The organism is Prochlorococcus marinus str. MIT 9313, assembly GCF_000011485.1.
GTDB classification, from domain to species: domain Bacteria; phylum Cyanobacteriota; class Cyanobacteriia; order PCC-6307; family Cyanobiaceae; genus Prochlorococcus; species Prochlorococcus marinus_D.
In genome coordinates this window covers 517,020-573,578 of record NC_005071.1, presented here as the reverse complement: position 1 = coordinate 573,578, position 56,559 = coordinate 517,020, and the positions used below count along the sequence as shown (strand labels likewise).

At 47.0% G+C, this 56,559-nt stretch carries 59 protein-coding genes, 2 tRNA genes and 1 pseudogene (2 of these 62 running past the window's edge); 30 read left to right on the top strand and 32 right to left on the bottom strand.

Going from position 1 to position 56,559, the window contains the following annotated elements; genetic code table 11:
• From AKG35_RS02760 to hisA, 5 genes are all read right to left on the bottom strand, one after another.
• Positions 1–531 carry the 5' end (the start) of a hypothetical protein gene (locus AKG35_RS02760; RefSeq protein ID WP_011129903.1) on the bottom strand. It extends 636 nt beyond the left edge of the window, so the window shows 531 of its 1,167 coding nt (coding positions 1–531); the start codon lies at positions 529–531; the stop codon falls past the left edge of the window.
• Between the two features lie 81 nt (positions 532–612).
• Positions 613–1,182 (bottom strand): thylakoid membrane photosystem I accumulation factor, encoded by a 570-nt coding sequence (locus AKG35_RS02755; protein WP_011129902.1) that lies wholly within the window; start codon positions 1,180–1,182, stop codon positions 613–615.
• A 32-nt stretch (positions 1,183–1,214) separates the two neighbouring features.
• The gene (locus AKG35_RS02750) at positions 1,215–2,891 is read right to left on the bottom strand and encodes a DUF3685 domain-containing protein (RefSeq protein ID WP_011129901.1); all 1,677 of its coding nucleotides are present in this window, start codon (positions 2,889–2,891) and stop codon (positions 1,215–1,217) included.
• 71 nt (positions 2,892–2,962) lie between these two features.
• A complete protein-coding gene (locus tag AKG35_RS02745; protein ID WP_011129900.1) occupies positions 2,963–3,427 on the bottom strand; it encodes a Fur family transcriptional regulator in 465 nt (154 codons plus the stop codon).
• A gap of 65 nt (positions 3,428–3,492) precedes the next feature.
• Positions 3,493–4,260 (bottom strand): 1-(5-phosphoribosyl)-5-[(5-phosphoribosylamino)methylideneamino]imidazole-4-carboxamide isomerase, encoded by a 768-nt coding sequence (gene hisA, locus AKG35_RS02740; RefSeq protein ID WP_011129899.1) that lies wholly within the window; start codon positions 4,258–4,260, stop codon positions 3,493–3,495.
• 118 nt (positions 4,261–4,378) lie between these two features.
• Here hisA and AKG35_RS02735 point away from each other — a divergent pair, with 118 nt between their 5' ends.
• Complete coding sequence (locus AKG35_RS02735) at positions 4,379–5,284, top strand: NAD-dependent epimerase/dehydratase family protein (RefSeq protein ID WP_197524593.1); 906 nt, start codon at positions 4,379–4,381, stop codon at positions 5,282–5,284.
• On the opposite strand, the gene AKG35_RS02730 is transcribed toward AKG35_RS02735, so the two are convergent.
• Positions 5,253–5,822 (bottom strand): CDP-alcohol phosphatidyltransferase family protein, encoded by a 570-nt coding sequence (locus AKG35_RS02730; protein ID WP_011129897.1) that lies wholly within the window; start codon positions 5,820–5,822, stop codon positions 5,253–5,255. The two genes, AKG35_RS02735 and AKG35_RS02730, sit on opposite strands and share 32 nt — an antisense overlap.
• A 32-nt stretch (positions 5,823–5,854) precedes the next feature.
• Here AKG35_RS02730 and AKG35_RS02725 point away from each other — a divergent pair, with 32 nt between their 5' ends.
• Entirely contained in the window at positions 5,855–6,325 is a 471-nt protein-coding gene (locus tag AKG35_RS02725; protein WP_041384304.1) for a CBS domain-containing protein, read from the top strand.
• Positions 6,326–6,444: 119 nt separating this feature from the next.
• Here AKG35_RS02725 and AKG35_RS02720 read toward each other — a convergent pair whose 3' ends face one another.
• Entirely contained in the window at positions 6,445–7,974 is a 1,530-nt protein-coding gene (locus AKG35_RS02720; protein WP_011129895.1) for a hypothetical protein, read from the bottom strand.
• A gap of 804 nt (positions 7,975–8,778) precedes the next feature.
• On the opposite strand from AKG35_RS02720, the gene AKG35_RS02715 reads away from it, so the two are divergent.
• Entirely contained in the window at positions 8,779–9,807 is a 1,029-nt protein-coding gene (locus AKG35_RS02715; protein WP_236069641.1) for a transporter substrate-binding domain-containing protein, read from the top strand.
• Between the two features lie 27 nt (positions 9,808–9,834).
• Here the strand turns inward: AKG35_RS02715 and AKG35_RS02710 are convergent, their stop codons facing one another.
• Positions 9,835–10,404: a hypothetical protein gene (locus AKG35_RS02710; protein WP_011129893.1), complete on the bottom strand. Its 570-nt coding sequence runs from the start codon at positions 10,402–10,404 to the stop codon at positions 9,835–9,837.
• Between the two features lie 357 nt (positions 10,405–10,761).
• Positions 10,762–11,001: a ribbon-helix-helix domain-containing protein gene (locus AKG35_RS02705; protein ID WP_041384302.1), complete on the bottom strand. Its 240-nt coding sequence runs from the start codon at positions 10,999–11,001 to the stop codon at positions 10,762–10,764.
• Between the two features lie 155 nt (positions 11,002–11,156).
• On the opposite strand from AKG35_RS02705, the gene AKG35_RS02700 reads away from it, so the two are divergent.
• The 3 genes from AKG35_RS02700 (at position 11,157) to AKG35_RS02690 (ending at position 12,991) form a co-directional block, all read left to right on the top strand.
• Positions 11,157–11,762 carry a PCC domain-containing protein gene (locus AKG35_RS02700; protein WP_011129891.1) on the top strand — a complete coding sequence of 202 codons (606 nt, stop codon included), beginning with the start codon at positions 11,157–11,159 and terminating at the stop codon, positions 11,760–11,762.
• Positions 11,759–12,004: a DUF6737 family protein gene (locus AKG35_RS02695; protein ID WP_011129890.1), complete on the top strand. Its 246-nt coding sequence runs from the start codon at positions 11,759–11,761 to the stop codon at positions 12,002–12,004. Before AKG35_RS02700 ends, AKG35_RS02695 begins: the two co-directional genes overlap by 4 nt.
• 102 nt (positions 12,005–12,106) lie before the next feature.
• Complete coding sequence (locus tag AKG35_RS02690) at positions 12,107–12,991, top strand: GNAT family N-acetyltransferase (protein WP_011129889.1); 885 nt, start codon at positions 12,107–12,109, stop codon at positions 12,989–12,991.
• Positions 12,992–13,065: 74 nt separating this feature from the next.
• Here AKG35_RS02690 and AKG35_RS02685 read toward each other — a convergent pair whose 3' ends face one another.
• Positions 13,066–13,404, bottom strand: coding sequence for a c-type cytochrome (locus AKG35_RS02685; protein WP_011129888.1), 339 nt, complete (start codon positions 13,402–13,404; stop codon positions 13,066–13,068).
• Between the two features lie 351 nt (positions 13,405–13,755).
• Between AKG35_RS02685 and pstS the strand changes: the two genes are divergently transcribed.
• Positions 13,756–14,739 (top strand): phosphate ABC transporter substrate-binding protein PstS, encoded by a 984-nt coding sequence (gene pstS, locus AKG35_RS02675; RefSeq protein ID WP_011129887.1) that lies wholly within the window; start codon positions 13,756–13,758, stop codon positions 14,737–14,739.
• A 163-nt stretch (positions 14,740–14,902) separates the two neighbouring features.
• Here pstS and AKG35_RS02670 read toward each other — a convergent pair whose 3' ends face one another.
• Both AKG35_RS02670 and AKG35_RS02665 read right to left on the bottom strand, forming a co-directional pair.
• Positions 14,903–15,112 carry a hypothetical protein gene (locus AKG35_RS02670; protein ID WP_011129886.1) on the bottom strand — a complete coding sequence of 70 codons (210 nt, stop codon included), beginning with the start codon at positions 15,110–15,112 and terminating at the stop codon, positions 14,903–14,905.
• Between the two features lie 26 nt (positions 15,113–15,138).
• Positions 15,139–15,822: an SDR family oxidoreductase gene (locus AKG35_RS02665; protein WP_011129885.1), complete on the bottom strand. Its 684-nt coding sequence runs from the start codon at positions 15,820–15,822 to the stop codon at positions 15,139–15,141.
• A gap of 330 nt (positions 15,823–16,152) precedes the next feature.
• On the opposite strand from AKG35_RS02665, the gene AKG35_RS02660 reads away from it, so the two are divergent.
• Complete coding sequence (locus AKG35_RS02660) at positions 16,153–16,710, top strand: rhomboid family intramembrane serine protease (protein WP_011129884.1); 558 nt, start codon at positions 16,153–16,155, stop codon at positions 16,708–16,710.
• 98 nt (positions 16,711–16,808) lie between these two features.
• Here AKG35_RS02660 and nth read toward each other — a convergent pair whose 3' ends face one another.
• The gene (gene nth, locus AKG35_RS02655) at positions 16,809–17,462 is read right to left on the bottom strand and encodes an endonuclease III (RefSeq protein WP_041384300.1); all 654 of its coding nucleotides are present in this window, start codon (positions 17,460–17,462) and stop codon (positions 16,809–16,811) included.
• Positions 17,463–17,666: 204 nt separating this feature from the next.
• Positions 17,667–18,014: a phenylpyruvate tautomerase MIF-related protein gene (locus tag AKG35_RS02650; protein ID WP_011129882.1), complete on the bottom strand. Its 348-nt coding sequence runs from the start codon at positions 18,012–18,014 to the stop codon at positions 17,667–17,669.
• 981 nt (positions 18,015–18,995) lie between these two features.
• On the opposite strand from AKG35_RS02650, the gene AKG35_RS02645 reads away from it, so the two are divergent.
• The 3 genes from AKG35_RS02645 (at position 18,996) to AKG35_RS02635 (ending at position 21,861) form a co-directional block, all read left to right on the top strand.
• Positions 18,996–19,778: a helix-turn-helix domain-containing protein gene (locus AKG35_RS02645; protein ID WP_011129881.1), complete on the top strand. Its 783-nt coding sequence runs from the start codon at positions 18,996–18,998 to the stop codon at positions 19,776–19,778.
• Positions 19,778–20,836, top strand: coding sequence for an ABC transporter ATP-binding protein (locus AKG35_RS02640; protein WP_011129880.1), 1,059 nt, complete (start codon positions 19,778–19,780; stop codon positions 20,834–20,836). Before AKG35_RS02645 ends, AKG35_RS02640 begins: the two co-directional genes overlap by 1 nt.
• A 446-nt stretch (positions 20,837–21,282) precedes the next feature.
• Complete coding sequence (locus AKG35_RS02635) at positions 21,283–21,861, top strand: ferritin (RefSeq protein ID WP_011129878.1); 579 nt, start codon at positions 21,283–21,285, stop codon at positions 21,859–21,861.
• Positions 21,862–22,251: 390 nt separating this feature from the next.
• Here the strand turns inward: AKG35_RS02635 and AKG35_RS02625 are convergent, their stop codons facing one another.
• Positions 22,252–22,848 carry a helix-turn-helix domain-containing protein gene (locus AKG35_RS02625; protein WP_011129876.1) on the bottom strand — a complete coding sequence of 199 codons (597 nt, stop codon included), beginning with the start codon at positions 22,846–22,848 and terminating at the stop codon, positions 22,252–22,254.
• Positions 22,849–23,607: 759 nt separating this feature from the next.
• Between AKG35_RS02625 and AKG35_RS12705 the strand changes: the two genes are divergently transcribed.
• Positions 23,608–23,778: a hypothetical protein gene (locus tag AKG35_RS12705; RefSeq protein WP_157859791.1), complete on the top strand. Its 171-nt coding sequence runs from the start codon at positions 23,608–23,610 to the stop codon at positions 23,776–23,778.
• A gap of 454 nt (positions 23,779–24,232) precedes the next feature.
• Here AKG35_RS12705 and AKG35_RS02620 read toward each other — a convergent pair whose 3' ends face one another.
• The 3 genes from AKG35_RS02620 to AKG35_RS02610 all read right to left on the bottom strand — a co-directional run bounded on the left by AKG35_RS02620 (position 24,233) and on the right by AKG35_RS02610 (position 28,095).
• Positions 24,233–25,339 (bottom strand): chlorophyll a/b binding light-harvesting protein, encoded by a 1,107-nt coding sequence (locus AKG35_RS02620; protein WP_011129875.1) that lies wholly within the window; start codon positions 25,337–25,339, stop codon positions 24,233–24,235.
• 1,012 nt (positions 25,340–26,351) lie between these two features.
• Positions 26,352–26,885 (bottom strand): ferritin, encoded by a 534-nt coding sequence (locus AKG35_RS02615; RefSeq protein ID WP_011129874.1) that lies wholly within the window; start codon positions 26,883–26,885, stop codon positions 26,352–26,354.
• Positions 26,886–27,411: 526 nt separating this feature from the next.
• Positions 27,412–28,095, bottom strand: a complete 684-nt coding sequence (locus tag AKG35_RS02610) for a peroxiredoxin-like family protein (protein WP_011129873.1) — start codon at positions 28,093–28,095, stop codon at positions 27,412–27,414.
• A gap of 468 nt (positions 28,096–28,563) precedes the next feature.
• On the opposite strand from AKG35_RS02610, the gene AKG35_RS02605 reads away from it, so the two are divergent.
• Together AKG35_RS02605 and msrA are read left to right on the top strand one after the other, a co-directional pair.
• On the top strand, positions 28,564–28,821 hold the full coding sequence (locus AKG35_RS02605; RefSeq protein WP_011129872.1) for a hypothetical protein: 258 nt from the start codon (positions 28,564–28,566) through the stop codon (positions 28,819–28,821).
• A gap of 1,076 nt (positions 28,822–29,897) precedes the next feature.
• Positions 29,898–30,617 carry a peptide-methionine (S)-S-oxide reductase MsrA gene (gene msrA, locus AKG35_RS02600; protein ID WP_011129871.1) on the top strand — a complete coding sequence of 240 codons (720 nt, stop codon included), beginning with the start codon at positions 29,898–29,900 and terminating at the stop codon, positions 30,615–30,617.
• Between the two features lie 427 nt (positions 30,618–31,044).
• Here msrA and AKG35_RS02595 read toward each other — a convergent pair whose 3' ends face one another.
• Together AKG35_RS02595 and AKG35_RS02590 are read right to left on the bottom strand one after the other, a co-directional pair.
• On the bottom strand, positions 31,045–31,710 hold the full coding sequence (locus AKG35_RS02595) for a hypothetical protein (RefSeq protein WP_011129870.1): 666 nt from the start codon (positions 31,708–31,710) through the stop codon (positions 31,045–31,047).
• 57 nt (positions 31,711–31,767) lie between these two features.
• Positions 31,768–32,292: a TolB family protein gene (locus AKG35_RS02590; RefSeq protein ID WP_011129869.1), complete on the bottom strand. Its 525-nt coding sequence runs from the start codon at positions 32,290–32,292 to the stop codon at positions 31,768–31,770.
• Positions 32,293–32,426: 134 nt separating this feature from the next.
• On the opposite strand from AKG35_RS02590, the gene AKG35_RS13280 reads away from it, so the two are divergent.
• The 3 genes from AKG35_RS13280 (at position 32,427) to AKG35_RS02580 (ending at position 33,126) form a co-directional block, all read left to right on the top strand.
• Positions 32,427–32,594, top strand: coding sequence for a hypothetical protein (locus AKG35_RS13280; RefSeq protein WP_167523911.1), 168 nt, complete (start codon positions 32,427–32,429; stop codon positions 32,592–32,594).
• A gap of 30 nt (positions 32,595–32,624) precedes the next feature.
• Positions 32,625–33,038 (top strand): hypothetical protein, encoded by a 414-nt coding sequence (locus AKG35_RS02585; RefSeq protein WP_011129868.1) that lies wholly within the window; start codon positions 32,625–32,627, stop codon positions 33,036–33,038.
• Positions 33,039–33,052: 14 nt separating this feature from the next.
• Positions 33,053–33,126: transfer RNA gene (locus AKG35_RS02580), tRNA-Pro, on the top strand.
• 568 nt (positions 33,127–33,694) lie between these two features.
• Here the strand turns inward: AKG35_RS02580 and AKG35_RS02575 are convergent.
• The 3 genes from AKG35_RS02575 to AKG35_RS02565 form a co-directional block, all read right to left on the bottom strand.
• Positions 33,695–34,012 (bottom strand): hypothetical protein, encoded by a 318-nt coding sequence (locus AKG35_RS02575; RefSeq protein ID WP_041384298.1) that lies wholly within the window; start codon positions 34,010–34,012, stop codon positions 33,695–33,697.
• An 859-nt stretch (positions 34,013–34,871) separates the two neighbouring features.
• Positions 34,872–35,210, bottom strand: a complete 339-nt coding sequence (locus tag AKG35_RS02570) for a DNA polymerase III subunit beta (RefSeq protein WP_157859789.1) — start codon at positions 35,208–35,210, stop codon at positions 34,872–34,874.
• Between the two features lie 338 nt (positions 35,211–35,548).
• Positions 35,549–36,055, bottom strand: coding sequence for a hypothetical protein (locus AKG35_RS02565; protein WP_011129864.1), 507 nt, complete (start codon positions 36,053–36,055; stop codon positions 35,549–35,551).
• A gap of 660 nt (positions 36,056–36,715) precedes the next feature.
• On the opposite strand from AKG35_RS02565, the gene AKG35_RS02560 reads away from it, so the two are divergent.
• From AKG35_RS02560 to AKG35_RS02535, 6 genes are all read left to right on the top strand, one after another.
• A complete protein-coding gene (locus tag AKG35_RS02560; RefSeq protein ID WP_236069640.1) occupies positions 36,716–37,051 on the top strand; it encodes a hypothetical protein in 336 nt (111 codons plus the stop codon).
• Positions 37,052–38,156: 1,105 nt separating this feature from the next.
• On the top strand, positions 38,157–38,552 hold the full coding sequence (locus AKG35_RS02555; protein ID WP_011129862.1) for a hypothetical protein: 396 nt from the start codon (positions 38,157–38,159) through the stop codon (positions 38,550–38,552).
• Positions 38,553–38,959: 407 nt separating this feature from the next.
• Complete coding sequence (locus AKG35_RS02550; protein ID WP_236069639.1) at positions 38,960–40,150, top strand: tetratricopeptide repeat protein; 1,191 nt, start codon at positions 38,960–38,962, stop codon at positions 40,148–40,150.
• Positions 40,151–40,534: 384 nt separating this feature from the next.
• Positions 40,535–41,164, top strand: a complete 630-nt coding sequence (locus AKG35_RS02545) for a hypothetical protein (protein ID WP_011129860.1) — start codon at positions 40,535–40,537, stop codon at positions 41,162–41,164.
• Positions 41,165–42,065: 901 nt separating this feature from the next.
• Positions 42,066–42,968: an oxidoreductase gene (locus tag AKG35_RS02540; protein WP_011129859.1), complete on the top strand. Its 903-nt coding sequence runs from the start codon at positions 42,066–42,068 to the stop codon at positions 42,966–42,968.
• Positions 42,969–43,061: 93 nt separating this feature from the next.
• Positions 43,062–43,256, top strand: coding sequence for a hypothetical protein (locus AKG35_RS02535; protein WP_041384296.1), 195 nt, complete (start codon positions 43,062–43,064; stop codon positions 43,254–43,256).
• Positions 43,257–43,500: 244 nt separating this feature from the next.
• Here the strand turns inward: AKG35_RS02535 and AKG35_RS02530 are convergent, their stop codons facing one another.
• The 4 genes and pseudogenes from AKG35_RS02530 to AKG35_RS02510 form a co-directional block, all read right to left on the bottom strand.
• Positions 43,501–43,908, bottom strand: coding sequence for a DCC1-like thiol-disulfide oxidoreductase family protein (locus tag AKG35_RS02530; protein ID WP_052646165.1), 408 nt, complete (start codon positions 43,906–43,908; stop codon positions 43,501–43,503).
• A 73-nt stretch (positions 43,909–43,981) separates the two neighbouring features.
• A complete protein-coding gene (locus tag AKG35_RS02525) occupies positions 43,982–44,401 on the bottom strand; it encodes a DUF3119 family protein (protein WP_011129857.1) in 420 nt (139 codons plus the stop codon).
• Between the two features lie 149 nt (positions 44,402–44,550).
• Positions 44,551–45,146, bottom strand: a pseudogene (locus AKG35_RS13690) (DUF6790 family protein).
• A gap of 164 nt (positions 45,147–45,310) precedes the next feature.
• Entirely contained in the window at positions 45,311–45,760 is a 450-nt protein-coding gene (locus tag AKG35_RS02510) for a GNAT family N-acetyltransferase (RefSeq protein WP_236069638.1), read from the bottom strand.
• Between the two features lie 97 nt (positions 45,761–45,857).
• Between AKG35_RS02510 and AKG35_RS02505 the strand changes: the two genes are divergently transcribed.
• Together AKG35_RS02505 and AKG35_RS02500 are read left to right on the top strand one after the other, a co-directional pair.
• Positions 45,858–47,297, top strand: coding sequence for a glutamate decarboxylase (locus AKG35_RS02505; protein ID WP_011129853.1), 1,440 nt, complete (start codon positions 45,858–45,860; stop codon positions 47,295–47,297).
• The gene (locus tag AKG35_RS02500) at positions 47,233–48,204 is read left to right on the top strand and encodes a hypothetical protein (protein ID WP_011129852.1); all 972 of its coding nucleotides are present in this window, start codon (positions 47,233–47,235) and stop codon (positions 48,202–48,204) included. Before AKG35_RS02505 ends, AKG35_RS02500 begins: the two co-directional genes overlap by 65 nt.
• 168 nt (positions 48,205–48,372) lie before the next feature.
• Here AKG35_RS02500 and AKG35_RS02495 read toward each other — a convergent pair whose 3' ends face one another.
• Together AKG35_RS02495 and AKG35_RS02490 are read right to left on the bottom strand one after the other, a co-directional pair.
• Entirely contained in the window at positions 48,373–48,903 is a 531-nt protein-coding gene (locus AKG35_RS02495) for a DUF2808 domain-containing protein (RefSeq protein WP_011129851.1), read from the bottom strand.
• On the bottom strand, positions 48,903–50,156 hold the full coding sequence (locus AKG35_RS02490; protein WP_011129850.1) for a glutathione S-transferase family protein: 1,254 nt from the start codon (positions 50,154–50,156) through the stop codon (positions 48,903–48,905). Before AKG35_RS02490 ends, AKG35_RS02495 begins: the two co-directional genes overlap by 1 nt.
• A gap of 265 nt (positions 50,157–50,421) precedes the next feature.
• On the opposite strand from AKG35_RS02490, the gene gorA reads away from it, so the two are divergent.
• Positions 50,422–51,783 carry a glutathione-disulfide reductase gene (gene gorA / locus AKG35_RS02485; protein WP_011129849.1) on the top strand — a complete coding sequence of 454 codons (1,362 nt, stop codon included), beginning with the start codon at positions 50,422–50,424 and terminating at the stop codon, positions 51,781–51,783.
• Positions 51,784–51,993: 210 nt separating this feature from the next.
• On the opposite strand, the gene AKG35_RS02480 is transcribed toward gorA, so the two are convergent.
• A complete protein-coding gene (locus tag AKG35_RS02480) occupies positions 51,994–53,103 on the bottom strand; it encodes a calcium/sodium antiporter (protein ID WP_011129848.1) in 1,110 nt (369 codons plus the stop codon).
• Between the two features lie 413 nt (positions 53,104–53,516).
• Here AKG35_RS02480 and pyrC point away from each other — a divergent pair, with 413 nt between their 5' ends.
• Positions 53,517–54,581, top strand: a complete 1,065-nt coding sequence (gene pyrC / locus AKG35_RS02475) for a dihydroorotase (protein WP_011129847.1) — start codon at positions 53,517–53,519, stop codon at positions 54,579–54,581.
• A 132-nt stretch (positions 54,582–54,713) separates the two neighbouring features.
• On the opposite strand, the gene AKG35_RS02470 is transcribed toward pyrC, so the two are convergent.
• Positions 54,714–54,799: transfer RNA gene (locus tag AKG35_RS02470), tRNA-Leu, on the bottom strand.
• A 107-nt stretch (positions 54,800–54,906) separates the two neighbouring features.
• Here AKG35_RS02470 and AKG35_RS02465 point away from each other — a divergent pair.
• The 3 genes from AKG35_RS02465 to trpA are packed head-to-tail and all read left to right on the top strand — an operon-like array spanning position 54,907 to position 56,339.
• Positions 54,907–55,113: an NAD(P)H-quinone oxidoreductase subunit L gene (locus AKG35_RS02465; RefSeq protein ID WP_240951590.1), complete on the top strand. Its 207-nt coding sequence runs from the start codon at positions 54,907–54,909 to the stop codon at positions 55,111–55,113.
• 4 nt (positions 55,114–55,117) lie between these two features.
• Positions 55,118–55,465, top strand: coding sequence for a DUF3007 family protein (locus AKG35_RS02460; RefSeq protein ID WP_041384294.1), 348 nt, complete (start codon positions 55,118–55,120; stop codon positions 55,463–55,465).
• A 46-nt stretch (positions 55,466–55,511) separates the two neighbouring features.
• The gene (trpA, locus tag AKG35_RS02455; protein ID WP_011129844.1) at positions 55,512–56,339 is read left to right on the top strand and encodes a tryptophan synthase subunit alpha; all 828 of its coding nucleotides are present in this window, start codon (positions 55,512–55,514) and stop codon (positions 56,337–56,339) included.
• Between the two features lie 133 nt (positions 56,340–56,472).
• On the opposite strand, the gene AKG35_RS02450 is transcribed toward trpA, so the two are convergent.
• A protein-coding gene (locus tag AKG35_RS02450) for an AbrB family transcriptional regulator (RefSeq protein ID WP_011129843.1) crosses the window boundary here: on the bottom strand, positions 56,473–56,559 show its end. The gene runs 285 nt beyond the window's last position; only the last 87 of its 372 coding nucleotides appear in the window; the start codon falls outside the window, past its right edge; it ends in the stop codon at positions 56,473–56,475.

Here is a 56,559-nt window from a genome sequence, read left to right as displayed (position 1 = left end):
TTGGAAGCTGACTTCAGAGGGTTGGAGAGGTTCTGGCTGATGGAGTGGCACCAGGACACCTTGACGACGCTTCAGCCGACCAAAGGGGCCGTAGTTCACCCAGTTGACATCTACCCAAATGCTGTCAGCACTGGTTTTCAAATCGCTGCTTTTGCTGTTCTGCAGGCGCAGGTTCACCTGCACCCTCGTGCTTTTGTGGCCTTTGACAATGTAGGCCGCCCAGTAACCATCATCGCGAGCCTTTTCATCTGGATGATATGGGGTGATCTTTGTGCTCAACTTGACTTCACTTAGATCGGCTTTGCCAAGCAGAACAGGGTTAATTTGCAACTCAGGCACCATCACTTCCATGCGCGGATGGGGGTTGCTGATCTCCAGCCAGATTTCTACATCAAGATCAGAGTTGCTTTGCTTGACGTTGAAGTCGAGCGCCCTGAGGCTCAGAGGGGAGGCGGGCCTCAGGCGATGCCTCAGTTCGAGCCAAAACACACCAAGACCCAGCAGTAGGAGCAGCTCAAGCAGGCAAGTCATTGGAGCAGCCGGCTTACTAGACCGGGGGACCTGGCGCGCAGCGTAAAGGGTGGTTGATGCTGATAGCAGTACTTTAGCGCCTTATTCTTTCACCATGAAGCTGTTGTACTCATTGAAGCTGTCGATTTTAAGAGAATCAATTGGTTTACTTAGGCCTGTAGCAGTACTGATTGCATCATTGATTTCATCGAGTGAAACTTGGCCTTCTTGATCGAGTAGCACCTCGCCTTGACCATCGATCACCACCACTTGAGGGATGCGTCCATGCCAGTAATAAGACTCTTCATGGGGATCGTTGCTTGTTCGTCCTTGAAACTCGTCTGTGGTCAATGGGATCAGATCAATGGAATCTCTCCATATCAAGTTAATTGTTGAAACCACAGGCGAGAAAGCCTTGCAGACGGCGCTGTCATCGAGATAAAACACGATCACACTTGTGCGCTTCTCTCTAAGGGCTTCGGGAAGGTTTGTTGCTTGCCCGTAACCCAATGAACCATCACCCGCATAGATCGGAAAGATGTTGCCGTCGTAGGCATCGTCATCTCGGATGGCTTGGACTGGGGGCACCATCAGAAGAATGGCCAGACCCAAGCTCAGGAGTGCTTTGAGCAGATGGGTCATGGGCAGTACACGGAGATGTTTAATGCTCATTTTGGCGCTTGATTGCCTCGAAAGTGTGGGAATTAGCCACCTCTCAGGCTGCGTCCCATTCCCTGCGCGATTCCTCGTCCAACCAGACCAATAGCACGGCCTAATACCTGCGTAAGCACGACCACCATGAGATCACCGATGCGTTTGATCAGGGATTGCATTGAGGGTGCCAGAGCATCGCGGGCTTCGAGCAATAGAGCAACTTGCTGCTGCCACCAACCAAGCTGGCTGAGTTCTTCATCACGAGGTTCGGTGAGCAGTAATGGCTCGATAATGCCGTCTCGCAACCTGTAGAGGAGTCGTTTACTTTCGTAGAGCTGGATTGGTCTTTGAATCCAGTTTTGCCAACGGGCCTGACTATTGAGTTGATTACGCAATCGCTCGAGTTCTCGTGTGGAGATCAAGTGCTGGTTGAGTAGGAATCGGCGTAGTTCGGGCCACTCCCCACAGGTTCCGAGAACTTCGGCACTGATTATTTCAGCGGTTCGTACGAGCCAGTTACCCACCAACATTTCGAGTTGCAGTAAGGCACGAGGGGAATCTGCCGGCAGCAGCTGCCCCTCAACAAGCACGGGTCTGTCGAGCAGCAATGGAGCCAGCATTCTCTGGGGGTCTGGAAGTTCTTGATCAATTCCCTTGAGATCGGCAGTGGCAAGCAATTGATCTGCCACTGGTTTGAGTTCACCACCTCGAGGAAGTCTGACGTAATTACCTGCCATAGATCGCAGGGCTTGTTCACGTAGTTCAGATTCGAGCGTCAGCCAGGAGTCATTGAGTGGGGTCTCGGTACTGTTGGGTTGACGCAGCTTTTTCAGCACATGATCCAATTGGTTCAAAAGGGCAAGGAGTAGGTCACGACGTCGCTCAGGATTGAGGCTTTCAATCGCTAGCAGGCTGCCTGTTGAATTTCTGAGTCCTTTTTCTACGGAATCGCTAAGCCGCTGACGGATCGCTCCCCATACCGCCACTGCGTTCCGTTCACTGAGGCAGATAACCGTTCCGGCAGCTTCTGCTGAGATCTGTCTTGAAGCATCGAAATCGAAATTGATGCGTGCCTTTTGGGATGGCCGATTTGGGAGGACAGGGTTGCGTAGACCCACTTGCAGCGGGCCCCAAATCCATAACAAAAAATCTCTTGCACTACGGAGTTCCCGCTGGCGCCCTTCCATCAAAAGACGAAACAGTTCATTTTTGGGCGGTGGGTTGAGGAATGCTTCGATCAACCTCAGATCGTTGTCGATCTGCTGGAGACCACTCACCAACAGCCACTGACCAAGCCCCATCGTTGCTTGGGGAATGCTGTCTTGGGAGTCGGGGGCAGCATTGAGTCTCACAACTCTGCCACCGCCACAAAGAGTGGTGATAGCAGCCTGCAATGTGGCCAGATCGGGGTCTTGAAGTAGGCCTGGACAATCGAGGCTCAACAACTCGTTTGCATTGAAACGAAGCTGGGCCGGAAGGATCAGCATTACTGGCGCAGGTTGCCAATGCTCCTGAAGTCTTTTGAGTTCCAGTTGCAATGTGCTGAGAGTTTCGAGACTCTCAACCGACAAGATCACTAGGACTGGATGACGACTCAGCTGGTCCGTCCGCAGAATGACATCCAGGTTTGGGTTTGCACTGCTGAGCTGCAACGCTAAGGATTCACCGAGCAGATCGGGAGCCAGCAACAGGATCTGAGTGGATGTGCTGTCCGCCAAATTCACCACGGCACAAGGCTTATGCCATCAAGGTAACGAGCGTTAGGCAAATCCTCCAGTCCGTTGAGATCTTGATGTTTTTAGTCGTGGTTATTACATGCTGGCCGACCGCTGAGTTGAAGGGTGTAGGAGTGAATGCAGTAACCAGTTTTGGCCTCGATTTGATCGAGCAAATCCTCAGGGAGTTCTATATCAAGGTCTGTGATGTTGCCGGTCTCTATGCAAGTGAGGTGGCTATGAGGATCGCTTCGGTAGCTGTATAGGCGACCATTGGCTCGATCGAGACATTCGATCAGTCCTGCTGATTGAAGTGCCTCCAGGTTCTGATAGACGGATGTGTGACCAATGGACCGTCCACAGGTGTTGAGCTTTTGAAAGATATCGCGAGCACTGAGATGAGTGGCTTCACTCCAGAGGAGATCCAGCACCATGCGCCGCTGACGGCTTAGTCGCATCCCAAGCTGCCGGCAGCGTTCGAAGGCTCCCTGCACTCCATCTTCATCCCGCTCAGCACTTGAGCCGCTGATCTTGGGAGCGGTGTGCATCACAACTGAAGTGATAATGAATTCAATTTACGGCTCCAGCAAGGTCAATTCATAGTCCAAGGTCCTCATGCCATCAGTGGTTTGCTAGTTGGTGGGTCCTGCAGTCGGCCATCGCCAATGGCTCGGATTGCTTCTTTTAGATCCACCTTGCCGTCGTAGAGAGCTCTTCCCACAATCACCCCACTCACTCCATAGGGTTCAAGAGCCAGCAGACTAAGTAGATCGGCCATGCAACCCACGCCTCCGGAGGCGATTACTGGAACGCTGCTGGCGTTTGCCATTGCACGTAGTGACTCTAGGTTCGGCCCTTCAAGGGTTCCATCAGTTGCAATGTCTGTGCTGATGATTGCGGCGATACCGGCAGCATTGAAATCGGAGGCTAAGTCTGTTGCATTCACCTCGCTTTGGCTAATCCATCCTCGCGTTGCCACCTTGCCGTTTTTGGCATCGATGCCGACGATAATCCGACCGGGATTCCTTTGGGCAAGCTGTTTCACTAGCTGGGGTTGCTCTATTGCCACGGTGCCAAGGATGACTTGTTCAAGGCCGTAGGCGAGGAGTTCTTCGGCTCGTTCGAGAGTGCGCACACCACCCCCGAGCTGGACAGGAATATTGAGGGCAGAGGTAATAGCTCGCACACAGGAATCGTTGACCGGCTCACCAGATTTGGCGCCATCGAGATCCACCAGGTGTAGGCGAGTTGCCCCCTGCTTCTGCCAGCTAAGGGCTTGATCAACGGGGTCCTCGCTGAAGCGAGTCACCTTCTCGTAGTCCCCCTGGTGAAGTCGCACGCACACGCTGTCCAGTAGGTCGATGGCTGGGATGATCTCCATGATTGGCAAAGAACGTTGCCTTAGACCTCCATCCTGCAGGGCGAAGGGCCTTCAGTTGCTGATCGAACGCGCTTCAATATGCGCGTTTGATGATTCAGCTGTTTTGAAGATTCTGATCATGGGGGGAACCCGATTTGTCGGCAAGCCTCTGGTTACTCGACTTCAGGCCCAAGGCCATGCGCTCACGTTATTCACACGAGGCCGCCATTCTTTACCAGATGGTGTGGAACATCTCAGTGGTGATCGAACCACTCCTGAGGGGCTGAGTCGTCTTCAAGGCCGAAGCTTCGATGTCATCGTCGACAGCTCAGGGCGCAAGCTTGAAGACAGTCAAAGGGTGGTGGCCTGTACAGGAGAGCCAAAGCATCGTTTCCTCTATGTCAGTTCCGCTGGCGTCTATGCAGATTCCGAGGAGTGGCCACTGAATGAGGAGAGTGCAACCGACCCGAACAGTCGTCATGCCGGCAAGGCTCAGACCGAATCATGGCTGCTTCAGCAAGGAATTCCCTTTACCAGTTTCCGACCTACTTATATCTATGGTCCTGGTAATTACAACCCAATTGAACGTTGGTTTTTCGATCGTATCGTCCATAATCGACCGGTTCCTTTGCCACGAGATGGCACCACCATCACCCAATTGGGGCATGTTGTTGATCTGGCTGATGCCATGGTTCGTTCCCTTGAGGTGGAGACAGCAACGAATCGCATTTACAACTGTTCCAGCAAGCGTGGTATCACCTTCAGGGGCTTGATTGCAGCGGCAGCAAGGGCTTGTGGCAAAGATCCAAATGCCGTTGAGCTTCGTTCTTTTGATCCTTCAGGCCTGAATCCCAAAGCTCGTAAGGCCTTCCCGCTAAGGCTGAGTCATTTCCTTACCGATATCACCAGGGTGGAGCGGGAATTGGCATGGCAGCCACGCTTTGACCTTGAGACTGGCCTCGAAGATAGCTACTGCAACGACTACTCCTTGAAGCCAACGGCTGAACCAGATTTCAGTGCCGATCAATCCTTGATCGGGGTTTGATGTATGCCACCGCAGAGCTAAACGCCAGGATCAGAGATGGCCAGAACAACCACCAGCCCAGGTGCTGCATATTTAGGCAAAAGTTGTGGCTTCCCCAACTAGGCGGCCACAACAACAGCAGCATGCTTAGGAATTGAAGGATCGTCTTTGCTTTACCTCCCCAAGAAGCAGGAGCACCAGATGAGGCTTGAGCACGCCAACCGGAAATCAGTAGTTCCCTGGCCAGCAGTAACCAGATCGACCAAACAGGCAAGGCTTCGTTGCTGGCCAGCCAGATCATTGGTGCTGCTAGAAGAAGCTTGTCAGCAAGCGGGTCCAGGCGAGCGCCCCAGCTGCTACCACCACCAGCTCTGCGGGCCAGCCAGCCATCGGCGGCGTCGCTAAGCCCTGCCAGCAACAACAACACCCATGCCAGAGCAGGCTGACCCAATTGAAGCAACAACACCAGGGGGAGACCTGCGACAGACCTCCCCACGGTTAGAGCATTTGCCGATCTTCTCAGTGTTGATGGTGAACCGAGGCGGGATGGTGCACTCACAGGCTCAGAATGAATGAACTTGCATGTGATTCATGGTGCTCCAGCAGACGGTGAAGGATGTCATGTCAACGCCGGTTCTCAGTGTCGTGCCAGCCACATCTCTGCAGGAGGCTGTTCAACTACTGAGTGATCACCACATCAGTGGCCTGCCAGTTGTCAACGACGATGGCACGCTTGTGGGGGAACTCACTGAGCAAGATCTGATGGTGCGCGAGAGCGGCGTTGATGCTGGTCCGTATGTGTTACTGCTCGACAGTGTTATCTACTTGCGCAACCCCCTTAACTGGGATAAGCAAGTTCACCAAGTGCTTGGTACTAGCGTCAACGACTTGATGCGCAGCGACACCCATACCTGCAATGAAGCACTTCCATTACCAAGGGCCGCCGCCATGCTCCATGACCGCAGTACGCAGCGCTTATTTGTCATCAACGATCAGCGCAAACTTGTTGGGGTGATTACCCGGGGTGATGTTGTTCGAGCTTTATCAATGCAGGGTGACTAGTGCCTATCGAAGCTCGCGAATATGCAATAGCCAATCTTGAGGCATAGGGAATTCAACACGATTCAAATTGGCAAGTCCTTATCGTTAGGAGCCTGCTATGAAAACGATTGATTGAACTGTTAATTGATCAGTCCTACCTCTGATGCAGACAGCGGTGGTGGAGGTAATAGCGGTAGTGGTGGAACTCCGATCAGTGGGGGTGGCTCGATTTCGGCTGGATTGTCATAGATCGGGTCTCTTCGTTGATGGATCTCCTGGGCTGGAGGCAGGGCCTCGCCTTCCCGAAGCAACAAAGGTGGTGGCAGATCCGGTGGAAGCAGGGGGTTGCCCCATTCCAGATCCGTTCTCAAGGGATCGTTATCTTGAAGATTCGAGGGTGAATCGAACTTTTCGGGCGTTTCGAGCAATACCAGTGGATCTGCCGTAATCGGCGGTTCCCGTAAAGGAGCTCGATCACTATTACGAGCCAGAAAAGTGCTTTGGCTATCGCTGGGAATGGTAGTGCCGGGCTTGGGCGCCCAGATCATCCTGGCGATGGGCTCCACACCTTGCTCGATCAATCGATTCAGTCCAGCTAGGGCCCGGTCGAACAGTCTTCCGCCCGGCCATTGTTGGCAATTAACTCCATTGCAGTCTTGCGCCCCATCAATCCTGGGGCTGAGAGAGGCTGCCAAGGTGCCCTGAAGTTGGAAGCGCCGTTCACTGAGCCTCAGGAGATAGGGAACATGCACAAAGCTAGTGACACCACCGCTTATCCAATTGGCGTCATCCTCCGTGAAGCCCTTGACGCCTGGAATGATCAAACGACTCTTGGAGGCATGGTCTGGCATGTAAGCCGCCACAAGGCCACGGCTACGGGCTAAATCCTTGCTCTGTTCAAGGGTTAACCCATCTCTGCTCATTAATACCTCTATACGCCCGTCTTGTCGCAGGCCCATGATCATCCTGATGCGAGGAAGGTAGTAGCGGATCCGCTGGCCCATGCTGATGCTGTATGCGCCCTTGTAGCTAGGAGGAGGCACTTCAAAATCGTTGTAAATGCTGTGTAGTCCACCGACAAAGGTGTCGTAGGTGGAGGCACGATTGGCTGTTAGTTGTCCGTAACCGAAGTCAACTCTGCCGTTGTAGCGAATGCCTATGTAGGCGCGTTGGATGGAGGCAGCGCGATTACGACTTCTCCAGACGCGTTGACCCAACTTGAGATCTCCAAGGGGAACTGTGATCTCTTGGCCACCAATGTCGACATGCCGCTCATACATCGGACCAGAGACAAATGCCAGTGAAGAGGAGTCCTGGAAAGCGTCCTGTTCTCTATCCCAGCCTTCAAGAAGGCCGAACTTCACTTTACGTGGATCAAAATCGAGTGCGTACACATCATCGTTTGGTCGATAGCGAAAGGGAGCTTTCACTTGTCTCTTAATGCTCTCTGGGACGACTTGACTTGGGTTGAAGCGTTCGGGTGCTTTCGGAGCCAGAGCCACAAGACCAGCAAAAACAGTGAGCGGCAACCCAATCAAAAGTAAGCGTTTGGATAGCTGAGATCTCCTACGCTGAGGCCGCCGTCGCCGCCTTGGCGGGGAGGCTGTGCGACCAGCACGTCTAAGTGGGGCTGCCTTTGCTTTGGTTGTAGCTGTTTTCGTTCGGGGCAAGTAAAAAAATGGCTACCTTCACCATCAGCAAATTCAGCTAAAGCTCACTGCATCAATGGCTTCCCGTCAACTCCCTAGATGAAAGAAGTCGTTAGTGAATGGCTTCTTACTCAAAAATGAAATAGGCAAAAACGTTCGAACTTCAAACCTTCTCAACCAGAATTTATTACCTTCTCATGATTCCAAAAGGGCTTTCTGTACTGAATTTTGATCCCTTTCAAGCCTTTTCATAGTCAATGCTTGTTAGCCGTATTTATGCTGCATATGCTGCATCCGTTTTCTATTCCTAGCCACATCAGTATTGCTTAGGGAAGAATTTGGCTTGGCTGGCTTTGTCATGCCATCGAAACGCGATCAATCTGTTTGACCTAGTTACGCCATCTGATGCTGTCTTATTCAAAGGTTGTGGTTGCGTGAGGAAACCATCTGCAAAACTTGCAAGCACTTAAGGCTTACAAAAGGAAATAGCAAAATGCTCTTCAGGGCAGTTGATCGCAATCTAAGATGACCTTTGCATTCGTAGCTTCTAGATGACTCTTTTTCTGATTAGTGCCCTGGTTGGATCCGTTCTGGCAATGATTTTGATCGTTCGTCGCCTTGAACAGAAATAAGCTGTTGCTTGTCTCTCCTCTGAAGTTCTTGCTCAGACTGGTCTTACAACCTTTCTTGTCGTGGTGGTGTGGATAAGAATCGTACGCAGTCCTATGGCAGCCTTAGGTGAGATGGGCTTTTCAGTTCGTGTATAGGCGATTGATGGGCGGCATGAATTTAAAGAGACGGCTCTCCGTTGCTGCCTTGATTGTCATGGCGACTCCGTCTCCCCTTCAGGCAATGGCTTTGAGGGTGGGAGTAAGTGGTTCGCCACCATTTGTGGACAAGAAAGCTGGTGTATATGAGGGAATTAGTGTTGAAGTTTGGCGTCAAATTGCTCATGCAGAGAAGCTTGAATACTTTCTCATTCCATATCCCAACATAGATTCGAACATCAAGGCGGTGGCTGATGGAAAGATTGATTTAGCCATCGGGCCTATCAGCATTACGCCAGATCGAGTAGCAAGAAATGGGATTGAATTCACGCAACCTTATTTCTATGCAGAGGAGGGTGTTTTAGTACCATCACAGCCACCCGGACTATGGGCAAGGATCAAGCCTCTCTTTGGTGTCGCTGCTTTATCTTCTATCACTTTCTTGCTCTTTACACTTTTCTGTGTAGGCAATCTGATTTGGCTTGCAGAGCGAAAACGTAACCCTGAACATTTTCCGCCTCAATATATAAAGGGTCTAGGGAATGGGATTTGGTTTGCCTTGGTTACACTCACAACCGTAGGTTACGGAGACCGTGCACCTTTAACGAAAGCAGGAAGGTCTATAGCAGGGGTCTGGATGGTAATTTCGCTAGCATCAGTGTCGACAATTACTGCAGGATTGGCTTCGGCATTTACCGTCTCGCTATCTCAGACGCAATTGTCTGGGGTCATGAAACCATCGGATTTGGATGGTGAATTAATTGGTGTAGTTACTGGCACCACAGGTGTATCTTTAGCCAGATCATATGGTGCACGGCCGTTTCCAGTACCAACCCTTAAGGAAGCTATTCATCTAATCAAGAGAAATAAAGTCTCAGGAGTGATCTCAGACACACCTATCTTGAGTTATTATATGAAAAATAGTCCAGACAAGTCTCTAACATTAGCACCTTTTAGACTTTCCCTTCAGACCTATGGATTTGTCGTGCCTAGTGATAGTCCATTGGAACGTTTGATTAATATTGAACTCCTTCGTCTTGAACGCAGTCATCAAGTTAAAGCGATAAGCGACAGGATTTTGAAATAATTCCTCTGATCTAATACTCACAAACATTTAGTTTTGCAGCTGACACCTCAGCACGGCTAGCGCTTCATCGGGTAGTCCCAAAAATTGATCCAGCCATGCGGCTCCACTGAGTGGCACGATGGAGACGCCCACAAGTACGGCATTGCCATCCGCATCAAGTGCCTGTCCTTGCACATGATGGCGCTGACTCTCAACCTTTCCACTGCTGAGACATGTGTTCACAGTCAGATCAGGAGCAGTGAGCCAACTGCCAACTGTGAAACAGAATTGCGCTTCAAACTGAAGTGATAGTTCACCACTATCGGGTGCGAAAGACCCTTCAAGCTTTTGGGTTGTAATGCTGATGTTCAAACCAGGAGGCATTGGCAAGCCAAGTATCTGTGTTGTGCGCCAGCTGAGAGCAGGAATGATCAGGTTTTTTGGATCAAAGCGAAGACTTCTCAGCCCATCTTGATTCATAGGCCCGAGAAGGCCGTCTCCACCTCCACCTCTAGCGTCATAGCTAAAGGCTGGATAAGCACCAATGGCTAGACGACATCCTTTCTGACTTGTCAGATGCATTACGGAGGACAAAATAACAACTTGGCAGATCACCACGTTGACAGAGTTTAAGAGCAGGTGTATTCAGATCAACTTATAAAATTAATAAGCGCTGCCTACATTGACTCTCCATAGATACTGTATTTAATTAGAACTATTTTACACTGGACAACTAAGACGATCAACGATCGACTTAAAAGATTCGAAACAAATCATTACCACAGAAGCTACAAAGATACTTTTGTCTCAATATTATTTTCATAGAGATTGAGACTATAAACATCCAGTAAACCGCCCCTCCAACTATCAATTCAGCAAAGACGAACCAATAACACTATTTAGTCAGCCTTCTAATACTGCACTTACGTCAGCATCTAAACAGTGAAGATCCTCGCTATTTAGTAGAACTGATCGTCACCCGTCTAACTGACGATGACGACGCAGTCCATCTTCAATCAAGAACGAGGCAAGGCTGCTACAGCTACGGCTTTCTGCAAGGGCATGCTGCTTGAGCCGATTCATCAAACCCACCGGCAGGGTCACATTGAGGCGTTCCGATTGAGCAGAATCCGCCACCATTGCTGCACTTGGAGCCTCTTGAGAGAATCGTTGGCGCTCTTGCAGCTCGGCCATTGGGTTCTGCAGTGACGACACTTTGACGTCTTAGCTTGGCATCAATAGTTCAGCAATAACTTGCCATTCATGCCCACAAGCTCTCTATGGCAATCTTCGAGTCGTCTATCGATCAGCTCTGAGGACCGGTATTTACTGTTGACTTCTTAATCTCTGCTTTCTCGAAGGAGAACTCCATGCGATCGCTGCCATTGAAGCTTGCTCCAGGCAGCGACCTGCTGATAAGCCTTCAGAAAATAGCTCAGGAACAGAACAGCTCAGGTTTTGTTCTTGGTGTGGTTGGCAATCTTTCGCGTGCAGCATTTCAGTGTCCTGGTCAGTCAGGGCCTACTGTCCTCGAGGGAAACCTGGAGATCATCACTCTGAATGGCACAGTTTCTCCCAATAGTGTGCATCTGCATCTAAGCCTCTCTGATAGTGCCTGTCAGGTATGGGGTGGCCATCTTGAACCAGGAACCCTTGTGCTCAAGGGTGCTGATCTGTTGGTGGGTTTATTGGATCAGTCTCTCCCACAAGAGCCTTCTGATCCTTCTCAGGCACCAAGGGTGGAAATTGCTGTTCTGCCTGGTTGCCCTTGGTCGACCAGAGCTCTGCGGATGCTTGGTTCTCTTTCCATTCCGCACACCGTTAAGAGCATCGACAATGATGCCTCTTTCAAGGCGTTCAATCAGCGTAGTGAGCTCAATACTTTCCCTCAGGTATTCATCGATGGTGAGTTGATTGGCGGTTACGATGAACTATCGAAAATGCATGCTTCTGGCCAACTAGAGACACTGCGATGAGTAGTGATCAAGGCAAAGCAACTACAGCAAGCTTTTGGGATGAAAAACCCTGGTGGTGTCAACCCTGGAGCATTCTGCTCACAGGTGTTGCTTGTGTCGCTGTCAGCTGGTGGTGGCCCAATCTGCTTTGGTTTACTGTTCTGATCGCTATAGGCGTGATCGGATGGTGGGGATTGTTTCTCGTGCTAGCCCCAGCGATCTATCGCCAGCAGATTCAGCAGCAACTTTCGGAACAGGATTAAATCTCATCCTGATGGATCTCAATCTTTAAATATCACGCCCCATCATTGGATCAATCTCCAAACCAGCTTGGTACTGAAAAACATCTCGTTAATTGCTCCGTTATGGCCTCGCTGCTAAAGATCCGGCCGCTGCAACGCAATGACATCGCCATGGTTACGCAATGGGCCAGGGCAGAGGGTTTTGCTCCTGGTGTTGGTGATGTAAGTATTTATCGTCATACCGACCGTCAGGGATTATGGGTGGGTTGGCTTGGCAATCAGCCTGTCGGTTGCATTGCTGGAGTTCGCTACAACGCCGCCTATGGCTTCATCGGATTGTTCCTTGTCATTCCGGAGCATCGAGGTCATGGGTATGGAGTTGAGCTATGGGAACATGCTCTCGAGCATCTCGTTGATCTTCCTTGCGTTGGTTTAGAGGCTGCGTACGATCGAATTGACGACTATGCCGGATGGGGTTTTGCAATTTCATCGCCGACAACTCGCTGGCAGAGGATTTGTGATGGCAACCTGAATGACGACGATGACTATTCCAATGGCGAAGGGTTGCAACTGCTTGAGGGTGATTCGATTCCCGCGATGGCTGTGCAGTCTTATGACGCCATACGTGAACCCAGCCCCCGCCCTCACTTCCTTTCCGATTGGCTTCAGCATCCTGCCGGTAATGTGTTGGCCCTGGTAGATGGCAACGATTGTTGCCATGGATTTGGCAGGATCCGGCCTTGTTTATTACGTGATGGCGAAGGCTGGCGGATTGGGCCGCTATTGGCTGATAGTCCGCAACTCGCGGAGCTGTTGTTGAAGCGTTTGATCCAACGCCATCCAGGTGTGGTGATCTTGGACGCACCTGGAGGAAACTCTTCGGCAGAGCCCCTGCTGAAACGACTTGGCTTCAGTGCTGTTTCTCAAACTTTGCGCATGTATCGCGGAGAACAACCATCTATTCCTTTAGACGAGGTTTATGGTTTGGCCTGCTTGGAGTTGGGTTAAAAAAAATCCTCCAATCAAGCTGGTTAATAAACCAGACTTGACTGAAGGATTTGAAACGATTGATTGACTTTTAACTACCAACCACTGCTGGCTTGGGCTTCAACATAGGCTGCTACATCAGCTATATCTGCTGCACTGAGGACGTCTGCAAAAGAAGGCATGCCGCCTTTACCGTTGGTGACCTGGGCAACAATTGCTTCTTCATGCCCTGAGCCGTAGTTGCTTAAGGTTGCTTCTAGGGCCGCTTTTTGAAGGGTCTTCGCGGGATCTACGATGTTGCCGCCGCCAGCGTGGCATGCGGCACAAGTAGACGAGAAGACTTGTCCGCCATGGGCCGAGTCAGCAGCCATCACCCAAGAAGGAGCTGCAAAGCATACGGTGATAGCAAGGAGAGCTGAAAGTAGCCTACGCATCAGAAGCAGGTATCAACGCCAACCATTGTTGGTGATCAAATGGGCATTGAGCTCTTTTGGATAAAAGCTGTTATTAATTCAAATATTCACCGAAAGACCAACTCCTTGTTGATCTTTGTAGATCAAGGCAAAGCCTAGCTTGGCTAAACAAGGGGGCAGGAATCTCCCTTTGATAGTTCCAGTTGCTGGGTTTTTGCCTAGAGCAAAGAAAAGGGTTCTACTGGGTAGAACGTTCTTATCTCCCTTAACCACTAACCGATTCATCAAGATCTCCTAGTCAATTGCTGACTTTTTCCCATCAAAGGGCATTTCTTATCTAGTTATGGGTTGATGAAATCCTTCAGGGGCCCCATGTCGTTCTCAAAGAAGGCCCTTTTGCTCCTTTCTGCGGTTGTTCTCGGTGTTGGCATCACGGCTTGCAGCACCTCAGGGTCATCCGGCCGTCTAAGCGGAGCTGGTGCAACCTTCCCTGCGAAGATCTATACCCGCTGGTTCTCTGAGCTGGCCACGGCTGGGGGGCCGCAGGTCAACTATCAGGCTGTTGGTTCTGGATCTGGTCGTAAAGCCTTCATTGATCAGACCGTGAGCTTCGCGGCATCGGATGATCCGATGAAGCAGGAGGATATTGACAAGGTTCAGCGTGGCTTGGTGCAAATTCCCATGGTGGGAGGCACCATCGCCTTTGGCTACAACCGAGACTGCGATCTGAAGTTGACCCAAAAGCAAGCGGTTGAAGTTGCTCTTGGCAGCATCACTGATTGGGATCAGCTCAATTGCCCTGCAGGCAAGATCACTTGGGTGCATCGCTCTGATGGCTCTGGCACCACCAAGGCATTTACCAATTCCATGCAGGCCTTTTCTAAACAATGGACCCTGGGAACCGGTAAATCAGTGGAATGGCCAACAGGGGTGGGCGCCAAAGGGAATTCAGGTGTTGCTGGTGTGATTACAAATACACCTGGCGCGATCGGTTATGTGAATCAGTCATTCATCAAAGGAAAGGTCAAAGCTGCTGCACTTGAAAATCTCTCTGGCGAATTCCTCAAGCCAAGTGTGAATACAGGAGCTGCTGCCCTCAATGGCATCCAGTTAGACGCCAATCTCGCCGGTACCAATCCAAATCCCACAGCCAAAGGGGCTTATCCGATTGCCACTCTCACCTGGTTGTTGGCATACAAAACTGGTAATGGCAGCAACCTTGACGCACTCAAAACAACCTTTGACTACATGTTGAGTGATGAGGCTCAGGCGCAAACTGATGGGTTGGGTTTCGTTCCCCTGCAGGGTGAAATTCTCTCCAAGGCTCGTAGTGCCGTTGACTTGGTCAGCAAGTGATCAAATCACGAGACTCGTTTAAGTCGTCTTATTAGAATCATTAAAAGGGAAGCTAATAACTTCCTTTAAATGTCTCCCTCTTGTGTACCCTATATTGATTGTACTTTAGGAAGCAAAACGTTGTGATCAATTGCTCTTCAACTGAGCTTAACCATGGCAAGTATCAATAACCAGACGAATGGTTGCTATGGTTTCGCTGACGTTGTTTCTCCTCAAGAAGTTCGCTTTCGAGCTGTTCAATCAGCTTAGTAACGAGTGCTTGAAACTCAGGTTGACAGCCTCTAAATGCAGCCTTGTGACGAATGGGTTCATTACGAGTACGCAGGTCGGTAAGCATCAGCTGTAAGGCATCAATTCTGGCATTGGTGTTCATGACCAGATACTACTCATCTGACGACACTATGACGCCAGAGCATTGATGGTTTTGAGTGCTTGTTGCAATGTGATTCTCTTCAGGTCAGGGTCGCTCGTGACCTCGATGATGCGGCCAATTGACGATGGAGTCTTGAGGGCTTCTATGCAGCATCGCGCTACTAATCGACGCGGAATTCTAGCGTCTTCCTGACAATCGGCCCCTGTAAAAAGGATCCCTTCTTTCTCTAGGTTCTCTTCTCGATCATTCAGGCCACCCGGTCTGATCACAGTCCAATCGAGACCGCTTTGCTCTAGAGCCTGTTCTCCTAGGCGTTTCCAAACCAAGATCAGGCCAAAAAGATTGAGTGGATGCAACCATCGTCCGGCACAAAGCGAACTAACCAGAACAACCCTTTTGACGCCAACCCTTTTGCAACTGGCGATTTGCTGTCTTACCCCTAAGGCATCCACCCGCGCAGGGCCGGTTAGATCTGCAGAGGGTCTGGCACCTGTTGCGAGAACAAGCGCGTCACAGCCTTCAAGGGCTTCATCGAGGGCTGTTTCATCTGCCAATGACAAGCGCCGTAGATCACATTGGCTCAAATTGTCGGGCAAATGGGAGTTTGGACGAATCAACAGGCGCACCTGATTCCCTTCCTTTAGGGCTTCCTCGGCAACTCGATAGCCGGTTTTGCCAGAGGCTCCACTGATGGCCAGCTTGATGCCCATGTCGTTTTGCTGAAGATTGCACAAGGTCTAGCGAAAATATATATTGAACGCTGTTGTTTGATCAATGCTCTAGCTTCAAAACGCTTGGATTTTCGCCTTGGCAATGTCGATTCATCACTGCGAGCGGAGTCTTTCAAGCGTGCTGGAGAACCTTTCTTAGGTTCGAAATGTCAAAGAAGATCAGCTTTGATCGCAGGTTATTGATCTACAGCGCTGCTGATTACTGCGATGTCTTAATGGAGTTGTAGGGGAGTTGCCGCACAATAGAATGGTGAATCATGCGATTTTCATTTCAAAGCATCTTGAGTGAACCAATCCAAACGTAAGCATATGCTGAGCTTTCGGTTATTACTCCCTGTGTTCTTTGTCGGGATTGCTTGGCTACAGGAGAGTATTGATCAGATATTTTTTTCGGGTAATTGGAATCTGCCTATAGGGCCTGGCCTGCCTTGGTGGGGTCTACTAACCGCTCCATTTAGCCATGCAGGTTTTGGTCATCTGACCTCTAACACGATTATGTTTTTACCGCTAAGCTGGTTAGTACTTAGCAAGGGCATTCGTGATTATATTGGTATTTTAATTGCTGTTGTTGTGATGGAAATACCGGTTTGGTTATTTTGGCCTAGAGGAAGCCATGGCATGTCAGGTGTTTTGTATGGACTACTCGGCTACCTTTTGTTAATTGGGTTTCTTGAACGCCGTTTCATGACCATTTTATTGTCAGTCGTGGGTTTGGTTCTTTTTGGAAATGCACTTCCGGCTTTGATCCCAGGCGTGTCTCCGGCTGGGGTGAGCTGGATCGGTCATGCAAGTGGATTTCTTGGAGGGATTTTTGCTGCACTTGCTCTTTCACGGGAGCCAAAGCGATTGAATAAGGCTAAGGATTAATAACAAAATATTTTTGTAGCTATATATACGTTCATATTTAACTCATGACGTCATTTGCGAATGCATAGTTATCAGACAATATCTTATTATTTACCAGGCTAGGCTTTGATCCACTTTACTGGATTGCGTCGTTTTGGATATAGCTCTCTACATAAATCACAGGTTGTTCCATCACATCCCCTTGCGGTACAGTTTTCACGACCATAGTAGATGATCTGGAGATGAAGCTTATTCCATGCTGATTTCGGGAACAGCTTTTTGAGATCTTTTTCTGTCTGAAGTACACTGCTGCCATTAGATAGTCCCCATCTTTGAGCTAAACGGTGGATATGCGTATCAACTGGAAATGTAGGCACCCCAAAAGCTTGAGCCATGACAACACTTGCTGTTTTATGTCCCACTCCAGGGAGTGATTCTAGATCATTGAAATTCTGTGGTACGGAAGAATGGAAGCGTTGAACAATGATTTCCGAGAGTCTATGTATGTTTTTGGCTTTTTGCTTTGACAGCCCTAGCTGTCGGATCATATTTAGTATTCTCACTTCACCTAACTGATACATCTCCTCTGGGGTCTGTGCATGTTCAAACAGAGATACTGTCACCTCATTGACTTTCTTATCAGTGCACTGCGCACTTAAAACAACTGCAATCAATAGGGTGAAATCGTCATGATGGTTGAGCGGAATGGCAGGATCAGGATAGTGCTCGTTTAGTCTTCGCATGATCGTTTCTGCTCGTTGATTTTTTCTCACGTGTCTTTCATTGAATTGCGAATTGAGGTGCTTGTTTCATTTTTATCATTCATTGGTCAAAAAATTTCTTTTTGAACATCTACTCTTGCTTATCTGCCTATGAATCCCAATATTAAACCTACTTTTTAAGTTACATGGACGCCAACAATTACTTCATTTACCCTAAGGTTATTTGACATCCTTTGGCGGCATATCACGATCACTTCAACCGAAGGTACTTCCGTTCCAACCCCAGAGTCGAGCAGGGACATCCTCAAAGCCGATATAGATTCGATCAGCAGGAATACCAAGATTCTGCTCGATGTGGCCACACACGAGTTCGCTCACTTCTTGCGTACGGCTACCATCGAGAGCTCCAATGCTTTTCACCTCCACATAGCAAGTCGGTTCAGTATTTCCCGAAAATGTCATTGGCACACCGCATTGAAGAGATGTCATCACATATTTCTCTGGTTTCCCCAGTAGCTCAGCAAGCTTGCTAGAGAGCTCTTGCAGCAGTGAGTTGGCATCAGCTACAGCTGGAACTGATGCTTGGATGTTGATCAAGGGCATGGACGCAATTGCCTTTTAAGAAGTCTTTGGGAAACTATGCCATTCATCTCGATGCTTAGCCGCTCAATCAGCTAAGGCATTCACTAATTGTTGGACTACAGTAAATCGAGCAAGATATTTCAACTTCAAGACTAACGCCAACTAAGAAATAAAAAATGAATGGGTCGCTAAATGGGATGCCTAAATCTTCTATTTTCTCATCAATAATCATTACATTCATTGTCAATGATGATTACATTTAGAATAGCAAGACTCTTGCATTAAGAAATCCCCCTAGGGCCATATAAATCTACAGGAACAACCATTTCATCATTTTTCAGAAACTAAATTTGCAGGTCTATTTAGCACAGCTCTATCAGGCCAACGCCGTATACTTGATAGATACAAAAGCGAATACTGTTATTCATTATATTCATCATCGTAAACCCAGAAGACACGATGCTCTGCCTGCATGAATGTATACTTCAATCCATATTTAAAGTGCTAATAACAGGCAAGTCCTACACCAGGAATCTGACTGCGAATATAGTATTCATAGCAGTTATTGACTTCTCTTGGCGCCGACAGTTTTCTAGCTAGCCTTACAATAGGCTTAGCCAAGTCGATCATTATAAACAGATAATTCCTTGACATAGACACCTGCCATTCTAGCCATCTTTAATTGCTTCTATGGAGATAAAATCGTTGTGCAGGTCATGGATTCTGCTCGCTATAAGTTATTTTTCATGAATAAAATTTGAAACTATACAGCTTAACTTGGATCCAAGCAGCCCCATGAACAGGATGGCTGGCCTTTTGTTGGATCCAAAGCCTGACTCTTGACCAAAAAACCAACACGCTCATTTTTCTGCTTTTTACCTACTCCCCCCCACAATCAAGCGACCCGAATCAATAGCTACCTCTAGATGTAATAAATGTCACATCCCAAGCAAGCATTGATCTGTGCTTGATGGGTGAGAATGATTCATCTGCTTGTGACAATTGTCATCTATTGGGGTCGCTGTTGACTCAAAAATCTCTAGTAGATGCTGGGATCTATCTGACAGCAATGGATCTTGGAAACCTGCCACAAACATCACCTTTGATTCTGCTACCAGTAGTTATGGCGAGGAAGAGTTCCCTTCCCTCCGTAAACCATTACACAATGCGTCTTGTCCGATAACAGTCAGTAGTCAACTGGAATCGCTGGAATCACTTCAACTCACAGTAGGGCAGAGCATCCTGCTGTCCTCTCAGACGGATCAATCTCGCTACGTGCGGCTGTTTTTTCAGCAGGGCATTGCCAGGATCTCAGGCTCCTTCGGAGATCATTTTCCTGATATCACTTTGGCTTTTTGTGGTGATTCTGAATCTAGTTGGATTCGGTTACCCGACTGCAGCAACTTTTTACTTGAGGCACTCACGAATAGTTCAATTGGCCTTCATTACGCAGACAACTGCCCGAAAGATCAAGATCTCCTATGGGATTGGCTATTTGATTTTCATCTTGTCAGACATCCAGTCGGAGCCGAAGCAAGGTTAGTTGCTCTTTTAAAACTTCTGATTGGTCGCTTTGGCATCCGTAGAAGTGAAGGTTATGAATTGCCCTTTCCCCTTGGCCATGCACGCATGGCCGAACTAATTGGGGCCACGCGCTCCACTGTTACTCGTCAGATCACCTTGTTTCGGAACAAGAATGATCTTCAGCTAATTGAACCTGGCGGGACTTTTCTGCTCTCGGCACGACTTATCGAATCCACCCCAGCTATGGATATACGATTTTGATGACTAACCACTTGCAAATCAAGGGCCTCTGGTATCATTACGGTGATGGATCAGCAGAAGGTTGGACACTGCAATCCATCAATATGAACCTCCAGAGAGGTGAGCTCGTTGGTTTGTTGGGACCTTCCGGTTGTGGCAAAACAACCTTGCTGCGATTGATTGCTGGATTTGAACAGCCTGTGCGAGGGACAATCTGCATCGATGATCACGAGGTCGCAAGCTCACGGGGAATGCTGCCACCCGAGCGCCGCAGCATAGGCATGGTGTTTCAGGATTATGCTCTTTTCCCCCATCTCGATGCCTGGCGCAATACCTGTTTTGGTTTACGCCGCGGCCAAGACACCAGCCGAGCAGAATGGCTGCTTGAGATGCTTGGCCTAGCGGATCTTCGTCACCGTTATCCGCATCAGCTTTCTGGAGGCCAACGCCAACGCTTGGCACTGGCAAGGGCATTGGCCCCAGGGCCATCACTCGTACTTCTTGATGAACCCTTTTCCAACCTTGATGTTGAGGTACGTCTGCGTTTGCGCAGCGAGCTTGCAGGTGTTCTTCAAACATGTGGTGCCAGTGGTCTGCTTGTGACACATGATCCTCAAGAAGCCCTGGCAATCTGCGATCGGGTTGCGGTCCTGCGCAATGGTGAGCTTCATCAGTGCGCATCACCCTCTGATCTGGTGCAAAAACCAGCCACACCTTTTGTTGGTCGTTTTGTGCTCCAAGGAAACCTGCTTCCTCTCAACATGGGTGGCGAACATTGGCTGACGCCGATTGGTCCTCTCTCAAAACCCACGGAACCGAACGCTGCTAAGGCAACTGAGTTAATGGTCGATGATCAGGCTCTTCAGATTCAGCAGGATCCCAGAGGCGAGGCTCTGATTCAAGGTCGCGAGTTTCTTGGTAGTCACTGGTTGTTGCGTGTGGAGCTTGGAAATCACACGTTGCGTGTGCGTCAACCACTTGAACGCCCTGTCAAGACAGGCGAGCGCTGCTTCGTCGCCTTCCGCGCGGGACAAAAAGGCCTTCTTTTCCCCGGAGCGATTCCATGCCCACTATGTTGAGGGCAATGCTTGACCACCAAGGCCTAACCAGTGGTGCTCTCAATCACTTAACAACAATTAAGGCTACAAATTTATCCTGATCAAGTTGTATTAGCCATCAATAACCCCTTTTCGCAAAGGAATGGGTGATCAGCCCCGGCTGCAAACACATTTGCCACCTTTCCACTTCGAGCACTTCCGCTTTTTGCAGGTTTTTTTCTTGTTTTGAACGGGCTCAAGACGTCGCAGACGACTGTCCACAAAGTCATTCCCCAAGGCCTTGGCCATAAAGACCTGCGGTAACTCCGCAACTGAGACTGATTCTCATTATATGGGGTCCAAATCGCACCTGAAGAGACCTTTTCAAGATGTAAAAGGGCTTGTAGCATTCGTCACATCACTCTATGCACATTTGCCTGGTTGCTAATCCATCCTCGCCACTCTGTGCAATCTCGACAAGACAAATCATGGCATTGCCTACCAGTACTAAAGCTGTAGCCCTTACCACTGGTCCTGCAGGACGTGCAATCGCTCAGTCAATGGAAGCTTCTCTGGTTGAGGCTCTCCATCAGCATCTAACCATGGAGAGAAATGCTAGCGCTGCTTACTTTGCTATTGCGATTTGGTTTGCTGAGCGCGAATTGCGCGGCTTTTCCCATTACTTCAAGCAAGAAGCTATTCAAGAACAGGAACATGCCGCCCATTTTGCAGATTACCTGATTGCTCGTGGACAAGCTGTTGTTCTGCAGGATGTACCTTCACCCCGTCAGGAATGGATCTCTACAGATGAAATCATGGCTGCCTCATTCCAGATGGAGGCAGACGTAACAACCTCACTGCATCAGCTTTATGCAATGGCTGAGCGAGCTTCTGATATGCGCACGACTGTGTTCCTTGATCCACTAGTCGATAATCAAGTCGACTCTGAAAATGAGTTTGCTCACCTCTTGGGTCGAGTACGTTTTGCCCAGAATCAACCCTCTGCAATGTTAATTATTGACGGCGAATTGAGCGATGGAAAGCATTCACCTGCAAAGCTGGCCTAGTGATCGCCATCAATATCGATAGATAACTGTGCTTTTAAAATATTGACTAACAGTGCCTATGAGTTATGGCTAATAAAATCAGATTTTTTTTCTTGAGGCCAACAAGTTCTCATGTCAAGTGGTCTGCTACTGATCTCAATTAGAAATTCAATAGAGAGTTTATCGTCGACACTTTTAAATTGTATTGCTTTGGCTGTTTCGAGTAATCGACTGCGTCGATTACTGAGCTGCTGAAATTCTTTTTTCAGGCGGCAAGATAGGTTGTCGTCATTACATTTAGCAATAGCCTCTAGCAATGAGCTACAGCGATGACGGATCCCATCAACCTCTCTACAGAGACTGGCGATAACGCTGTCTGATGTCGTAACTAGGTCTTTCATTCACTCAGAGCTATGAGGCGGCAAGAGGTGCTGATTCAATTAAGGCTGGGGCCAAGCGCAAGATGGGTTCTCCGCTGGGAACGTTTAAAAGATCAGCGGTCCTTAGCCTGGAGATCAGTCGCGTGGAGGTCACCCGCGTAGATCCGATGAGTTCACCAATTCGCTCATGGGTGAGTCGGAAGGGGAGATCACACCAGTCGCCACAGCGTCGCCCTAAGCGGTTAACAAGCAGGGCGAGCAATGCCTGGAGACGCTGTTCTGCATTACCTAAATGGCGAATGCGAAGCAGCTGCAGGGTCCATTCGTTCACCGCATCAAAGTCATGCCCATCACGGATTTCAGCATCGCTGCGAAAACATAATGGTGTAAGTGCTTCAACACAGACACCTTCACTGCACAAGCGGTCGGTGCGTAGTTGATCGCCTTCCTGAAGAAAAGCGAGAGTCATTCCTTCAGTTTCTTCGCATGGGCAGTAAACGCGGGCGATACCCTCAACGACTTCGATACAAGCGCCGCCTGAACGAGCGGCAGGATCGATAAGGATGGATTGCCCTGTTGGCATCCGCACTGTTGGGACTGGATCATCTGGCAGGAATCGGAAGCTCATGCGAAGCCTCTCAAGTGCTTTTTGAGAACTCTTCGCAACCTATACGCTTAACGGTGCCTTTTGCAAGCGATTCTCAATAGCAATAGTGCTGTTGCGAGGAATCTGTATTGCTGATTGATGCTTGTGTAAATTTCGACACCATCCGGGGTGCTGTTTAGTCCATTGGAGCCGTCAAGTTATCACCTGCTCACTTGCACATGATGAAATTTGTGGCAGATGCAGAAGGAATCAGTCGCTGAGGCGCAATAACGTCATGCACTGCAAATGTATAGATGATGCAAATCCTGGCCATTGAAAGAGTGGCTAATCCCGGGCGTAGCTTGGATGGAAGAAGAACATATCAAAAGGAAATATAAATGGAATCTCGTAAAGGCATTGATGTTACTGGTGTATGCAATGACTTAAATCGTGCCTAAGTTGTCAAGCGGCTTAGCATTCCAGGCGTGCATGCCATAAACTTTGCCTGTTTATGGCAATAATCTGGCAGAGTGATTTCAAATATGGTTGACACTGAGATCGCAAGCCTGCTTGATTACAGTTAATGAATAGAATGCAGTAAAAGCCAATTGATAACGTTTTTTGGAGACAAGGGAAGCTCTATCAATGAAGTGATTAGGAGACAGAGAAGCGAAGACATAGCGACTGTAAAACCACACATGTAAGAGGCCTATCTAGACATTGGGATTGGTTTGATGTTTAAGTTTTTAGTGCCTCAAACGACTTATTCTAGCTATAATTAGAGAGCATTTTAAGTCAACGATGCCTACAGCTCCTTTTGCCGCGGCAATAGAACTGACTCCAATAACTATTGGAGGAATTGTTTTGCTTGGTGTTTTGGTATTGGGAGCCGATATTCATTTATTAATAAGGCAGCAACAACAAAGCCGCCTGCGCAAAATGGCTCATAATCATGAAGCTAGAGATCAATAAGTACCAACAAAGATGTGGCTACACCTTAAGGATAAAGGGCTATTGTAAATAGATCACATTAAAATCAGTGAAACAATCGTCGAAGCAGAGCTCGTGAAAAGGAATAGAAGCACTGCACCTAGATCCACAACAAGAAAAGCCAAGTATCGATAGCAAGTAGACCATATCAATGGCTTGTTATAGATGTTTGTTTAAGATCGTTAATGAATCAAAGACACCCTATGCTTTGAAAATTCCATTTTCGTTGGCTGGCCATAATTACAAAATTGAAGATTAGGGTTTACGTATTTGAAGCAGTATAACTAATGGGAGGCAAGTCGAACAATAGAACAATCAGAAGTTGTAGTTTGCTGAGCAATATATTTTCAAGTTGACATCCATAGGCTCAATAAAAAAGCCCTGCTTAAGCAGGGCTCCTATTTTGAGATAAATCGCAGTGTTAATTTGAGCTAGTTTATGTGGCGCTATCTGTCGATGTTGATGGCACGGTCGTACTTTTAGCTGGGTTAAGGCTAATTTCGTTGCTTTCTAGCTGATCGAACAATTTTTCAACACGCTTGAAGTCAAAGCCCATCGCTCTCAATCCATGCCAGAAATGACCCTGAAGATAGAAGAATCCAAGGTAGAAATGGAAGTTTGAAAGCCATGAACGGGCTGAGTGTAAGTCTCCACCAAACAATGGATCCGTATCTGAGAAATAGGGTGCGAAGTTCAATTCGATATTGAGAGGACCACCATAGAGATCAGTTGGATAAATTGTGGTGTTCATAGAAGCCCAGAAGGCTGCCACAAAAGCAATAAAGGCTGCACCTGCTAATGAGGTAGAAAGCACAAATTCAGCAGACAATAGTCCTTTCCCTTTGAATTCAGTGTATTCCCCAAATGGCTTGCTGAAAATATGCCAAATAGCACCAGCACTCAAGAAGAAGGCCAAGAATGCATGACCTCCCATCACATCTTCCAAACTATTGATCGTAAGGAAATCAATTTGATGATTCCAAACCATTGACAAGTCAAGATTGTATTCGACCTTACGTACAACACCCATTGCTGGGTCATAAATACCATGGTATTTAGCCCATTCTACAAATTGAACGCAGCCAAGACCTAGGAATAGCAGGTGATGTCCAAGTATGAAGGTGAGCCTGTCTGGATCATCCCATTTAAAATCAAATTTGTTAGGCCTGGATCCTTGCGGGTATTCTCCCAGGTCCTCCTTGTATCTAAAGGAGTGAAGCATCGCTCCACCGGCATAAACGGCCGAAAAGATGAGATGGAAGACTGCGACAACAAGCATGCCATAGGAATCTGTAATCACACCGTTTTCTATGCCGCCAATACCAAGACCTGCTAGGTGAGGAAGAACTACAAATCCTTGGTCACCTATTGGCAATGCGGAATCGTAACGAGCTAGCTCAAACAGGGTGTTGGCACCAGCGCCGAAGCAAATTAATCCTGTATGACCGATATGCGAGGCAATGAATCGGCCTGATCGGTTGGTCACTCCACTGTTACCCGCGTACCAGGCGTAGGTAACGTCTGTTTTCCCGTAGGTTTGCACGAGAATGAATTTGTTTAGGGCAAATGAAATCTATTTGTATAGCGACAGTTCGAAGCTAGGTGTACACAGAACTCTACATATTTGAAGAAGGTAAGTGTGATTTAGACATGATAATGTGCCGTAGTATTTATATGATTAAAAACGATCATTAGACACATCAAAGACCTATCAGTTGATACTATAGAGACAAATTATTGATCACATAAGCGAGAATTCGGCGCTACATTATCAGGTAATATTTACTACAAGCAATGAAGCGTGCTTCGCAGTAAACAAATCATAAAAGGTTAATTCTTATTGATATCAAAGGCTTTTGAGGAATCCTGAAAGAACCAAAGCAGGCCATCGCTGGCGCTTTGTTGTATGTATCTATTGGCACAATGGATTGGCTCACCTAGGATTAAGTCTCATTTCGAATTGCACAATGCCATCCTGTGATTGGGATTACTTGGGCTAGTGATATATGGACTTTGTCTGGATTCATCAATGGATTTTGGAACCCTCTCAGCAGTGGTGTGTGGAATCATTGGCTCGGCCTGCTTGGCTATTTTTATCATCGGAGGTAAAGCCGATAATGATGGACAAGGGACCAATATGACGTGAAATCTGAGTTGGCATCGATTGTAAGGAAGGGCAGAGTTCTCACTCTGCCTTTTTTTATTATTGGTTTTAATTACAAATAAAAGTAGAGAACATGTCACTCATTAATTTAACTTAAAGCATGATTGAGAGTTAAAATTTGTCAAATGTGAAATAAGACATGCCAAAGAAATCATTGTCGGGACGTGACTTTTCAGAGCTTATCTAACAGGGTGATTATTTTTACAAACATTTTATGGCTAGAAGATATTGGTTGAAGCAATGCAATAGTATTGTATGTCAGAAGAAGGCCTTGAACAACTTTTATTAATACCAGATCATTGCAATGGAATTGATTGCGAATGAAACTACAACAAGCATTGGCTGTAGATGTTTTCTAGTATTATTAAATAGTGATCATAAAAACTTGGAATTAATTCTCAGATTGTTTTAATCCAGTAAGGCCACCCTTGACAGTTGTCAAGGCAGTTCCATCAAGAAACTGTTGATCCAAAAGAAGTAGCGCAGCAGTGTTATCACCAGCCAGGCGAAGGCGCTTACGCACGAAACGAGCTTCCGCTTCCTCTTGTAACTGTTCTGCGATGAACCAATCGAGCATGGCGGTCGCACTACGCTCACCAGCTTGTTCAGCTATGGAATAAATACGGTTAATTGATGCTGTTACATCTTTTTCTAGCTCGTAAACCTGATCAAAGAGATCCTGGGTGGACCCCCAATTGCGTTGTGGAGCTTCAACAGCGGGAAGCTCGACCTGCTCATCGCAATCAACAAGGTAAGCAATAAGTCGATCTGCATGACCACGTTCCTCTTGGCTCTTAATTTGCATGTATGAGGAAAATCCGGCTAAATCCTTCTCGCGAAGCCAAATTGACATCGCTAGGTAGGTATGACTTGCCTGAAACTCACAGGCCAAATGAAGGTTGATCGCCTTGGTTAGATCATTCATGCTCAGGTTTAACGTTTAAGACCATCATTGGTGAAATGAACTTGTTTAAAGGAGGGTGCCTATTCATACTAATAGAGAAGTACTGGGATGCAGGACACTTGTGTAGTTAGTTTATAATATACATACTGTCGTTCACATAAGATTGTAAAGGCTTCAGCTAACTTTCAGTCGTGGCTTGTGATGATTAGAAGTTTTGCAGGGTTTGAAGAATCAAGTTATTTGTTAAATCTTCTGATATTGCCTTCTTATAAGATAGGAAGGGGCGTGATTAACCTATAGATGTTTGGAGTTAATGAGGATCATACATATAGTTGGTTGCAATTTAGCCCCAAGGCACTGAATAACATAGCGGTGCCGACAACATCTATTGATTGTGACTTATACTAAATAGTTACTAGACGCTTTACAGCACTTGCTTAAGTATCATGCATATTATTATGGTTGTTTTATCTATACTAGTCGCCAAATCGAAAGTTAGCAAGCAAGTCTGAATTATTAGAACATTGGAGTTGATATTTTATTCATATTAATTCTTATCTAGATATTGGCCTAGGAAAGAAAGGGGTTTGGCCATTGTTTCTGAGAATCCGAGGATCCCCTTGTCTTGGTGGCTATATAAAAGTGTGTCGTCACAATCTAGTAAATAAGTACCGCCCCGTTGTGTAATGAAGTCGTCACGAGGTAAGTAAGTACCCAAGTTACTTAGCACTTCTATCATGTTTCGGAGTCGAATAGTAGCGAGTTCAAATGGTCTTTGAAAACCCTCACCACCAGCTCGCCTGAAAAAGGATCCTCTTACGGATGGGAATGGGGAGATATTGATGGTTTCGTTATTCGCGATTCGCTGGGGTGCATTACGATCTCCTGTGTAGCCACGTAGTACTTCAGACAGGGTGCCTGGAGAACCAATGCCTGCGCACATTAAAAACAATGCAGGCCAAGGGCCACCAAGTGTTTTTAGTCCGCCATAGAGACCCAGCTCTCTGTGGAGTGTCGGTTCCTCATCTACCAACATATTTTGCTTAGGAAAGCCAGTAAAGGTGCAGAATCGTTCCGCACTCTCAGCGTTGCCTATGCCTATGGCCAAAGTGGAGATCCCAGCAGCCCTTAGCCTTGGCATATCAGCTACTAGCGCTTGAGCATATTCGAGGCTGTCAAAGTCACCTAACTGGGGAAGCAAAATAATAAGTCGATATTTGCCTTTTTCCATGCCTGGCACCTGACTCAGTCTTTGAAGCAGTGGAAGGGGTGCTTTTACTGTGCACACGTCGTTAGGATTGTGAGATTAGTTTGCGCCTCAATTAGCGTACTACTTCTTGTTCATTATAGAAACATCCTTATAATTACAAGAAGCAGGAAGGCTTGGTTTCATTTATGAGATTTCCCTATTAGCTAAATCAGGCATCCATAGATTCTATGGACATCATAAAGTTGAAACTTACAGCAGAAGCTTGCTGGTTCATTAAAAACGATAACAAGCCTGGGCAATAACTTAAAAGAAGATCTATCTGTCAATTTATTAAATAGTGGGAACAAAGATGGTGTCTTCAACCCACAACCTGATCACCTAGAGCCATTGCTATCAAAGGGCTCATGCATCTCAATATGATATGTTTCAATCGTAAGACAGGCGGGGGTTAAAAGGCTTAAATACAATGAAGAGTATAAAGGCAATGACATGCCAGCCAACACTCCATACTCCTTGCGTTGTACTCTCACCTTTGGAGACATCTATGGCCAAGTCTTGGCCTGGATGGCAGTGATCTTCGTAAGCCTTGCAGCAGGCCTGGGTCTAATGGGCTCGAGCAGGCCTCTGTTCGCTCTAGTTGGCGTTGGCTTGATCTTGGTATTAAGCCTGCCCTTCCTCCTGTTCGCCTTCGTAACAACCCTGCTCAACCACATCTCTCTGGAGCCCAAAGAAGCATCCCAAAGTTAACGTTAATTGAGTAATGTGCGTTTCCAAACTGATCAACCTACAGGTTTATAAATGTAAGCCTGTTAATTAAGATCCGAAGACGAAAATAGTCTAAGTATTATGCCTTGAGCCCTCATCAAGGCAGCTATCAAGGGCTCTGCTTGGATCTCACTAAAAACACCAAGGTTGCTCGTATAGTATAAAGTAAATCCACTACTGGCTTCAGCAAAAATGATCAACCTCTGCAATCAAATCAGGGGCCAACTGGACGAACAATATTGGAAAGCCGATGACAGAAAAACTTCTGCCTTAACTATTTCAAATAATGTTTCAAATCATCGCTAGGAAGACTCCTTTTAATTTTATTACCAACATCAAAAGAAACGCGAATGGGTCAGTCTCAAAATCTCTAATCACAAGCGTTCATTAAACCGTAGCCAAGCCAAGTGACAGAGGTGAAGCGATCCAGAGACTCTGTTCGGAGAAGACCTGAATGGGAAATCAAAAGGATCAATCAAACAAGCCAAACTGTTATATAAATCACCCTGGAAGCAGAAGGAATAATGATTTAATTTAAAATAAATAAAGTCAGAGAATAAAAGAAATGAAGCCGCTAGCCACTTAACACTTGATTATAAGAATGTGCATACAGATTGCTCTGATGCTGGAAACATAATTATCTGTTTCACGCGTTGAAGCAACAATGAAATGCATTGCAGAAGTATCTCAGCTCATATTGGAGGGTTTGTAGCTAGCAAACAAGAAGATAGCCCGAAAAGAATGGCAGCCAAACAGCTGTTAGCAGAGTTTTTGACCAGATCAAAAAATCATTGAACTTTAGCTAATCATGAAAGTCAATCTGCACTATTATAAGTGCAAGAAATTGTGAAAGAGGATATTGTATGTTCACATAATTGAGGTGGCGATGGGTATTCTGAATCCATCTGATCTAAACAAGATTGGCTCTAAACTGTTGAAGATGAACCTTATTTTAGGCTTACCCCCCCCTCTTTTTGTGGTTCGTGACAGGGCTCCATAACCACCTGCATCTAAAACCAAAAGGAGTTGCCTATGGTTAGTAATCTTGCCTGAATTTGATGTTCCCATCGTGGTTAACCCCAAAGGCTTCAAAAGAGGCTGCAATTCCCTCAGGAACTCAGCAGCACGCCGTTCTAGGTACAAGGCTGAATGACCCGCTAACCACAGATCAGGAAGATGCTCTGTTTGCTTGTGGCTGCTTTTGGGGAGCCGAAAAGGGTTTCTGGAAATTGCCTGGAATCATCACCACGGCAGTGGGTTACGCCGGTGGTCATCAAGAGCAGCCGACCTATCAAGAGGTCTGCTCAGGACGTAGCGGACACACTGAAATCGTACGGGTGGTGTGGAATAAATCCGTGATTGACTACAGCGACCTCCTCAAATTGTTCTGGGAGTGCCATGACCCCACACAAGGAAATCGCCAGGGTAATGATCGAGGGAGTCAATATCGATCGGCGATTTACACCACAACGATTCAGCAGATTGAGCTTGCGCAGGCCAGTCGAGACAGCTTTCAGCAACTCTTAAGCAAGGCTGGTTTTGGAGCAATTACAACTGAAATCAAAGCCGATCAACAATTCCATTATGCCGAGTCCTATCACCAGCAATACCTAGCAAAACCCGGAAGTAGACCATACTGCTCTGCAATGCCTACTCAGGTTGCTCTAAATGATTTTCCAGGTGCAAACTTTAAATTACCAGTAAGTGTCTGGCAAGAATATGATTGGTCAGTTAGTCATTGCGTTCTAAGATCTGGAAATGAAAAAATAAAGCTCTAGAAACAGCACACTTAAAAGGTAGAATCTCAAACCAAGTCAATTCAAGGCATACAACCAAAGCTTCAACTATACGCAAAAGGAGGCGTCGGGTTGGGCAAACTTTCCCTGCAATTAAAGAGTCATCAACCGCATAGATAAGGCAATCATTGTCAACTTTTCTTCGGGCAACAAAGTCTTATAGCTAGATAAATGTCGAAGTCAGTTAAATAGCGGGAAAGTTAGTCGAAATGTACCCAAATATTTAAATGATCGTAACAGACAGGCCATAGGCAAATTACTAGCATCTCTAGATCCATTGCATTCTAAGAATCTTGGCAGTAATTCTATTTACTTATTGACTATACCTCTAGTACCGGACTTGCTTCGCCATTGCATAGATGAATTTTGGATTGTCTCACCAATTGGTTCAAACCTTCCACCAAGTTGTTTAGCAAGAAGGGAGACGCAAACCATCACGGGCGCGTAACTCAATGCTTTCCATTGATGAAAGCTTGTATTTATCAAGCGAAGGGTTAACTGAGAAGAGTTTTTGGCCATTTTTATGATTACGATTCCATATCCAATACTGTGGCGAGTGGGTATCGGAATATAAACTCACTAGCCATGTCATTGAATCGACATCATCATTAACGATATAGAATTCACGATCTTTAGCAAGTTGTTTAAGAGCACTCAGATCATTCACAAGTTCCTGATCTATGATAATCTTACGACTGAGTAAGTCAGTTTCAATCAAAATTTGTGGAGCATCAGTTTTAGGGTCTGATAGTTCAACTCCAAGTGTTCCACTTTCAGGCTGATACACGAGCTCATAAGGGCAATCTTCTTTACAACTCTGCAGATCTTCGGTGCGCCAGCGCACCAAGCAAGGCAAACCATCTTTGATATTCAGCAACCCATACAACCAAGTTGCATTTCTATCGAACCCAAGAGGTGCTGATCCAGCCTGACTTTCTTCAAAGCTGAAGCTTAAAAATGGTTTCCAACCTTTTTGGCCAGGCAGACGAAGGACGTAAGTATTGCCACCATCTGGTTGCATCCGTTTTCGCAGAACCAACTGCCAATCACCGTCAATCCAGTCGACAGAGACCAAATGGCCATCATTGGCTTCATACAGTAAGCGACGCTTACCAGTCTCTAGATTGATTACCTAGAGATCGTGATAGCGAGGATCGCGATCATTTAGGCCGATGACCAACTCATCGGGGACATCTTGGTCATCACCCCAGATAGCAGCTTTGACACCCTTACCTGGTGTGAGATCAATCGCCTCGCCAGTCGTTGGATCGATTCGAATCAAAACAATGTTTTCATCGCCATAGCTGTCGCGGCTAGTGATTAGATATCGACCATCAACGCTCCAACTAGCAGCCCTAGTGGGACGATTCGTGCTGTTTGTAAGCAGACGTGGTTTAGATCCCGCTTCAAGCTCTTGAGCCCAAAGATTCAGCACTCCCCGATGGGGCGCCAGAAAAATAATCTGCTTACCATCTGGACTCAAGCTAACCCCACTCACCTCACGGTTGCCAAACAAGACTTCACGTGGAATCAGCGGAACCTCCCCCTGAGAGAGGGTATCTGCGAAAGCAGGAGAGGAAAGTCTTATCGGTAAAGCAATAGTGGTTAACAGGAATGGTAGAGATAAAGTTGCTCTAAGCAAAGAAAATCTTCTCATTGACCATTAATCGGTTTTTTGATAAGTGTGACCAGAATTACTCATCAAGAGGAGCAGCCGCTTGCAGATAACATTTCACACTCCAAATTTCATATAACCTACAACTCAAGCAAGCAGATCACCAATATGGAGCAATGAAGCCACCTTTGCCAGATCGATTGGTAATGCTTGCCTTAGCTGCCACTCTGATGATTGTCTTCTGCCTGATCTTCTCCTTGAGGCTTGCCAGTCAACAGGGGAAAGAACCAGCTCTACAGTGGCGGGAGGCCCCAGAGCCAACCTCAGGGTCCTTACAGATCTAACCACCCCTGCCCATCTGAGCCCTTGTAGAAATGGCAAAGTGGTGGGGATTCAGCATCAGGTTGCTGATCTTGCCCTCACCATCAGACCCACAGCAGCCACGCAGGTTTCTTCCGCTCCCAAAGGGCTTGGTTGAGCTCTATGGGCTCATCGCAGTTCTAATGGTTGTCATTCCCGAGTGGCTTGCTGAGGTCAGCTTGAACATGGGAAACAGCACCAGCGAAGCTCAGCTTCCTATGAGGGCGCGCGCATGGAGAACGTTGCCAGAGCTGCAGTTGGCAGCAATGAACCTTTCTGAATTGAGACAGCTGGCGCATCAGCTCAAGCTATGGGGCTACGCGAGCGAAAGCCGTGATCAGCTATCAAGGCGACTCTTAAGGCGGCTGAGCAGAAGATTGCCTTCAAAACGAATTAGGTCGGCCAGTAGGCAACGCAATACCCTGTGATAACTTGCCTAAGCCGGGGCGTGGCGCAGCTTGGTAGCGCACTACTTTGGGGTAGTAGGGGTCGTGGGTTCAAATCCCGCCGCTCCGATTCCGGGCATGACTGAGATCTCAGTCTTAAGGCCACTTCTCATTAGAGAGGTGGCTTTTTTGATTCATCAACATCTATATAGATTTTGTCAATGGAATTATTCAAGAATCAATGAAGAGTCCAAGCCAAAGAACCATAGATTCAGCGCATAAAAAAACATTGCAGGCGATGCTTCTTCTGTATCAAGATCGTTACTCGCATATTAGTTCCGCAATCTGCAATAGCTAACCGCCATGGCAAGCCGAACAAACCATGATTCAACCATTAACGAGTGCTGCCATCAACAAATTAAAAGGATTGATCTAAGCTTAAACAATTGAGCGCCTAGCAAGAAGCTACTCAAAAGCTTGACTGAAAATCAACTAAGAACTAAAAAAGGCAACAATGCAAACCTTAAAGCACCGATATCTAAAGGCTTAGAACGTATTGCTGTGCATTGATTTAATAGAAGTATCTAAAACTAAGATCTAAAATGTTTTATTGGTTGAACATTTAATCAGCTACTATTGCACAATAAAAAATAAAGATGGTTGCCAGAAAGAATTTTTTCTGATGTGACATCAACGATTCATGACCGTTCAGAGCAATTGGGATCCAAACCAGTTGATTGGAACCTGGTTGCAACTGAATAGCGATGCAACCAACGATTAACCCGTCCCCGCTGGCCAGGTGGAACCTCCTCAAGCAACTGGGACAACTCCAAGGCACCCAATCGTCTGAGTTCCCTCACATCCACATGCCAAAGGGCCTCAGCCTCTCGGATCAAACGCGCCCAAGTTCGTACCTGTTGCCACTGACGCAGCCGAGATCGTAGTGGGTCAACTAGAAGTGAACGACTGAAAGTCCACTGCCTAGAGCGTTGATGGTGGCTGGGTAAAGCATCCATGTGACTACCTTGACGAATTCAAGGCCGATCCATGCAAAATCACCAGTGCGCTTCGGAGTTCTGAAGCAAATCAGCTCTTTCCATTCCAACAAGACAGCCTCGTCTCTTTTTCTATCGTTGAAGTGGGTGCAGCAAGTTCTAAGCCCACGGCCAAGGCAGGGGCAATACAGTGAGCAAAGCGGTTGCAGTAACGGTCTAACAGTTTTCCCATCACTCTGATGCAATGGCAAGCTGTGCTCTATGGTGCCGACCTCAAGCTAGAAGTGTTGATAGAGGTGCTACGAGAAGCACATCAGAAGTTCACAGTTAAGGCCTATGGGCCGTGCTTGGAATCAAAGAATTCATCAAGTTGTGGGTCGATTGGCTGAAGCTGAGGGTTTAGCAGAAAAAGAAAAGGTTTAAGCAGAGTTTTTTTGGTGGACACTTAGCAGCGATGAAGGTTTGGCTATTTAATTTCAAGCTGTCGTCTTTAGCTTACGGTAAAATAAAACAATTCTGTGATCATGGTAAATCACAGTCATACATCGAAGACACTTGACCTTGATCACAGTTTTCAAAAGGAAGGCCGAACTCTATTGAGTGAAGTGAATCAAGAGCAGAAGCTGGCAAGCTGAGGATGCTGCGGTAAAGATTGCAAATAGTAAGTGGAGCTAGGTGAATGAGATGCATTGAATTTCAAACTGCACAGGAGGAAGAGAATTAATCATTGGAGCTAATTAGCGACGTAGCAAGAACAAAGACAGGGCTGATGGGCTCGGAAGAAGAGTGTAGATTAATTAATAACGAGCTCCCGAAGTAGGTTGTGGATGCTTGAGCCTCTCCTATCAGGCTATCTACTTATCACCTAGAGACAAAGATATCATTTACCAATGCAATTATTGAAGTAGTTTGCGATGGCAAAATTTATCACGATTGCTCGGGTCGTTTCGTCTTTACTTAATCCTGAAAAAGCCTGATCGGAGGCAAGATCCGCACAGACCAATTCGAGTGCCTCCTTGACCTCTGGACGCTGCTGAAAATCACGAAATTCATCTGTAGCAGTACTAATCAATTCATCGACATCAGTTGATAAGCCCATTGATTGCCGTTGGAGGAGATAGGCTTGTATCTGCTGATAAATTTTTGCAGAAATTGGAACATTTCCCCATGAAGCACGCAGACTATCCTTGCTAATTGCGAACTCTTTATCCTTAGACATTTTAGGCTCCATCAGCGATTTTATATTCAAACATGCGAATTATGCGCTCTATAGAAGATAGATGGTTTACTGATTTAATAATAGCAGACTATTTGTCAGAATAAGCTGAATTTTAGACTGCTGGCTAAGTTTGGCCTACAACAAGCAAAGACAATGGCTTTGTTCAGCTCTTATCAACCTAAAATTGAAAAGTAAAGATTGTGAGCCTCTCTTCTATAGACACTTTACCTAATTTTAATCAGAGTCTGCCTGTTGCTTTATCTGGATAAATACTTCCTAATAGCCTAACGTGACGGAAGTTCTCTGCTATTGGGTTGAATGAGTATCTTCACTAGGGCCTATGTATTTAGGTTTTTATTGATTAACGAAGAAGGGTTAAAAGGCTTGGCTTGAGATTGTCTAGGGCCTTGATTTGCAAGATTAAGGATAGAAGCATTAAGCTCTAACTCGGAAATGCCAATGTTATCTCCGCATGTCTCGAAAATATTCGCGGCGATGAATGAAGCCATATCTTCTTTTGGAACTGCCATGACTTCATTTAAAGCACCTGAGCGCATTAAGCTACTTATCATTTGACGCCCGGCAACTAAGGGAGCTTGATCTGCAGGGGTTCCGTCTGAGATCGCAACACAGTACTTATCAGAGAAAGTCTCGCCCACCTCCGATACCGCAGGGGACAGCTCGTAGTCGTCTGCAAAGGCTGGCGGTTGAGCAGAAACAGAAGAGAAGAGAAGTATTGCAGCAAGAAAGATAGAAAAAAAATACTTAGAAAATTTACGCATCGGGTTCATAACCTGTTTTAGGCCCTTTACTAATTCAAAGCTACCTGACTGTGGGCGAACCAACCACCTAAATGAAGAAGCTGAAGCGATTATTGATTTAATGCTAAGGACAAAGTAAATCTTTTCTTTCAGCTTGAATGCGATTGCAACAAGCTTAGGTAGCGCTGCTCATTCGACTATTTGAACATTAGCTTACGCAGATCAAAAAAATAATGGTCCTTTCAAAGCCTGATTACCCTGTTGTCATTTGTAGTTTATTTCTTCAAAGCCCATGCAAAAGCAGCAGCTTGAATGACTTTGCTCCGCCAACAGCGAGAGCGTGCATAAACTTAAAGACTGTTGCCAATCTCATCAGAGAAAACGACATCGATGCTGATCTAAAAAATTTAATAGCGCATTAGCTTGATTGCGACAGTTAATCAAATTTACGCTAGGCAAGAAAGCGATTTGAGCCTGGCCAATCTATGGTTGCGGAGTTTCTTTTTTACTTCTTCAATCACAACTGAAAGATATAGTCTCGACCAAAGCCGGCTAGTGCGATTCATTTGGATTAAAAGTGTTGATGCAGCCGCTAGAGATACATTGATCAACACATTTGCTCGCATCGGCGATAGGAGATGAGTAGAAAGACCTATTGATCATTGCTTTATCTAACCACTGATTAACCTTTAAAACCACCATGCTTATGCCAGATTAAGCTGAGTGTACTGTCGAAAATCTAAAATGTTGGCTGAATTCAAAACTCTATTCGAGCTTAGCCAAGAAGGTTACTTTAAAAAGCTGATGGAATCAGCCAGAGAGGTATTAGATGTCCCAGTCAATACTTTTAGCAACAGCACAATTAGCAGTCAAATCGTGATTGGAATCATCGCAATTGTAATCCTGGGTGTTATCATTTTACCATTCGGAGCAACCGAAGCTTCGATCAAGGCTTGTCAAGTCAACACAGACAAAAAACTCGTCAAAGTTGGCGGCTCGGTAATCGTTGTAATGACCTCACTTAGCGCCATACTCTACCTCGAAGTTTTGAAGCTATATGGAGTGTTTAGCAGTAGCTAAAGATTGAGACCTCCAACTGGCTAACGCGCGATTAAAATCCTTATATTTATCACTAGCCTTAGAGAATGCATGTCTTCTTAGGAATAAAAAGGTTGGTTTCAATTCATTGGAACTAATGAAAATATTGAATGACCTCAATTAACGGCTCTGGATTCTTTTAATTACTGTGCAAGTCTAAGTCATCTTCTCCTGCAAGCAGTGGAGCCTTTTTGACTGGAGGGGCATCAATCATGTTCTATCAGTAGGGTTCCGATCTCTTCAATGTGCACAAAAGATTGACTTGTGAAGGTTGAAGAGACAAAAGTGCTCTGTAGACATTTGACATAGATTCGCCAATGGATCTTCATAGCATGCTCCTTGCTTTGCAGTTCTTTCGCGTAAGCTTAGCAACCTCTTTCACCCCCAATTGCATCTAGAGCCATGCCTACGTAAATACCCAGAATTTGAATTCGCGGACAATTAATCAGCTAGACAGCTACCGAAATAGTGTCCCTAAGTTGCCAAAGCATCAAACCACGCGTCACAACCAGAAGAAGGGATAGAAATGCTATTCCAACACATAAAGGGCAATGTGGAAATCCCACTCAGCTCTTCGCCAACTAGTCAATTATTAGCCAAAGGCTCAAGAATTGTCCGCGAGTAATGACACATTGATACTTTAATGGCCAGTTCGCCGATCTCCCAATGGGGTAGCAACGCCAAAAACGTTACCCCTTAACGTGCTTCCAAACCAGCGGTGAACTTGCTCAAATCTTGTAGAGAGCATTCTTTCTCTATTGAGGGCCGTCAAATCCATTGCTTTAACAATGGCACCCGCGTCGGATGCCCTCAAGTCCAGGACTCATTTTCAGGGTATCTGCGTCATTGGACTCCTATTTGATCTCTAGCCAAGAAGGGAGCGTGACATTATGAGTAGAAACACTTATTCTGACATGGGTTGCCTCCTGGAGATGCGTCTTGCAGAACTGGTTCATCCTGGAGGTCTCTAAAGCAAGAGCAACCCTATTGGCCAGACTAAAAAGCATCGATCCTATGCAGCCAAATCATGTCATAGCAATAGGTTTGTTTGTTACTAAAAGCACTGTGTCCAAGATCACAGCAATGAGTGAGTGAGCTCATCACATTAATCATTGATCGCGGAGATGGTGTGTTCAACGGGGACGCCAGCCCCCACAACCCACACCATCCCATGAACTTCAAATCCGGCCTTGCTGCGACCGCACTAGCAGTAGTTGGCACAACATCAGCACTGGCCATCAGCACTCCAGCACAAGCAGCTGATGGTTGTGGCCGCGGTTGGCGCTATTCCCACAGTTACGGCGGCTGTGTCATGAAGCGCCACCGGAGAGCTGTGTACATTCCTGTATCACGCCCTTATTCCCCCGTTTACCATCGTTCGATCTATAGACCCGGCTATCGCAACGTCTACAGGCCCGTCTATCGCCCTTACCACTTGCATCGTAGGCCAGGAATTGGTGGTGTCATTTCGATTGGATTCTAAAATCAAAAGTTTTAAAGACCCGCTCTTAACACGCCAAGCGCGGGTCTTTTTTTGACAACTTGTAGCCCTACCTACAGATGAGGCAGGCCTTTAAAAAAATCGCTAATTGCTATCGCGGCTAAGCAAACGTAACCTGAAGTAGATTTACTATTGCTAATCACAGGTTCATCAACAAATGGTAAAATTGTAAAAGGTTGCTGTAGCGTAATCAGAGCCGATGACATCAATATTTCGCCATCTTCACTGCAGTGCTTGTTGAACTATCGTTAATAGACTTAGGTTTTCGAGCAATCACAGAGTTGGCGATTGCCAAGCCAGTCCTCTGAATGATTGAGTTAAAATACTGCCAGAAGCTTGGTTATGGCGGGTAGAATCCGAATGAAGTGGCGCTAGAGACTCCTGAAGCCATGGCAAATGAGTCATCCAATCATTCAGTATCTGGGAAAAGTGCAAATGACTACTTCAAAGATGGTGAAAAAAAATTTCGTTCAAATGATTATCAAGGGGCAATTGATAGTTACAGCAAAGCAATTGACATCAATCCAAATAATGCCATTGCATACAATAATCGAGGGAATGCAAAAGATGAACTAGGTGATTATCAAAGTGCACTGAATGATTACAACAAAGCAATTGATATCAACGGACTCGATGCCAGCTTTTACATCAATAGAGGTGTTGTTAAGAGGCACTCGAAAAACATCAAAGGGGCAATCGATGACTACACAAAAGCTATTGAACTAGATCAACAACATGCAACTGCCTATTACAATAGGGGGTTTGCTAAATTCAATCAAAGCGACAACAAAGGTGCTATCAATGATTACAATAAGGCTCTTGCCCTAAATCCAAAACATGCAAAATCATACTACAATAGAGCGATTATCAAAAACAATATTAATGATATCAAAGGTGCAATTTCTGACTACACAAAGGCAATTGAGGCCATGCCTCTTTTTGCCTTTGCCTATTACAATCGCGGCAATTTAATGGAGAGGCTGGGCCGAAGGCAAGCAGCTGTTACTGACCATGAGAAGGCACTAGAAATAAATCCACAACTTATCACTGCGATGAACGAGCGTGCTGAAAATAAAAACTTAGTTGAGAATAAGGTTGTAAATAATATGAGCAATGAAGAAGACAGAAATCATCAGGATGCATTTTATTATTACAGCCAAGGCAATGCAGAACAAAAGCGAAGCAACAATCAATCAGCGATCGACTATTATACAAAGGCGATAGAAGTCAATCCATACTATGCCGAGGCATACAACTACAGGGGCCTTGCTAAATACAACCTTTATGACTATCAAGCCGCACTTGATGATTACAGTAAGGCAATAGAAATTAACTCGATATACGAAGATGCCTACATTGGATGCGGTCTTGCAAAGTCTGCATTAAGTGATTATCAAGGTGCCATTCGAGCCTATGAGAGGGTACTAGTCATTAACCCCAAGAATGTTGCTGCTTATAGAAATCGTGGTATTGCTAAAGAATTGGAGGGAAATCTAGAGGGTGCTTGTTCTGATTGGAGGGAGGCCGCCTCTCTAGGAGATGCAGATGCTGCAGAATGGGTCAAGGCACAATGTTGTTAAGGTACTCGCTTCTGCAAACTGTGGAATCACAAAAAAGAAGCTGGGCAAAGCCAGTAAATGCTTCTTTCAATTTAACGCTGAAGCCATGTTAATGACATGGTACTATCTATGATAATGCTTAAAGAATTTCTCTTGCTGCTAGATTATCAGCTATAGTCGGAAGCTAGTTTAATATGTAGAATCAGGATAGCTTTGTTATTGGCACATGCGCCGATAAGACAATTTACCTTAAGCCCAGGCGGCAATTATGCAATAAACTGTTTAAGAGACTGAATCCCTACGAACAAAAAACACCGGAAACGCAATCTTTCAGACAAAGAGATTCTACGGTACAAATACTTATTCCTGATAGCGAGAACAGTCAACAATTACATTTGCAATCACATGCCTGAGCCCATCCTAAATGAACTAAGCAATACAGTCCAACAATGTCTTGCTTGTATATCCAATCAGAATAAAGGTGAACCAAATATTGAAAAGGCTGATCTTGATTTCTGGCTTAACCCAAAGTCAGTTATTTTCATGACCTCCCCTGAAACGGAGGACATCTATTGTGCAACGCTTGATGATTTGGATACAAAGAGTGAATTGCTGGAGATAATCCTAGATGAGGCTATTCTCTCTACCTTTCTAACAACTGAAGATTTAATTCTAGTACTTGCTGCTCAGGACTCACCAAATGTATATGATGTTAGGATGGCCGCTATTGATAGATCTACTGGATGTGCCTTAATTCGCACTGAGAATCTTTTTAATAAAGACATTCTGGAGCGTAATATACTTAAGGCTATTGGGGACTCCGCAGAACCATCAAAGCAATTCTGGATGAATCGCTACTCCGATAATAAATCATGGCAATTTAGAAAAGTTGCCTACAAACGAATCTCATATCCTGGCAATAATTTTCACAAAAGATTTATTAGTAATTCATACCGTAGACTTCAGTCTTTTGTGTTGGATATCGAGACACATATCCTTTCTAAGTTTAATGAAGTCGAAATACAGGAGGATTAAAATTCTGAACCATAATTCACCAGCCGGTGAGCTACTCTGGTTTCATTCAACAAAAGGCACATCATTTTCTATGATCCTGATTGCTTACTTTATTCTTTCTGGCTCTCCAAATGAATAGCAGGGGTATCCCTACAAGCATTAGCCCAGTGTCTGCCAATAAGAAGTTGTTCCATAAATCCATTGGCTCTTTCCATTTTGCTGCACAATTTTAAATCAAAACGATAAAGCTCGTGGCTAAATTCTAATCTTGATCAAAACAAAGGCATGGAGTAGCTAAGACCATCCCATGGCGTTGCTAGAAAGAAGCTTTGTTTTTATCTAGATCAGTAAAAAAATGAGTGCCCAAACGCTTGAACGAAATCGACCCGAGATCGCAGTAAGGTTAATTAGAACCCATAATTTTTCAATCCGACAAAGAGCATTTTTCGTTGGCAACTTACTTGAGACCATTTCAACCCAAAACTGAGCTTAAATTCAAGTGGGCTCGATAGATGGTCTACATCGAAAATATCGATATTTGCAAGAAGAGAAATAGAATCACTGGTCTTTTATGTTCTGGTCTTGAACATCCTTGAGGCTAGGCATGAGTTGTGTGGTTAACTGGCAAAGCTTCCGGCAATATAGAGATTGAGGTGCTATGTAATACAACAATATCTTATCTTGCCCTCTTCCATAAATATTGAACTTATGACTAAATCAAGCAAAAGGAAGTCTCCATCATTGGCAAAGAAACCTTTACAATCGACTTAAAGACATTGCTTGCCATCCTTATGTGATCAATTAGCGAATTGAGACAGGCAGTGTACCCATTTAGAAATTACAGGCCTTCTCAAGATGCTATGAAGCAGCTTAGGCTTCAATGTTCTACTTTATGGATCACCACTGATAAGGGAGCCACCTGATGAGCTGGAAAGTTGCAGATATCCCTGATCAAAAAGGAAGGGTTGCATTAGTAACAGGTGCCAATAGTGGCCTTGGTCTTGAGACAGCCAAGGCATTGCTTAATAAGGGTGCCAGAGTCATTATGGCTTGTCGCTCACTACCCACAGGTGAAGATGTACGCCAGGTTATTCTCGAGAGAAATGATTCCACAAAGCTTGATCTGATTGAGTTGGATCTCGCTGATTTAGCGAGCGTTAGGCGTGCAGCTGAGCAGGTAGAAAGCCAATACAGCCGAGTGGACCTTCTAATTAACAATGCTGGAGTGATGGCTACTCCAAAGACCCTCAGCAAACAGGGTCTGGAGCTTCAGTTCGCCGTTAATCATCTTGGCCACATGGCATTAACACTAAAGCTCCTACCCTTACTCGCAAAGCAACATGGAGCAAGGGTTGTTACCGTCACTTCTGGCGCACAGTACATGGGTCGAATCGCATGGGACGATCTTCAAGGGATCAAGCAATATGACCGCTGGGCTGCCTACTCACAAAGTAAACTTGCGAATGTGATGTTCGCCTTAGAGCTCGACAAGCGAATGCGCCAGACAGCAAGTGGGATCGCATCATTGTTGGCACATCCAGGTCTGGCCCGCACTAATTTGCAGCCTAAATCTGTTGCTGCGAACAAATCCTGGCAGGAAGGCCTTGCTTATCGGTTAATGGATCCCATGTTTCAGAGCGCTGCAATGGGGTCTCTACCACAATTACATGCTGCAACCGCGCCAACTGCTCAAGGCGGCGAACAATACGGACCTAGATTTAACTTTAGGGGTTACCCGAAGCTTTGCAGCGTTGCCCCATTGGCACTTAGGGAGGAAGACCGTCAAAGGCTTTGGAGCATCAGTGAAAAACTTTTAGAGATTTGAACTTGCCATTAACAAGTATTTTAACGCTTTCCTTGGTTTAATCTGTCACTTTCGACTCTCACAGCTATGATCTAAAGGCAGTGAATTCCGCCCATGCCTGAAGAGCCAATTGAGAATCCTTCAGACAATCCAGTCATTGAAGCTGAGGCTGATGAAAAAGTAGAAGCTGAAAAGACTATTCAAATCCCAGAGGGCTCTAGGGTGGTGACAATCATTATCGACAAAGGAGAGGTAACCGAAAAAGTATATCAATCACCCGATGGAGACAGGATAATCGTGAAGTACTAAAAATATTCAGATCAAACTCCCTAAAGGTTCAATTCTTGTAACTCAATCAGGGAAATATTAGTGACCATTTCAAAAGGAATAGATGTACCTACAAAATCATAAATATCCAATGAATTCCAAGGCTATAGCTTCTTGAAAGCAATGACAATCAAATTTACTGCCTGAAAGTGAAAGCAGCTAATATCTTGGCTTGATTATATTGAGTGAGCGTTTATATCTTACAAAGTCAAGCACCTGTATTCAATTAATCAGGATCTAATGGTATTTGCTTGTAAGCCAGTGCTGTACGCCGGGCCAGCCTTAGAAAAGGATATATTAGCCTCGAGCGAAATGGTGAAGACATCAAAGTCTTAAGAACAGATAATAGCGGAGCGGATGGTTCCATTTTTTGACATAACCACTGAATGGCCTCAGCTCCATGAAAAGCCTCATCACCTACGATTAATATGGCTCCATCTCTGAGATCTAAGCCTCTAGATTTTAAATTATCTCGTAAAGGCTTTTCTGCTCGTCCATCACATATCTCCAAGCCCTGAACACCACTACGTAACTCACTCAATTCTGCAAAGTGGAGACAAAAAGGACAGCCGCCATCATAGATCAGTAACGGAATTGATGAGTAGCTTTCAAACAATGGTGTTTGCAGTTTCATGCATTCATCTGAAGTTTGTGATTGAGGAGGTGAAAAGCCATTGCCCAGAATCTTATCAATCTCCTGGATTATTTTAGTCCGACTCTTTAGGCACTTCGAGAGTTCCCACTCGAAGCCTCAGCTGTTCTACAAGCATGACAGGGTCAAAAAGGATTGGCAGCAGATGAGGGCTCTTGACTTCGCGGAAGAACAAGATGCCTGGTATTTCCGGCAAGAACATTCGCCAGGCCAGCCAATTGGCAAATGGGAAGCGGCGTATCTCCTCGTCTACTCGCCATATCACGAGATCTTTGTCGGTTAATTCCAAACGCAGCAGATAAGCTTGCACCAGCAAAAACACTGCGAATCCACACACAACAATCGTCGCCCAAGGATGGAGAGGGAGCGGTAGCATTGCTAGGCCAATAACGTACACCAATACAGGTAAGCGGATGTTTGGTTTGAGAATTACGCTCTGGCTTTGATCAGGCTGGCTTTCAGGTGTCGATGACATTACAACTGAACTGAGGTTGTTATTAGGTTTTTACCTCTACCTCTTTTTAGATGATTTTCTGTAAAAAGAGTTTTAGAAGGTTTTTTTTCGTTATGATTTTAAGCTGCATCGTCAGCAGACTGAGAGCTTATGAAAGCTCTGCCACATCCTCATTTTCCTAGGATTAGCAACGGGATTTCAGCAGTGTTCTTGAAGGGAGCGCAGCTTGCAACAACGAATCGAAAGTGTTTTTTGGGCTTAGGTTTTAGTCGGGTTTGTTCTTCGCGACTTAGCCACAACAAGATCACCACCAGGATTGGCATTAAAAGGTCTGTAAACAAGATTGTTCCAACATTGGAGGGAGCATCATTGGACTGGACAACCAGCGAAGAAACATGCCCGAGCCAATCGACGACGAGCCAGCTGGCATAGGCAACGATCGAGGCAACCAAATTGTCACGACTTCGCTGCCAGAAGCTACTCAACCCAAGGATGCCAATGGTGAGATGGCGAATGCCACTTCATTCTGGAATGGGCGATTAGGCCAGCCGATCTGCTCGGCGATGAACTGGCCAAGAGATATATACATTGCGAATCCATACAGTGCCCCTAGACCCATGACCCAAAAAGTGATCCAGAGCAGGGTTGCTTCCGACCAGCGACTGACGTTCCAACTACGGCGAACCTGCAGGGCCCCGCATAGCAAAGCAATCAATGCGGTCCAAAGATCGATATGGCCAAAGATCAAACGGACCAAGTGATTCATCGGATAAATATTTCCCTCGGGATATTTAAAAAGCATGTTGTGAGAATCTTTTAGAGGGATATAAGCCCAAAGAAGCAAACTTCTGCATTTCAAGATCGTTTACCAAGACTGCAACCGTCTATGGCTTGATTGGTCTGATAGCAATCGGTTTGTTGGAACTCTTTTCAGCCAAGCTCCTTGGCGAAATGGTGAAACACTATGTTGAACCCTTGTTTTGCATAAAAACGATGGGCTCCAAATCGCTCCACGCCTGCATCTAGATGGATCTGTCTGCAACCTGCATCCCTTGCGATCGCCTCCAAGTAGCGCAACATCTGAACTGCCAGACCCTGGCCCTGATAGGTGGGGTTCGTCACAAGATCTCCCAGATAGAAGTAGGTGCCAAGCGATAGGGAAGAAGCCAAGCGATATCCCGCCAGGACTGCCAATGAAGAGAGTTGCTTCTGATCAGTTGGATTGAGGTCTTGAAAGAGACCCAAAAGCACATAGCCATGGTCATTGCGTTGCAGCCCAAGACGGCTGATGAAATCAGCTTTGCCGAGTTTCGGATGAAGGTGGCGGATCAGGCCATAGGCCTCGTTCAACTCCGAAGGGGTGTTGAGTTCATGGATCATCAACCGACTCAGTTGTTTGTTATTGCACCTCCCATCTTGCAAGGCTTCCTTGCTCAAACAACGTCGTTAAGGTCATACATAGAAACAAGAAAAAAGCATGGCCCTGCATCGTTCCAATCCCCGCTCCAACGATCTGGAAGAACATGCCATTGGGGAAACCGTTGATGCATTGGTCTCACCATTACCACGCACGACTTTCCCGCAAGAGTACCGTCCTGCATTAACAACATTTAATTTGCTCAAGGAGGAATTATTGCTTGACGGCAACAGCAAACAAAATCTGGCCACCTTCTGTCAGACCTATGAAAGCCAACAGGTGGCTGAGCTAATGGCCCTCGCGGTTGACAAGAACCTGATCGACAAGGACGAATATCCCCAAACCGCAGAGATTGAACGCCGTTGTGTTTCGATGATGGCTGATTTATGGCATGCCCCCGGTGAAGCTGTGGGCTGCTCCACCATTGGTAGCAGTGAGGCCGCCATGCTGGGTGGCTTGGCTGCGAAATGGCGTTGGCGTGAACATCGCAAAGCGGCAGGTCAGTCGATCGATCGCCCCAACATGGTTTGCGGCAGTGTACAAATCTGCTGGACGAAATTTGCCCGCTACTGGGACGTTGAGTTGCGGGAGGTGGAGATGACCTCCGGCGAGCTCTGCATGTCTCCAGAACGAATGCTGGAGCAAGTGGATGAGAACACCATCGTTGTGGTACCTACCCTGGGCGTCACTTATCATGGCCTGTATGAAGACGTACAAGCCGTCAGTCAGGCCCTCGATGAGCTGCAACAGCGAAAAGGACTCGACATTCCTATCCATGTGGATGCAGCCAGCGGTGGCTTTCTTGCTCCTTTCTGTGCCCCTGATCTAGCTCCCTGGGATTTCCGCTTGCCGCGCGTGAAGTCAATCAACTCCTCTGGCCATAAGTTCGGCTTAGCTCCTCTGGGTGTGGGTTGGGTTCTTTGGCGTGAGTCCCGTGATCTACCGGAAGGATTGGTTTTCCATGTGAGTTACCTAGGAGGCGATATGCCAACGTTTCAGATCAACTTCTCGCGGCCAGCGGGGCAGGTGATCTCCCAGTACTACGACTTTGTCCGCCTAGGTCGCGATGGTTATCAAGCCATCCATGGAGCGAGCTATGCCAATGCTCAATATGTTGCTCAAGAACTCAAAAAGCTAGGCCCATTTGAGTTGATAAACGATGGCAACCCAGCAGGTGGCATCCCCACGGTGGTATGGACATTGCGAGCCGACCAAGAGCTTGGTTTTAACCTTTACGACCTCTCTGATCGACTGAGATTACGTGGTTGGCAAGTGCCAGCTTATCCATTCACAGGTGAGCTTGCTCATCAAGCCTTTCAGCGGATCTTGGTAAAACGCGATTTCTCACGTGAAATGGCTGATCTCCTACTTACCGACATCCGCAACGCCATAACTCATTTCGAGAGTCATCCTGTCAAGATCAGTCTTAACGCTAATGAAGCAGCGTCTACTAATCATCTCGGCCGTTCAATGGTTGAATGCCGTGATGCGCATGGATGATGCCCCACTATTGGGGGCTTTGAATTTAAAGCGGGAGCATCCTCCAAACCTTCAGTCGCATTATTCAAGTCCATGGGGCACGACAGCTTGGCGGGAAGATGTTCCTGTTAGCGACAGACCGCATCATTTAGAAGTTCATTCACCTTGGGGGCTGTGGACAAGTCGTCGTCTGCGAAAAGGCCATGGACCGCTGGAGCAAGGAAAGTATCGAACCTTGGCTCCGAAGCATATGGTTCAAGCATTACTGCGTGGGAAAGACGTCCATCGTCTTGAAGTGCGAACGGCCTTGGCGTTCATCATTGGTCCGCTGTTGTTCGTTATTAGCAGTGTTTTGCTGATCAACAAACTTGGCTCGGGTGCAGCGCTCTTGGCAATTGGCTCCGTTTTTTTTACGGCAGGAGGTTGGTTTCAGTTGGAACAGGCTTTGTTAGTGACCCGTGGTTTGCTCAATCGGAAGCAGCGCTGGCGCTGGTGTGGAATTTGGTGTGCGCTAACGCAAAGCATTGGCACCGTTCTTTTCAACATTGAGACATTTTCAACCTGGGGGTTGCCTGCGCTGAATGGAGCACCATGGCTAATGCTGGAGGTTGCTCCCAACATTCTCGGGTCCGTGCTGTTTGTTATTTCGGCGATCTTCGGGCTTCTTGAGGTGGGTCATGGCCGTCTCTTCGTCATACAGCCGCACCATCTTGGTTGGTTGGTGGCTGTTGTGAATGCACTCGGATGTCTGTGGTTTATGCAAGCAGCCATCGCTGCTATTCCTGTAGATTTATCCATAGCCGCTGTGCTTGATCCTCAGGTTGCGATCCGAGCAACCTTATTGGGAGCCTTAGCTTTTACTGCTGTAGGTGTGCTGAGCCTTGCCGAGTGTAGTGATGATGAGGTTAAGAGCTCAAATTGCATCTAGGAGGGTCTTATCTCTTTGCTAATGATCAATAAAGCTTATCTTACTACATAAAAAATCAACTCCTAACTAGAAATTAAACAAGTTTTTTTTCTTTGAAAAAATAGGCTTCTATTTCTAGAATGCCCCTATTAAGAAGATCTGCGTGCTATCTAAGTATCCTGTGGAGCTTCAGAATTGCCTTTTTGAGAAAACACTCATCTGTACAACTCCTACATCCTGGGGGATGGGATTAGGGCCCCAAGGGATAGCAGAAACTGAATAAACATACAGGCCTGCGGGTGGATTCGTCATCACATTGAAAGCCACAGTGACCTTGGATCCGGGCGGAACAGCTTCCTGAAAGTTGATAGCGATCGATCGATTGCCGTCCTCAAAATTGGCAGATACCGGCACGGAGGATCCACGCTGACGTGGCATTCCTAAAAATGCCTTTGGTTGAATAGGACCGTAATAGAAAGCAGGCTGGACACCGCGGATCTGTTTTAAGCTGATTCCGCCGAGACCAGCTTCTGCTCCTTGTGGTAACTCGATCACGAAATAGAATTTTGCTCCACCTTCAAATGCATAGCTGCTGTAGTTAATTAGTTTTGCCTTAGTCGGCACTGCCACAAAAGATGTCTGACCATTGATCTCAAGCGCTGGCGAATGGATTGGGAACAGCAAAAACGCCGCAGCCAATGCTGAAGTGATCAGATGCATCAGCTCGTCAAGAAAGGCGTGGGATTCTGATCAAAGCGATCGTGAATCGGAATTGGATCACCCATCTCAGGGCTATCGAGCTGGGCTGTTTGTTCAAGGGCTTGACGCAGCCTTCGAGCTGATATCAGTGGCATGTCTCGCGGGACTGAGATGCGATCCCTGAGGTAGCGCAATCCTCTAGCACTTCCTGGATCTGGTGAGCAAGAGACCCCTAAAGCCATTCGTGTGAGCGTGGCCCTTAAGGGTTGATCAAAGCGAATAGCTCCAAGAGGGTTGAGCTCCAAAAGTCGTTTGCGATGCTTCAACACCCTTGACAGAGCAAGACCCTCGGGCCGGGTCTTTGAGTTTTCGGGATCAGCCCAACAGGTTTCCAATTCCGCAAGGCCTGCACCACAATCAATAGCTTCTGCCAGTTCTTGTTGTTTTGGATTAGATGCAACCCAACATCCACCCATCTGAGGTGGCAAGTCGTGGGCATGGGTATGGAAGTCACCCTGCGTACCTCGATACACCTCCAATTCTTCGAGAGCCTTAAACCACTTGTGGATGGCGGGATGTTCTTCCCGCAGGCTGAAACCTTTGTAATAAGCCAATGAGGCATTCATCCTTTCTACATAGGGGATAAACACCACATCAGCGCTTCCTGGGCATGGGCTGGTTGGTGTATTGCTAGCTGGATCCAGCCAAGGTCCTTGTTCTGCTGACAGCTGCTGTTCCATCATCCGGGCTTTGATCTGAAATTGTTCTCGGCCAGCCTGTTCCTGCCTCTGATTCAATCGAGCTGTACAAAGCCACCGACACCAGGCTCCAAACAGTTGCCGTTCCAGATCCCGCAACTTAAAGGTGCGCGGGTCCTCCAACCGATGACCTAGAGGACCAAAGGCATGCTCTAGAGCTAACAAGATCTGATCACTTTCCGTAATCAAGCGACCATCAAGCTCAAGGGCAGGAAGCATTCCTGAAGGCACTTTTTTCTTGAACCAGGCTTCCTTTTGCCCATAGCAGCGCATGGTGACTTTGCGAATCCTGTAGGGGATCTGCTTCCATTCGAGCCAAAGCCACACCTTCTGGCAGTAGGGGCACCAGGCGTGATGGTCCCGATAAAGAGTCACCCTTAAAGCTTTTTCAGATTGCCCAAACAGGCGCAAGGTGGCTTGGGCATTGGTGGGGCCATTGATTCGATCAGCCTCCGGCACTGTTAGCTCTGCTAAGGCCTGCCAGTCAAGAGCTTTTGTCGACGCTGCAGCAGGCATAAATCCTTGGTTTGAAGCCGCATCATCATGCCTGTTTCAAGTGCCTTTAGGTGCTTGGACAAGAGGTTCTCGATTCAAATCAAATGATCAACCTTTGATGTTGGATAAGCCACGAGTTTCGGCCAATGCTCGATTGCAGAGAATCCACAACTCCTTGTTCTGAATGAGTCATGACAGGTTTACTGATCATTGTCGTCACGATCCCTGAGTAATCCTGGCGTTGCTTTCTTAAGGAGTTGACAATGGATGCAGTGATCCTCGTCTCTTGGAGCATCCTTTTGATCTGATTGTGCTTGGTGCTGGCTCTGGTGGACTAGCCGCTGCTAAGCGAGCCGCAAGCCATGGTGCCAAGGTCGCCATCGTTGAAGGTGACCGTGTTGGAGGGACCTGCGTCATTCGCGGCTGTGTACCTAAGAAGCTGTTGGTGTACGGATCTCTTTATCGGGAACAGCTTGAAGTTGCCCCCAGTTTTGGAGTTGAGTTGAGTGATGCACAGATCAATGCGGGGGTGTTGCTAGCCAATGTGCGTCAGGAAGTGGATCGTCTCAATACTCTTCACATTGACCTGCTAGCCAAAAACGGTGTTGAGCTTGTGACCGGATGGGGGAGTTTTACGAGCCCAAACAGCGTGGCTGTCTCAAGGAACGGAGCCATCGATGCTTCACAGGAACTTCACGGCGATCACATTCTGATCGCGGTCGGTGGGCGTCCCCATCGTCCTGATATCCCAGGTGCGGAGTTGGGATGGGTTAGCGATGACATGTTCATGCAAAGCAGCTTCCCCGACCGAGTGGTGGTGGTGGGGGCTGGATTTATTGCCTGTGAATTTGCCTGCATCCTCCATGGCCTTGGCGTCGAGGTCATCCAACTGGTGCGAGGGGATCACTTGCTGCGTGGCTTTGATCGGGAGCTCTCCACTGCAGTACAGGATGGAATGCAGGAGAAAGGCATTGATCTTCGTTTTGGAGAAAACCCAGCCGCTCTAAAAGGCCAACCTGGCGATCTCGTCTTGTCAACCCAGAGTGGGGAACGCTTCTCTTGTGGGGGCGTTCTTCTTGCTACAGGACGACGACCTTTTTTGCAAGGACTCAACCTTGACGCTGCTGGGGTTGTTTTAGAAGGTCGACGTATTTCAGTGGATGCCAACCAATCCACAAATATCCCTCACATCTTTGCTGTTGGTGATGTAACAGACCGCATCAACCTCACCCCTGTGGCAATCGATGAGGGCAGGGCATTCGCCGACAGTGTTTTTGGACAGAAACCCCGCCAGGTCAATCATGACCTCGTTGCCAGTGCTGTCTTCAGCCAACCAGAGCTAGCCACAGTTGGGCTCACTGAAGAGCAGTCGATTGATCGCTATGGCAAAGATCAAGTCAAGGTCTACCGCGCCCGCTTCCGATCCATGGCTCAGGCCTTGCCGAAGCGAGGGCCCCGTTGTCTTCTCAAGTTAATTGTGGCACGCAACACTGATCGAATCCTTGGTTGTCACATGGTGGGGGAACATGCTGCCGAAATCATTCAGATGGCAGCGATTGCACTTGGAATGGGTGCTACAAAGGCAGACTTTGATCGCACCATGGCATTACATCCCACCGTTTCTGAGGAGTTTGTCACCATGACTTAGGGAGTATTACTGAAGATAAATTCTATCCATCCTTTTAGTCGATCACTTGCGCCATTTGAGTCGTCCAGGCAAGGCCTTAGGGGATCTGTTACGGCTCGGCAAACAATGATCTTGGCGATGTATATGTTCTAATGTTCGTGTCAAATGATATCGGTATCTTCGAATCAGTTGACTCGATTAATCTCCATCTTCAGCAGGATACTTGATAGATCAATCAACACTTTGAGTTATTCGTTCTTTGCGAAGTTGACGCCAATACAACAAGGCTTGAAGTATGATCATAACGAGAATAATCGGCAGAACAATGCAGAGCATTGTCAATCGAAATCCATCCTGCCAAGTGGGTAGGGTGCGGGGGAGAACTTGATCGATCACATAAAAAACGTAGAGCCCTACGAGGATCCCTCCTTCAAGCCGGTTAATACGTCCCCTGGTCCAAAAAATTGGCATGCAGGCAAGCGTGGTAAGCACCATCACAGGTAGATCTCGCTCAATGATCAAGCGATCGACTTGCAGCCCAGCCCCACCAGAGACCAAGGCACAACTGCTTAGGACCAGAAGTTGATTGAGCAAGCTGCTGCCCACCACATTGCCGATCGCAAGATCTGTGCGGCCTCGTAGAGCAGCCACCAAAGATGTAAACAATTCCGGCATTGAGGTGCCAGCAGAGACGATCGTGAGCCCGATGACGGTCTCACTCACTCCTAAGAGTGAAGCAGCATCGCTTGCCCCTTTAACCAGCTGGTTCGACCCGACGGTCAACAATAGGATGCCAAGCAAAAGGCGGATACAAGCTTTGATCCAACCGCCATTGGCAGTTTTGCTATTGATCTCCGGCTCAGCCTCCACCATTCCATCCGGTTCCTCGCGGGCCGTTCGGATTTCCCATACAGAATTGATCACGAGGGCTATCAAGAGGGCTACTCCGGCCTGCCATGTCACACGACCTGCTGAAGCCATTCCCCAAACGGCTGCAGACACCGCTAGTAGCAGAGGAACATCACGTCGCACTAAACGACTCTCCACCCTGAGTGGCAGCACAAGGGCACTGCTGCCAAGCACCACCATCACATTAAAAATATTGCTACCAACCACATTGCTCACGGCCAGGGCATCGGAGCCCTTCAGCACTGAACTCACACTGACAAACAGCTCGGGGGCACATGTGCCCAAGGCCACCACAGTGAGACCGATCACAAGCTCGGGTATACCTAAGATCAGTGCAAGGGCGACGGAACCCTGCACAAACAGTTCTCCCCCCCCAAACAACAGGCCGATTCCTGCCAGCACTTGTAAAGCCGGTTCAAGGAATTGCGGCATGTGATCCGAACGGACTAAAGGGATTCTGCATCTGAACGCAAACCATGACCCTCTCTCTCAAAAATCATGGTTGCTTGCTCAAGACGATCTTAAGGTTTTGGTCTTCATCCTTGCAAGATTCGCTGTTGCTCAATCGGACCAACGCTGATTCTCAGATGTCGCTGTACTTAGAAAGCGTATCGCTGCAAAAATGCTTCTATCAATGATCTTGATTTTTGCTTCTTGCTCCTCTGCGCTGGCCAAGGCTCTCTCCTGAAAACAGAATGTCATTGTCTGTTCTTAGGAATGACTGAGCCATAGCGTCGAAAACATCATCTTTGGGAGCACTTCCAGAAAGGGTTTATCACAGCAAGTTTATTTTTGGGTCTTACTTCGGTGCTGAAATCTCTACACCTCATTCTGGGTTGATGACTTTGGATTCTTTGCCCGACCAACTCATTTTGCGTCAACCGGATGACTGGCATGTCCATCTGAGGGATGGTGCCATGCTGCATGCGGTGCTAGGCAGCACAGCTCGTGTGTTTCGACGAGCAATCGTGATGCCCAATCTCAGGCCACCAATCACGAGTGTAGAAGCAGCAAAAACCTATCGCGACCAGATTTTGGCAGCCCTTCCTGATGGTGTTCCGTTTACGCCATTGATGACGGCCTACCTCAACGAAAGCTTGGCTCCAGATGTTTTAGAACAAGGGCATCAACAGCATGTTTTCATCGCCGCCAAGCTTTATCCAGCCCATGCCACAACTAATTCCGAGCAGGGGGTCAGTGATCTAAGAGCGATTAACTCACTTCTAGAGACGATGGAGAAAATTGGGATGCCATTGCTCGTTCATGGTGAGGTGAGCGATGTCGATATCGACATTTTTGATAGAGAAGCCTTTTTTATTGAGCACCACCTGGCACCACTAATAGGGCGTTATCCAAATCTTCGTGTCGTGATGGAGCACATCACGACGCAAGAGGCAGTTCAGTTCGTGGAAACAGGTGGGCCGAATCTGGCAGCCACTATCACTCCTCATCATTTACATATCAACCGTAATGCAATGTTTCTCGGTGGTTTTCGTAGTGATTTCTACTGCTTACCAGTAGCCAAGCGTGAACGCCATCGACTCTCCCTGCGTCGAGCAGCGACAAGTGGCAAACCATGCTTTTTCCTTGGCACTGATTCGGCACCACACCCTCGCTCTGCAAAGGAGAGTGCTTGTAGTTGTGGTGGCATTTTCAATGCTCATTATGCGATGGAAAGTTATGCCGAAGTCTTTGAGCAGGAAGGAGCACTTGATCGCCTTGAGGCCTTCTCCAGTGAATACGGTCCAGCTTTCTATGGCTTGCCCCTCAATAACACCTCAATCAAACTGATACGAAGAGCTCATGTTGTACCAGCTACTTTTAGCGGACAAACGAACGCAGATTCTTCTGAACACTTAGTTCCATTTCATGCTGGCGAACTGTTGGGCTGGTCTGTTTCGGTTGATTGATAAAGCACGCATTGGAGCGCATGAATTGCACCATTGCTCGAGCTGGCAATCAAGGATCCGATTGGGGTCTGGCTAGCAACTTGAATCTCTACGCAAATGGGGAAATATTTGGCTCGTTGCGATGATCACCAGTGGGGGCAGGGGGACTTGAACCCCCACGTCCTTTTCAGGACAAGCGATTTTAAGTCGCTTGCGTCTACCAATTCCGCCATGCCCCCGGCAATGGCTGGGCCAAGGCCCGCAATGGCATCCTAGATTTATACCAAGCAGTTTGCTGACAGTGTTTCTACAGGCCGTCACCAGTCCAATCTCGATCAACTCGCTGATGGTGCTCGCTGCCTATGCCTTGTTAGGCGGCCTCTATTTGATTGTTGTCCCTTTGCTCCTCTATTCCTGGATGAACAGACGGTGGCACTGTATGGGCAAATTCGAGCGTCTAAGCGCCTACGGATTGGTGTTCCTGTTCTTTCCCGGTTTAATTCTATTCGCGCCTTTTTTGAATCTTCGCCTTAATGGGCAAGGAGAGGTTTAAACATATGACGCGTGCCAAGGTCATTCAGCTGGGCTTTCTTGTTTTGATACTCGGGGGGATCGCTTACAGTGTATTGAGATTTACGGGCCTGGATAGTATTTCTGCCGGTATCGCTGCTCAATCACTTCTTGTTGTGGTTGTTGTCGCCTGGACGGGATCATATCTACTTCGAGTGGTTTCAGGGAATATGACCTTCATGCAACAACGGCGACGTTATCAACAGGCCTATGAAAATCTATCAGCTGCTGAACTTCAGGCTCGCTTCGATGCATTACCTGATGCTGAGAAAGTTTCCTTACTGAAGGATATTGAGGATGAGAATCCTAAGCAACAAGCCCCCTCTGACCCATAGGTTCTAGGGCGTTTGCCCCCCTCACGCCTTCTTCTAATTGATTGCTATGGCAGATTTCTTGGCACCTAAATCCAATACACACGCCACAATCAGCAGTCGCTTCCAACGAGTACAAGCTGAGGGACGCCTTGCACTCATGCCATTCCTCATGGCTGGTGATCCTGATCTGGAAACCACTGCTGAGGTATTGCTCAGCCTGGAGCAATCTGGCGCGGACATGATCGAGCTGGGCATTCCCTATAGCGATCCTCTCGCCGATGGTCCGGTAATTCAGGCAGCTGCTTCTCGAGCACTGGCTTCTGGTACGACACCAGCTCGGGTCTTGCAGATGTTGATTGACTTGCGAGGCAAACTTTCCATTCCTGTGATCCTGTTCACCTACACCAATCCATTGTTCAACCGGGGTATGGAGCGTTTCTGTGATGAAGCTGCTGAGGCTGGAGTTGCCGGTCTTGTGGTCCCAGATCTTCCACTCGAGGAAGCTGAGCGCCTTTCCCCCTTGGCTTCTGCTCGTGGACTTGATCTGGTTCTTCTGGTGGCTCCTACTACACCTGCGGAGCGTATGGCAAGGATTGCAGAAAGCAGCAGGGGTTTTACCTATTTAGTAAGCGTGACGGGAGTTACTGGCGAACGTTCTGTAATGGAGGATCGTGTTCAATCCTTGGTGCAGCAACTCAAGTTGTCCGGCTCCAATCCTGTAGCAGTCGGATTTGGAATTTCTGGGCCTCAGCAAGTACGGCAGGTGCGAAGTTGGGGTGCTGATGGAGCCATTGTTGGCAGTGCTCTAGTGAAACGAATGGCTGCTGCGGCTCCTGGATTAGTTGCTCAAGAAGCGGGTCTTTTCTGCAAGGAGCTGCGCAACGCTGCTGGATGAGTTTTAACTTGCTCATATCTATCATCCTGCCTTAAGACACAACAAAAAAAGCCCTGGAAGATTTCCAGGGCTTGCTTGATTCAAATGAGGTTGGAACGATCTTCTCCGAATCTCCCTTAGCTCAAAATATGAATCAATCGTCGTCTTCGTCGCTTCCTCCAGCGGGAACTAGGCGAATCTGCTTGCGTCCAAGCTTGATTTCAAACTCATCGCCAGGCTT

Excerpts from the sequence above, each read along its gene's own strand:
- AKG35_RS02755 (WP_011129902.1), bottom strand. The coding sequence starts at position 1,182 with ATGAGCATTAAACATCTCCGTGTACTGCCCATGACCCATCTGCTCAAA.
- AKG35_RS02745 (WP_011129900.1), bottom strand. The coding sequence starts at position 3,427 with ATGCACACCGCTCCCAAGATCAGCGGCTCAAGTGCTGAGCGGGATGAA.
- hisA (WP_011129899.1), bottom strand. The coding sequence starts at position 4,260 with ATGGAGATCATCCCAGCCATCGACCTACTGGACAGCGTGTGCGTGCGA.
- AKG35_RS02735 (WP_197524593.1), top strand. The coding sequence starts at position 4,379 with ATGGGGGGAACCCGATTTGTCGGCAAGCCTCTGGTTACTCGACTTCAG.
- AKG35_RS02725 (WP_041384304.1), top strand. The coding sequence starts at position 5,855 with ATGGTGCTCCAGCAGACGGTGAAGGATGTCATGTCAACGCCGGTTCTC.
- AKG35_RS02715 (WP_236069641.1), top strand. The coding sequence starts at position 8,779 with ATGGCGACTCCGTCTCCCCTTCAGGCAATGGCTTTGAGGGTGGGAGTA.
- AKG35_RS02700 (WP_011129891.1), top strand. The coding sequence starts at position 11,157 with ATGCGATCGCTGCCATTGAAGCTTGCTCCAGGCAGCGACCTGCTGATA.
- AKG35_RS02695 (WP_011129890.1), top strand. The coding sequence starts at position 11,759 with ATGAGTAGTGATCAAGGCAAAGCAACTACAGCAAGCTTTTGGGATGAA.
- AKG35_RS02690 (WP_011129889.1), top strand. The coding sequence starts at position 12,107 with ATGGCCTCGCTGCTAAAGATCCGGCCGCTGCAACGCAATGACATCGCC.
- AKG35_RS02685 (WP_011129888.1), bottom strand. The coding sequence starts at position 13,404 with ATGCGTAGGCTACTTTCAGCTCTCCTTGCTATCACCGTATGCTTTGCA.
- pstS (WP_011129887.1), top strand. The coding sequence starts at position 13,756 with ATGTCGTTCTCAAAGAAGGCCCTTTTGCTCCTTTCTGCGGTTGTTCTC.
- AKG35_RS02670 (WP_011129886.1), bottom strand. The coding sequence starts at position 15,112 with ATGAACACCAATGCCAGAATTGATGCCTTACAGCTGATGCTTACCGAC.
- AKG35_RS02665 (WP_011129885.1), bottom strand. The coding sequence starts at position 15,822 with ATGGGCATCAAGCTGGCCATCAGTGGAGCCTCTGGCAAAACCGGCTAT.
- AKG35_RS02660 (WP_011129884.1), top strand. The coding sequence starts at position 16,153 with ATGCTGAGCTTTCGGTTATTACTCCCTGTGTTCTTTGTCGGGATTGCT.
- AKG35_RS02650 (WP_011129882.1), bottom strand. The coding sequence starts at position 18,014 with ATGCCCTTGATCAACATCCAAGCATCAGTTCCAGCTGTAGCTGATGCC.
- AKG35_RS02640 (WP_011129880.1), top strand. The coding sequence starts at position 19,778 with ATGACTAACCACTTGCAAATCAAGGGCCTCTGGTATCATTACGGTGAT.
- AKG35_RS02635 (WP_011129878.1), top strand. The coding sequence starts at position 21,283 with ATGGCATTGCCTACCAGTACTAAAGCTGTAGCCCTTACCACTGGTCCT.
- AKG35_RS02625 (WP_011129876.1), bottom strand. The coding sequence starts at position 22,848 with ATGAGCTTCCGATTCCTGCCAGATGATCCAGTCCCAACAGTGCGGATG.
- AKG35_RS12705 (WP_157859791.1), top strand. The coding sequence starts at position 23,608 with ATGCCTACAGCTCCTTTTGCCGCGGCAATAGAACTGACTCCAATAACT.
- AKG35_RS02615 (WP_011129874.1), bottom strand. The coding sequence starts at position 26,885 with ATGAATGATCTAACCAAGGCGATCAACCTTCATTTGGCCTGTGAGTTT.
- AKG35_RS02610 (WP_011129873.1), bottom strand. The coding sequence starts at position 28,095 with ATGGAAAAAGGCAAATATCGACTTATTATTTTGCTTCCCCAGTTAGGT.
- AKG35_RS02605 (WP_011129872.1), top strand. The coding sequence starts at position 28,564 with ATGCCAGCCAACACTCCATACTCCTTGCGTTGTACTCTCACCTTTGGA.
- msrA (WP_011129871.1), top strand. The coding sequence starts at position 29,898 with ATGTTCCCATCGTGGTTAACCCCAAAGGCTTCAAAAGAGGCTGCAATT.
- AKG35_RS02590 (WP_011129869.1), bottom strand. The coding sequence starts at position 32,292 with ATGAGAAGATTTTCTTTGCTTAGAGCAACTTTATCTCTACCATTCCTG.
- AKG35_RS13280 (WP_167523911.1), top strand. The coding sequence starts at position 32,427 with ATGAAGCCACCTTTGCCAGATCGATTGGTAATGCTTGCCTTAGCTGCC.
- AKG35_RS02585 (WP_011129868.1), top strand. The coding sequence starts at position 32,625 with ATGGCAAAGTGGTGGGGATTCAGCATCAGGTTGCTGATCTTGCCCTCA.
- AKG35_RS02575 (WP_041384298.1), bottom strand. The coding sequence starts at position 34,012 with ATGGATGCTTTACCCAGCCACCATCAACGCTCTAGGCAGTGGACTTTC.
- AKG35_RS02570 (WP_157859789.1), bottom strand. The coding sequence starts at position 35,210 with ATGTCTAAGGATAAAGAGTTCGCAATTAGCAAGGATAGTCTGCGTGCT.
- AKG35_RS02560 (WP_236069640.1), top strand. The coding sequence starts at position 36,716 with ATGTTGGCTGAATTCAAAACTCTATTCGAGCTTAGCCAAGAAGGTTAC.
- AKG35_RS02550 (WP_236069639.1), top strand. The coding sequence starts at position 38,960 with ATGGCAAATGAGTCATCCAATCATTCAGTATCTGGGAAAAGTGCAAAT.
- AKG35_RS02545 (WP_011129860.1), top strand. The coding sequence starts at position 40,535 with ATGCCTGAGCCCATCCTAAATGAACTAAGCAATACAGTCCAACAATGT.
- AKG35_RS02540 (WP_011129859.1), top strand. The coding sequence starts at position 42,066 with ATGAGCTGGAAAGTTGCAGATATCCCTGATCAAAAAGGAAGGGTTGCA.
- AKG35_RS02535 (WP_041384296.1), top strand. The coding sequence starts at position 43,062 with ATGCCTGAAGAGCCAATTGAGAATCCTTCAGACAATCCAGTCATTGAA.
- AKG35_RS02530 (WP_052646165.1), bottom strand. The coding sequence starts at position 43,908 with ATGAAACTGCAAACACCATTGTTTGAAAGCTACTCATCAATTCCGTTA.
- AKG35_RS02525 (WP_011129857.1), bottom strand. The coding sequence starts at position 44,401 with ATGTCATCGACACCTGAAAGCCAGCCTGATCAAAGCCAGAGCGTAATT.
- AKG35_RS02510 (WP_236069638.1), bottom strand. The coding sequence starts at position 45,760 with ATGATCCATGAACTCAACACCCCTTCGGAGTTGAACGAGGCCTATGGC.
- AKG35_RS02505 (WP_011129853.1), top strand. The coding sequence starts at position 45,858 with ATGGCCCTGCATCGTTCCAATCCCCGCTCCAACGATCTGGAAGAACAT.
- AKG35_RS02500 (WP_011129852.1), top strand. The coding sequence starts at position 47,233 with ATGAAGCAGCGTCTACTAATCATCTCGGCCGTTCAATGGTTGAATGCC.
- AKG35_RS02495 (WP_011129851.1), bottom strand. The coding sequence starts at position 48,903 with ATGCATCTGATCACTTCAGCATTGGCTGCGGCGTTTTTGCTGTTCCCA.
- AKG35_RS02490 (WP_011129850.1), bottom strand. The coding sequence starts at position 50,156 with ATGCCTGCTGCAGCGTCGACAAAAGCTCTTGACTGGCAGGCCTTAGCA.
- AKG35_RS02480 (WP_011129848.1), bottom strand. The coding sequence starts at position 53,103 with ATGCCGCAATTCCTTGAACCGGCTTTACAAGTGCTGGCAGGAATCGGC.
- AKG35_RS02465 (WP_240951590.1), top strand. The coding sequence starts at position 54,907 with ATGGTGCTCGCTGCCTATGCCTTGTTAGGCGGCCTCTATTTGATTGTT.
- AKG35_RS02460 (WP_041384294.1), top strand. The coding sequence starts at position 55,118 with ATGACGCGTGCCAAGGTCATTCAGCTGGGCTTTCTTGTTTTGATACTC.
- trpA (WP_011129844.1), top strand. The coding sequence starts at position 55,512 with ATGGCAGATTTCTTGGCACCTAAATCCAATACACACGCCACAATCAGC.